Raw genomic sequence first — 57,671 nt, forward strand, 5'->3', positions numbered from 1 at the left:
ACTGCACTTTGGCACATTCGATGCCGGTGGAGCAGGAGCCACCCACCTCATCCGCTATGGGCTCAACGCGGACGTTCGGTTAATTCCACTAGATTTCTGCTAAGCGGACAATACCGACATTTGAAACCTGGGCTCTGCAAGGTGAAATTCTACGCTTCCGAGGCCCATTCGGACACGCCCGCCCACCCCGATGAGTTGGTCCCACAACAGCTAACTGCCGAGACTTGCCCCGATGCAAATGGTGTACAAGATTGAGATATAGGAAAAGTGCGACAAGAGCATCCTGCCAGAATGTCTTCGTGAGCGATCCCTGATACATCAGCAAGCGCGGATAGCAGCATTGTTGGTGGCTCTATCGTATTCCAGGGCGGCGAAAATGACGTGTGGTCGGGATTGAAGTTACCTAGTACCGGAAATATGCCACTCTCAAGAAAGGTGCCTCAGAATCCGATGCCGGTCTTGTCAGACTAAATTGGTTTGGTATCGTTTCAGTTGCCTGAATTTTTGTTTCGCGCCGCTCTATGGGGTCTTTTTTTCTGCAGATCATTTCATTCAAGATCTCCTCAGAAGGGAGAGACAAGAAGGTCGGTAGGACTCGCTCCCTCTAAAATCACTTCGCCGAACTGAGGGATAGCTAAGGAATAAATTCTTTCGGTACCCCGAACTTTAATGAACCTACGCTGATACCTGTCAACGAACGCAGAAACGCAATCAGGTTTTGAATTTCTAAATCCGTGAGTTGGATCGGGACAATGTCATTCTTTTCGCGTTGACGCTCCATTTCATAACGGTCTTCCCAAACCAATAAATCGGTTTTTTGCAACCATTGCACCTCGGGCAGCGCAGCCATTTCAGGACTCCATTTGTCTAGGCTTGCCCGCGGATTTAAATGATGGCGAATGACGCTTTCAAGATCGGGGAAGGCGCCATTGTGACCATAAGGCGCGGTCAGGGCAACGTTGCGCAACATAGGGGTGCGGAACCTATAAGCATCCTCTAGGCGGTTGCTTTCACCCATGCGGCCTACATCCCGGACAAAGGGATCCCACTGCCGGGTGCGGCCCGGCCCAAAGGGCGGCAAACCCAAGGCATGGAACTTCTGATCTGACATGAGAGGTCCGGCGTGGCAGGTGGAGCAGCGGGCTTTGCCGTAGAATAGCTTCATCCCATCCAATTGTTCCGATGAAAGGGCATTCGTGTCACCCGCGAGGTAGTGGTCAAACGGGCTGTCGGTGCTACGCCACTCTATCGCCATGAAAGCCGCCAGAGCATTGGCGACTTGCGTGATCGTGATGTCTTCGGTCGTCTCGACCTCATCAAAGGCGGCGACGATGGCCGGACCATAGAGTGGATCGGTGCGGACGCGTTTCGCCAGAATCGGCCAGCCTTTGTCTATACGATCATGCACCGCGCCTGTGACCTCATTCTCGGCCACATTGCCCGCCATCTCGAATTGTGAGGTCAGGGGAAACAAAGCCTGCGCCGCCAGCAGGGAATTCAGGCCCTCGGGCAACCACTCCTGCGCTGGGGAGTTGAAGCCGTTGCCGTAGACGTCTGAAATGCTCAGCCTGCCGTCATGAAAGACGGTGTGAATTTCCTTCGCCCCAAGGTTCCACAGGCCCGGAGAATTGCGAGGGATGCGTTTGCGTATTCTGTCTGCCCCGGTGCCGGGGGTGCGGTCCGGCCCCAAACCCTGCCCACCTTCTCCTATGCCCAGTGACAACCCATCCGAGGTGCCAAAATCCGGGTGGTGGCAATGGGCGCAGCTGATGTTCTGGTTGCCCGACAGTATCGGGTCGTAAAACAGTTGATGACCAACGGCAGCCTGTTCCATATCAAATGGGATAAAGTCATCATCGGTGAGCGGGCGCGGCAAATCCTGTGCCGCAGCGGCCCCAACCCAGAAGAGAGCAACCAACCCATGCGTCAGCTTGTTTTCGCCCTTTGCGTATTTGCGTCTCCGGCTCTGGCGGAACTGGAGCAAGCGCGCGACATGATGGAAGCCGGACAGTTTGAAGCCGCGCGCGAGGAGCTTCTTCCAGCCGCGCGCTCGGGCAATGCCGAGGCTGAGGAGTTGATCGGCGTGATGTACGGGCTGGGTCTCGGGGTCGAGCAGGACTACGAGCGGGCCTTTGAATGGTATCTGCGCGCCTCGATGAAGGGACATCCTGGGGCTCAGTCGGGAGTTGGCTGGTATTATGAATTGGGCCTGGGCATGCCCGCGCCCGATCTGGTGCGGGCTTACATGTGGTATACGCTCAGCGCCATCGGCGGCGACCCCGATGCGGCAATCAGCCTTGAGGAAGTGGTCAAGAAAATGACGTGGGAGCAGATTGAAAAAGCGCATGTGTTGGTGAACGACTACAAAGCGTGGATGTACCCGTTTCGGTAGGGGCCGGGCCGAACACCCGACCCCCAGAGCTTAGTTCAGGTCCGCATCGCGTGACGCATTTACGTCCGCCTCGGCTGCTGCGACCGCGTCGGTCAACGCCACAAAGATTTCATCGCCTCGGGCTACGTTGGACTGGAACCAGTCATAGACAGGGGTAGCAGCTTCTTTGAACGCAGCCTTCTGGTCGGGCGTCAGTACGTAGAGATCGCCGCCGCCAGCAACGAAATCCTCATAGGCCTGAATCGACTTGCGCTTGGGTGAAGCAAAGGTGGCCTGCTGCAGCGCATAGAACCCATCTACAACGACCCGGCGCATGTCCTCCGGCATCTCTTGGAACTTGGCGTTGTTCATCCACCACAGCGCGCCCATATAGGCGTGCCCGTCCAACGTGACATATTGCAGACCCGCATCCGGGAACTTCATGCCCATGATGTCGGTGATGCCATTCTTGGACCCTTCAACAACACCGGTCTGGAAGCTGGTGAACAGTTCCGGCCAGGGGATCGGAGTGGGCGATGCGCCAAGTGCCTTCACCAGCTCCTGCGGCAAGTCGGCCACAACGGTGCGGATTTTCAGCCCGTCCATATCGGCAGGTTCCGCAATCCGGCGCTGCGTATTGGCAAAGTTGCGCCAGCCTCCGGTATTGCCGATGGTCATCAGGCGGATCGCGCCACCGGAATCTTCCAGTGCCATATCGCGCATGGTGCGGGTGAAATCGCCGGACAGCACATGCTCGGCAATGCGGTCATCGGCCATCAGATAGGGCAGGTCCAAAACCTGCACATAAGGAAAGATGCCCGAGGCTCCGCCCGAGGTGGAAATATAGATGTCGATGGTGCCATCGGCCACGCCTTGCAGGCATTCCGCGCCATTCGAACACAGTTGGGTACCGATGAACAGCTCGACCTCGATCGCACCGTTTGAGGCGGCCTCGACATAGTTCTTGAAGACAATCAGGCCGTCATAATCCTCGTCATTTTCGTTCGAGTTCGCGGTGGCTCGCAGCGTGTAATCAGCGGCCGTGGCCGCCATGGTGGACGCGGTCACAAGCGATGTGACCACCGCCGCGGTTTTGATGAAATCTCTGAGCATGCGTTTCCTCCCTGTGGAACTGAGTTAGTTGGCAAATCCCGTTATCCTCGGGATCGTCATGGATAGTGCGGGGATATAGGTGATCAGGAAGATCACTATGATTTCGACGGCCAGAAACGGCAGGATCGCCTTGGCGATGGTTTCGACCCGTTCGCGCGATACGGCGGCAGCGACAAATAGAACCAGCCCCATGGGCGGGGTGGCGAGGCCGACGGTCAGGTTGACGCTCATGATGATGGCGAAATGGATCGGATCGACGCCAAGGCTGGTGAAGATCGGGCCGAGGATCGGGCCGAGGATGATGATCGCGGGGCCTGCGTCCAGAAACATGCCGACGATGAACAGCAGCAGGTTGATCAGGAACAGCAGGATCAGCGGGTTTTCCGACAGGCTGAGGATCAGCGAAGCCAGTTGCTCGGGCGCATGGCTAAGGCTGACCACAGTTTTGAACGCCATCGCAGCACCGACCAGCAGCAGGACGACCGCCGACGTCATGCCAGCGTTGCTGAGAACTTCTGGCACCTCTTTCCACGTCAATGTGCGCAGGACGAAGAAGCCGATAATGAATGCATAGCCAACGGCGACGGCTGCAGCCTCTGTTGGCGTGAAAATGCCGCCCAGAATGCCCCCCAGAATGATCACCGGGGTCATCAGTGGAAAGAAGGCTTTCAGGCTGGCCTGACGTCGTTCGGGCCATGTGTATTTACGGCTGGCTACAGGGAAGTCATAACGGTCGGCCATGAGTTTGATCATCAGCATCAAGCCAACGCCGACCATCACTCCGGGCACGATACCTGCAAGGAACAGGGCGGCGACGCTTTCGCCCATGACATAGGCGTAGATGATCATGATGCCCGAAGGTGGGATGATCGGGCCGATCACAGAACTCGCCGCTGTGATCGCAGCGGCGAATTTGCGGGAATAGCCCTGTTTCTCCATCGCCGGGATCAGCATGGACCCAAGCGCCGAAGTGTCCGCCACGGCGGACCCCGACAGGCCCGCGAACAGGATCGAACTGAGGACGTTCACATGCGCCAGACCACCGCGCAGGTGGCCCATCAGCGCTTGAGAAAATTCGACGAGGCGGATGGTGATGCCGCCGCGGTTCATCAGCTCCCCCGCCAGCATGAAGAATGGGATCGCCATCAGCGGGAAGCTGTCCATGCCGTTATAGACATTGCGATAGAGCAGCGTGATGTCGTTGGTCTGCCCGTTCAGCCACAGCAGGATGCCGGGCGCTGCCAGAAGCGCGAAAAAGACCGGAAGGCCGATCAGCAGGAAAATCAGGAAGGTGGGCAGGAACCAGATCAGCATTTATTCGGCTCCTACTGCCGCATCAGGAATTTCGGGCAACAGGTGACCCCCGCCCAGCAGAGTGAGGAATGATCGCAGGATCAACTCGATATTCACCGTGATCAGAAGGACGATCCCCACCAGCAACGAGGCCATCATCCAACTGCGTGGTATTCGATACCATTCGTCGAACCCGAATGAAGTGGGCACGTATAGCGCTGCGGTGGCAAATTTGCCGCCAAAACCAGTGACCTCGGACCAGCCGATTTTGACCGCAACCAGCAAGACAGCCAGCGAGATCAGCAAAAGGAACAGGTTGAGCGTCTGACCGATTGAGCGTGGCAAAAAGCGCTCCAGCATGTCGATGGCCACAAAGCCGCCGCGGCGAAAGGCAGTGGGTGCCATCAGGCCGGTCATCCAGAGCATGCAGAACCGCGCAGCCTCATCCGGCCATGGCAGAGCATTGCCCAGCACATACCGAAAGAACACCTGAATCAGGATTGCGATCACCATGAGTGCAATCGCAACGACACCAACCGCGCGGCCCAGACGCAGCACGGTTTCGTTCACGAATGCAATCGGCGCAAGCGCCGATGCCAGTCCGCCCATGCGGATCCTCCCTTGTTCAGCCGCAGGTATGTCCCGCGGTCGTCAAATCGCGCTTAGTGCTGCGCGAATTGGCCGAGTTTCCCGGCGTAAAAGGTCAGCGCGTCCCCATCCGCCATGCTGGCCTTGAGAACCTTTCCCACCACAATAACGTGATCGCCTGCATCGTGATACGCGTGCTGTTCGCATTCGAACCGCGCCAGACAGTTCGGTAGGATCGGCGTTCCGTTTTCGCACCGCTCATGCGCGATGTCGCGCAGCGCAAAGGCGTCTTTCGAGCAGCCGAAGCACAGCTCGGCTTGTTCCCAGGACAGAACATGCACGCTGAAGTGGCGGGCCTTGCGGAAATAGGGGAAACGGCGCGAGTTGCGGTCGCCCGCCCACATGATCAAGGGCGGGTCCAATGACAGGGACGAAAAGCTGTTGGCCGTAATGCAGACCGAGCCATCCGCACTATCGCAGGTGACGATGGTGACACCGGTCGCAAAGCGACCGAAGGCGTCGCGCAGGGTGCGGGTGTCGTCCTTGTGCGGAACGAAGGTGTGGGTCATGTCCTTTGAGATTTCGTTCATCATGGTACCTCATGCCCCAGCGCTGCCTCATACAGGTGGTACCAACTTTCGCGATCCAGTTTGACTTTCAACGCGTCCGAGGCGCGTTTGATCCGGTCCAGATTGTTGGTGCCCAGAACCGGCAGGATGTTGGCCGGATGGGCCAGCAGAAAGGCCACGGCAACTGCGGCACGATCCACGCCGAACTCGGCTGCGATTTCATCCGCGGCAACGCCCACAGGCGGGTTTCCGGCCATCAACAAACCGCCACCCAACGGAGACCACGCCATCAGTGGGTGGCCGTGTTGCTGGTGAAATGCCAGATCGCCGTTTGTGAAGGGGCTGATCTCACCCAGTGAAACCTCGATCTGGTTGGTGACCAGCGGCGTATTCATCGCCGATTGCAGCAGAGACCAATCCCACGGCCGAAAGTTCGACACGCCGACCGCGCCGACCTTGCCGCTGGCCACGACCTCGTCCAGAGCAGCTCCAGTATCATGGTGGTCCATCATGGGATCGGGACGGTGGATCAGAAGCAGATCGATATGGTCAATCGCCATTTCGGACAGCGACGTGTCGACCGATTTCAGAATGTGCGCGCGCGAGGTGTCGTAGTATTTTACTTTCGCATCCGCGTAACGGCCAACCGGCGCGATGATGTCACATTTGGTGACGATCTCCATCTTTTGGCGCAGGCTTGGGTTGATGCGCAGGGCCGCGCCCAGAACAGCCTCAGCCTCGTAGCCCCCATAGATGTCAGCCTGATCGAAGGTGGTGATACCCTGATCCAGACAGGCCTGGATTTTGGCTTCGACATGAGCCGCCGATGTGTCTGTGTCGTCGCCCAAGCGCCACATGCCATAGACAAGGCGGCTCATTTCCAGCGAGTCAGATAGTTTAACACGTTGCATCAGCGACGAACTCCGTTGCCCAGCGGTGTTGCCGGGGTATTTGAAGGAACCCTTCCGTAAGCTTCGGGAAGGGAGCAGGTTTTCAAGTTCGGCAGAACACGGCTGCCGAAATGGCGAGCTTCGTCCATGTGGGGGTAGCCCGAGAAGATGAAGGCACGGATGCCCATCTTCTGATATTCTTCGATCTTGGACATAACCTGATCGGTCGAACCGATCAGCGCTGCGCCACATCCCGAACGCGCACGGCCAACGCCGGTCCAGAGACCCGGTTCGACATAGCCGTAATCATCTGCCAGGTCGCGGTTTTTGGCCTGATGCGCGACGCCCAGCGAGGTCGAATCCAGCGCCCGTTCGCGGATGGCGCGACCGTACTCGTCGTCTAGCTTCGAGACGAGGTAATCCGCGTACTCCTGCGCCTCAGCCTCAGTGTCGCGAACGATCATGTGGACGCGCAGGCCATAGTCCAGCGTGCGCTTGTAATTCTCGGCGACCGCGTGAACGGCCTTCATGCGTTCAGCCAGTTGGTCCTTGGTTTCGGGCCACATCAGGTAGACGTCACAATGCTCGCCACATAGTTCCAGCGCGGAGGGAGAATAGCCGCCGAAATAGAGTAGCGGCCCTCCAGTCTGGTATGGCTTGGCCGGATCAGTGGTCAGGCCTGAGAAGTTATAGACCTCGCCTACATGATTGATCTCATCCTGCGTCCAAGCCTGTTTCAGGATCTCTACCACTTCGCGAGAGCGCTGATAGCGAAACGCGCTGTCGGCTTTCTCACCCGGAAAATCGGATGAGATTATATTGACCGTCAAACGCCCCTTCAGCATGTGATCCAGCGTTGCAATGGTGCGGGCCAGCATGATCGGCTGCATCTCACCGCAGCGTACGGCGGCCAGCAGGTTGATCCGGTCGGTGATTGGAGCGCAGCCCGCGACAAAGCTAAGCGTGTCCTGACCAACTTGGTAAGAGGACGGGCAAAGGATGTTGCCGAACCCCTGCGCTTCAGCCTCTTTCACAATGCTCGAACAATGCTCCCAACTCGACCGCAGGTTGCCATCGGGAATGCCAAGGAACTGGTAATCATCGGAACACAGCGCGGCGAACCAAGAAACTTCGGCCGCATCCAGATCGGGGGATGTGATGGGGACGATGCTCATTTGATTCACGCTCCGTACATCTTTGACTTTCCTCTTGCGTAGCAATCGCTTTGATGTAGATCAATAGTGTATCAATTTTTCCTGCGACCGAGTGAAGCGTCTACCGTGCCTGCATCCAACCGAAACCCAAATGCCCTGCCGGTATATATTCAGATCGCGGAACTTCTGATCCGCGACATCGAGGCTGGGCGCCTTATTGATGGCGAGCGTTTGCCGCCAGAGCGCGAGATGGCGGCGGAGTTGAATGTCTCGGTTGGAACGCTTCGAAAATCGCTCGCTGAGCTTGAAAAAAAGGGGATGTTGGAGCGTGTCCAAGGCTCAGGAAACTACATCCGCGAGACCGGCACACAAAATAGCGTGTATGCAATGTTCCGGCTGGAACTACCTGAAGGGGGTGGCCTGCCACGTGCGGATATCCTGTCAGTTGACCATCTGAAAAAGCCAATCGATCTGCCTAAATTCGGTGCTTCTGATGCCGGTTCGCGCGTGCGGCGGATGCGCTACCTGAATGAAACAATCATCGCTGTCGAAGAAATTTGGCTAGACGAATCAGCGGGCCTAGTCGACCAGAGTCTACTGTCCGACTCACTCTATCGCTATTATCAGCGCCAATTGGGCTTTTGGATCGCAAGAGCCGAAGACAGAGTCTCTGTCCGGCCGCTACCGGACTGGACACCTCCTGACTTCACCAAACCAGCGGGCCAAGCGGTAGGTTATATCGAGCGGTTCAGCTGGTCGGCAAACGCCGAACCCGTTGAATTCTCAAAAACATGGTTCGACCCAGATCGGGCCAACTACGTACAACGTTTGAAGTAAAAGGAATCGCACATGACCCGGACCATCAATTACGGGCTGATTGGATGCGGCATGATGGGGCAAGAGCACCTGCACAATATAGGATTGCTGGAAGGTACTAATGTGGCAGCGATCTTTGAGCCCGATCCAGAGATGGCAAAAGTCGCCAAGGCAATTGCGCCAACTGCCGCCATGGTTGGTTCCGTGCAAGAGCTTCTGGCGGTTGAAGAACTGGACTGCGTCGTCATTGTTAGCCCAAACCATTTTCATGTGGACCAGATTTGCGAAATCGCTGAAACACGTCCGTTACCTCTTTTGGTAGAAAAGCCATTGTTCACCGACCCGCAAGACGTGACCCGACTCGAACAGTTGCAGCGCGACTATCCCTGCCCGATTTGGGTTGCGATGGAATACCGGTACATGCCCCCTATTGCTGCTCTGATCGAGAAGGCTGAGGCTACAGGTGGTATTAAAATGCTATCAATCCGCGAGCATCGTTTTCCATTCTTGGACAAGGTTGGCCACTGGAACCGGTTCAACTGCAATACCGGTGGTACATTTGTCGAAAAATGCTGCCACTTCTTCGACCTAATGCGTCTGATATTGCAATCCGACCCGGTACGTATAACGGCAAGTGGTGGACAGGCGGTGAACCATTTGGACGAGAGTTATGGTGGCGAAACCCCGGATATTCTGGACCATGGCTATGTTCTTGTAGACTTTGCTTCGGGCGCGCGCGCGATGTTGGAACTTTGCATGTTTGCCGAAGGCTCTCGCTATCAAGAAGAAATATCGGCCGTCGGACCAGACGCTAAGATCGAGGCGTTGGTACCCGGACCCGAACGGTTCTGGCCTGATCATTTGGGAACTCCGCCGCTTCCGCAGGTGATCGTAAGTTCGCGTAATCCCAAAGGTCCCGTATCAATGGACGTGCCAGTGGACGCCAACCTATTGGCGGCCGGGGATCACAATGGATCGACCTACTATCAGCATAGAGGCTTCCTGGCTGTGCTTCGTGGCGAAAAGGCAAAACCGGATGTGAGTTTGAATGACGGCCTCTGGGCCGTCAGAATGGGGCAAGCGGCGCAACAGGCAATAGACACCAGCGAAACGGTATACATGGTCGATTGAATGGAACCAAAAACACGGGCGTGTTTTGCAGCCGCTAAAAGACCCCAAATTGGTCTTGTCAGATTAACTTTGCTTGAGCGGGGTAGGGGTGTTGCGTAGCTTTTGTCCATGACCAGACCTGCCTCTTTCAAGTACTTCAAAACCAGTCCCGAGATTATCCGCTTGGCGGTGATGCTGTACATCCGTTTCCCGCTCTCGCTTCGGAATGTCGAAGATTTGTTGCACGAGCGAGGCATCGATGTGAGTCACGAAACTGTCCGGTATTGGTGGAACAGGTTTGGCCCGATGTTTGCTGCTGAGAGCAGACGGAAGCGTGTTCAGCAACTGCGCGCGTTCTCCAAATGGAAGTGGCACGTGGACGAGGTTTTCGTGAAGGTGAATGGCAAGAGACACTACCTCTGGCGGGCTGTCGATCATGAGGGCGAAGTGCTGGAAGCAATCGTCACCAAACACTGAAACAAGCAGGCCGCGTTGAAATTCCTCAGGAAATTGATGAAGCGGCACGGTTAAGCGGAAAACGTCGTCACGGATCGCTTCGCCTCATACAGAGCCGCGCTCAGAGAGCTAGGCGCGCTCGAAACACAAAAGACGGGAAGGTGGCTCAACAACCGCGTCGAGAACTCGCACCTGCCGTTTCGACGACGCGAACGCGCGATGCAACGTTTCAGGCGCATGCGAAGTTTGCAGAAATTCGCCTCCGTCCATTCCTCGGTCTATAACCACTTCAACCAGGAAAGATCGCTCACCAGCCGGGACACCTTCAAGTTGACATGCACCGCCGCTCTCGCCGAGTGGCGTCAACTTTGTTCCGGATAGGTTCACGGTTTCCGCGGCAAACTGAGACTGGTTCGAATTCGTCTGACAGCACCGAATTGTTGTTTTTTAGATTCAAGTATTCGAATGTGTAGAAAATTTGTATTACCTCTGTTGCTCGCGCATTTGCCAGACTTGTCTGGTTGCCTCCTGGAGACGCAAGTGAGTGGTGTCGCCAGGAGGCCATTATTTTCGGTTTAATGGGTCTAATAGACAAAGCCTTAAATTCGACGTGCACAGCAAATCTATGACCCCTCCACGCAAACTTTAGTTTCGTTCGCAAAACCGTGGTTCCTCCAATTTGAGAGGTTCTCTATATCGACAGCGGCCCAAAGATCTGTGGTGTTCGTCACAGTGAAATATTCAAATATAAACATAATTCTGGATTTGTTGCGTCTGAGTGTGCTCTCTTCGACCGTTAAAGAAGTAGGGGACAGATAGATGAGACGAGCACTGAGAACGTTGACGATCTGGTCATTCATTTGGTTCACGGCATTAGCGAGCGCTTTTCCTGCCGGCGCGCAAGAGACTGAGGCGGACCAAGAGGCTGTGGAAGTCGAGAATGGCAATCTTATAAATGCAGTCGTAGATGAGATGATTGTTGCCGACGATCTCGAGATCCTACTTGTTCCCTTAACCGCGGAAGAGCTTTCCCAGATCGCTGGTACTTGGCAGAGTTATGTGCGCTCGCGGCTCGAAGAAGTCGCGCAGGTAAACTTGCAACTTCGGTCGGCGAGCGGAACTCGGGAAGACAGCTTGCGATCTCAGTTGTCCTCCTTGAACGACTCTGGATCAGACATTCTCAACAACTATCGCCTGGTGCTCGAAGCATGGACCCTGAAAGGCGCAAAGGCGGAAGAACTAGAACCCCATACTGACTATATTCTCGCATTGAAAACAGGAGCCCTAAAAACAACCGATCTTCAAACACTTTTTCAGAACGCTTGGGCGTGGTTGTTCTCGTGGGATGGGGGCGTTGGCCTGCTGATGGCTGGTTTGGGCGTTTTATTGGCAGTTTGGGCCATGATGTTCATTGCTCGAATGGTGCGTCGGGTCACTGAACGGGGTCTGAATAAAATTCCAACTATCTCCAGAATGCTGAAACGCTTCATTGCCACCGCCGTGTACTGGGCCGTTTTCGTCCTTGGTATACTCGTCGTTTTAGCTTTGTTCGGAGTTAACGTTACACCGCTTTTTGCCGTGCTCGGCGGTTTGTCGTTCATCCTAGGTTTTGCATTGCAGGAAACGCTGGGAAACCTCGCAAGCGGTCTGATGATCATGGTTCTCAAGCCATTCGACACTGGCGACTATATCCAAGTAGGCGGCTCATCTGGGTTTGTGGATGAGATGTCGGTGGTTTCAACCAAGATCAGAACATTCGACAACCAGATTATTATAGTTCCCAACAGCAAGATTTGGGGGGATGTCATTACCAACGTAAGCGCATCCGAAGAACGTCGGGTCGATCTGGTCTTTGGTATCGCCTATTCGGACAACGCTGCCCAAGCAATTGAAGTGCTCAAAGACTTGGTTGCGCGTCACCAGCTTTGTCTGAAAACACCAGAACCAGAAATTTTCGTGGGTGAGTTGGGAGACAACTCCGTCAACATCTTTTGCCGTCCATGGGTGTCCGTCCGGTGAACCTGCCCAGTTATTGTTGGGCGGATTGTTCTGCGTAGCGCCAGGGCATGAGTTCATCGAGGCGGTTGATTTTGTGGTCGGCAATGCGTTCCAGAACCCAGCTCAGCCAAGCTTGTGGGTCAACACCATTGAGTTTGGCAGTTTCGATCAGGGTAAAGGCGACGGCCATAGCTTTTCCGCCACCCTCTGATCCGGCAAACATCCAGTTCTTGCGCCCGATGGCGACGGGTTTGACGGCCCGTTCTGCTGTGTTGTTGTCCAGTTCCAGGCAGCCGTGATCCAGATATGCGCGGGCTTTGGGCAGGCGACCCAGTGCATAGCGGATGGCCTTCGCCAGCGGCGACTTGCCGGAGATGCGGGCCAATTGATCGTGCAGCCATTGCTCCAACTCGTCGAAGACGGGCTTGGCCTTGGCCTGTCGCAAGGCAATACGTTCTTGAGGGGATTTTCGCCGCGCCTCTTTTTCCATGGCATAGAGTTTTGCAATCCTACGGACGGCTTCCTCGGCGACTGAAGAGCCCTGTGCGGCAAAGACATCAACGAATTTGCGCCGGACATGTGCCATGCAGGCCATCTCACGGGCCTTGCTCTCTCCGAACAACCCGTTGAAGCCGGAATAGCCATCGGCATGGACCCAGCCCTTGTATCCCGTCAGATGGTTGGTGGGGTGTTCCCCCTTCCGGTCGACGGTGAACTGATACCAGGCGCAGGGTGGTGATTGGCCCGACCATGGCCGTTCATCCCGGACATAGGTCCAGACCCGCGCGGTTTTGGTTTTCTTCTGGCCCGGAGCCTGCATCTTCACCGGGGTATCATCGGCAAAGATGCCATCACCCTGTCGCACCATGCGTCCGATGGCGTCTGCCAGCGGCTCCAACAAGGCAGTGGAACGGCCCACCCAGTCACTCAGGGTCGAGCGCTCCAAATCAACTCCATCACGGGCATAAATCTGGGATTGCCGATAGAGTGGCAGATGGTCCGCATACTTTGAGACCAGCACATGCGCCAACAAACCCGGCCCCGGTCGCCCGCGTTCAATTGGGCGCGAGGGCAGCGGGGATTGCACAAACGTCTCGCAGTCCGCACAGGCTTTGCGGGGCCGGACGATACGGTTCACGACAAACCGGCCCGGAACATATTCCAGTTCTTCGGTCACATCTTCGCCCAGCGTCTTCAGCGACCCGCCACAGTGGCTACACTGCTCGCCGGGCGACAGGACCTGGTCCTGCCGATCCAGATGGTCGGGCAAGGGTTTACGACTGTGCTGCCGGGGCGGCTTGTCTTCCTCAGCAGCAGGCACGGGATCGGTCTGTGCCTTGGCCGACGCTGCAATCTGTTCCTCTTCTTCGAAAGTCAGATTGAGCTGATCCAGGCTCTCCGACTTTGAACCAAACCGGTGCCGATTGTGCCCTGCCAGTTGATGCTGGAGCTTCTCTATCAGCAAGGCCTGGGACTTGACCTCGGCCGCCAGCAGCGCATTGGCGCGGCGCAGCTCAGAAGGGTCATCAGACCCGATATTGAGGTCATTCAGCATCGCTAATCCTATACCGGATTGGCGAAGCCAGGTGAATCCCGAAAGAGGTCATAGACCTGTGTTTATTGACCTATCCAGTGCTCAGAGGACGCCAGGTCTTATGCGGCATGCGCCAGTCGATCCCTTCCAGCAACATCGACAACTGGGCAGGTGTCACGCTGATCTTGCCGTCCTTTGCCGCAGGCCAGACAAACCGGCCTTTCTCAAGTCGCTTGGAGAACAGGCACGCCCCTTGTTGGTCCCACCAGATGATCTTCAGTAAATCACCGCGACGGCCCCGGAAGACAAACAGATGACCCGAGTAAGGATCTTCTGCCAGAACCTTTTCGGCCTGCGCCGCCAACGTGTTGAAGCCCCGCCGCATGTCCGTCACACCCGCCGCCAACCATACCCGTGTGTTGCTCGGGACCGGGATCAATGGAGGATCCCTTTGAGAAGCCGTGCCAGAAAATCGGGATCAAACCCTCCCTCGGCGCTGATCTTGTGCCCACCCGCCAGTTCAATCTCGATCCGGCCAGAGACAGCCGGTGCAGACACCGGTTCAAAACCGGCAGGCACCGGATCGACGGATCCTGAGACTTCGGAACCAATCTCAACCGGCAAAAAGACCGGCTCAGCCGCAACGTCGATCACATCCGGGGCAAAGCGCGGGTCCTTCAGCCATTTGAAAATCAGATTGGCATTCACCGCGTAGCGCCGGGCAACTTGAGCAACAGAAACGCCAGCCATCGACGCCTGCTGACAAATCTCGCGCTTTTCTTCATCAGACCAAAATCGTTTCTTACGCTTGTTCATAGAGCCCCCCATGGTGTCCACTATCAATGGTGGACACTTAGACACCCTCTATCGAACGCGTTAGGTCGCGTTCAACGGACGGACACGTCCATGGTCCAAGTCAGATGACTACTGGACCGTCTATTGGGACCTAACCGGTCAAGCAAAAGAGAGGTTTGATGAAAAAGGTATATCTATACCATTCCCGCAACGCGATGTGCACATAATCCCCGCAGAAGGAGCAAAATCATGAGGGCTCTTACACTTTGGTTACTGCCACTTCTATTCGTCTGCGGTGTCGCGTTTGCTCAGTCTGAAGAAATCCTCGCACCAACTGAAGAGAGAGATGATCCCGAGTTTATTGCGCCGGTAATAGTGGATGGTGAAGAATTGTTCTTGGTACGCGGGTCAAGTGCGTTGCCCGCAACCGAACGAGCGAGAAAGATTGAGGAGCGGATCGCTCAAGTCGCCGATGCATCCACAAAAGCTTCAGTTCAGCTTGAGATTTCGGACGCCGAATTTGGGAAAATGATACGCGTTGACGGGCAGATGGTTACAATAACCACCCAAGCTGATGCTGAGCACGAACAAATGGCTATTGAAGTTCTGGCTGGGCTTCAAGCTGAGGCGATTGAGCTTGCAATTCTTCAATACCGAGATGCTAGGTCCAATGAAGGCAGAGTAGATAGTGCGATGGCTGCATTTGCTTGGACGGCAGTCTTTGCCCTCGTTTCGTATGCGTTTTTTGCGAAGCGACGGAAGCTATTGGACTACATCAGAAACAACTTGGAAAAGAGAGCTGAAGGCGTCGAGTATTTGCAAAGTCCAGTTGCGAATGTCTGCTGGGGGCTGGAAGTTGCCATCGGAGCCGCGGCAATCCAACGTCTGCAAAGTCCGTGTAGCAGTCGTTCAAGCCGACTGCAGCGAAAGACTGCTTTGAGCCCAAAGCGGACTGTAAGACCAAATATTTATTTCACACATCACTCGATCACGTCAGAACATTTTGCAGTCAGAGTTTTCAAGAGACGTGCCCCTCGATCCAGAAGAACGGCTCCATTGCTATTTAAGGTAGTCATGACACCCTCGCGCGAGAGGTTCTGCGACCAAGCTTTCATCTCTCCTGGGGTGCTGCAAATTTCAGTGCCTAGACGTTCCCTTTTATATTGTTTGCAAAGCGCGGCCGGGTGAATATGAAGTTTTCTAGGTCGATGTTGGCCAAACCTACGCGAAAGAGCGGGACAAACGTGTTGGATGTCTCGACCAGGATGAGCGTGTTCTGATCCGACATCGGGGGTAAGTCATCTTTGTATTGACCAATATCAGCGTCGGACAGCTTTTCGGTAAACCCACCGCGAATTGCAGACCAGTTCACCGAGTGGCTGTTGGTGGCCTCATCGTAAAGAACTAGCGAAATTCGAATTTTCAGATCGGCTTGATTTGCCACCATCAAACCGAACATTTCCTCCATTGAGTCTATGTAGGCGCTGTTGATTTCCCGGGTTTCGCGAGAAATCAGATCACCAATTGTATGCGCCGCTTTGATGTTCGAGGCACTTTGCCTGTAGGCTTCGAAAAACGTATATCCCGCCATGATCGTCCAAACAAGCATTGGGGTAATGAGGACAGCCTCGAGGGATATCGAGCCCTCTTCTCGTGCTCGGAATTGTTTCGGGCGGCGCGTTAGAAGTTGCTTGATCATGGTACTAACTAGGCTCCTGCACGAATACAGTTGTAGCGGTCAGGGCGTACTGGCCTTCTTCGTTGACCAATGCCTTGCCCATTGCAGATGTTGGAAACATGGGGTTGATCTTGGCGCAGGCCCGCAGAACCATCAATTCGTTCTCAAGGCCGTTGTGGAAGGTCCGCACGGGGCGCACCACTTCAGAGAGGTCAGTGCAGTCAGGGACAGCTGGTACCGTTATGGCGTTAAAAGGATCCTGCCGGATCATTTCCAACTGCACGCTGGTTTCGCAATTGTTGATAAAACTGGCGCGGCTGCAAATGAGAGCCTTGATGTCATCGTGTTGTGGATTGACGCCGGTGTTCAACCGTATGTCGCGCACTGTCAGGTCGACGGCACGCTCTAGCTGCGCGTGTTGTAGGGTTACCAAACCAAGCTCCAACCCCGAAAGAACCAAGAAAAATATGGCAGGGAAGACGAGAGCAAACTCGAGAGTCACACCTCCGTCTTCTTGGCGGCGGACCTTAGTCAGAGAGGAGATCATCCTGCGCATCATTGTGTCAACCTCAACATACGGACAGAGGATGCAATCGAGGTAAAGGCATCTGTGAGGTCAGGGGCCGACGCATCGTAGTAATGACTGGCGGAGCTTGCGCAATTTTCCAGTACCTTTTGGCCGCTCGCCGGGGCGTTGACGCTGACACTAAAGACAATCACGCCTTCATCCTTGGCGGCCTTGCACACGTGTTTGGTGCGCTGATCCTTGGCAACCGCGGTTTTCTTGCTGAACGCACTGGATTCCCATTGACCATAGGCACTTGCCGAGTGAGTGAAGATGTTGTTTTCGATGTATTCCAAAGACACGTTCTTCAGCAGCTGAACGTAGGACAATTGTACCGCGTTGCCAGGTTCGGCTTCATTCACGCATTCGGTTTTGCTGCCCTTGGTTGTGCATCGCGAGCTTCCCTCGCCGTAGGCGTGATCCTGCCAGCTGTTGTCGTGCGGCCACCAGTACATAGGGGCGCCATTTGATTGGAAGACTGAGAAACGATCAGCGTCCTCGTTGTACCATATATCCGACATCGTGGTGCGTCTCGACGGGTTGAGCATGTGCTGGTCAGTATTGTCACCATCGGAAACCAGGATCAGAACCTTTAGGACGTTGCTGTTGTAAGGCAGAGGACGGTTGTCGAATATTTCCGGAACGATACCGTCACCACCTTTAACTACGGGGGTGGCAAGGTTCTCGATGACCGGCTGTGTACCGGGATCCAGCAGGATAAGGCCCCAATTCGCGCCATTGTCCAGGCCCGAGTCCTCGTCCACAATCGGATTGGCGAGCTTGGTGAGGCCGTCGACGTAGTCATGAAGCACGGTTTCATTGTTTTGGAAGGGCAGGATCGCCGATCCATCGCGGATTGGGCAGACAGGATGTTCAATCGGCTCTTTTGTCTCAGTATAAGGGTCGAAATGAGCCGTTTGTTCCAGCACCCTGGTCAGAGAAAGATCAGGCTTGCTGAATTCGTTGTCGATAAAGTTGACACAGTGCGAGTGGTCATGGAACCGGTCGAGATTGTAGTACTTCAGCAAATCCGCGCCAGCGTTCACCTGGCTGGAATATGGGATCAGTGAGAATGAAACCTCGTTGCTCCACGTCCCGTTTTTTGTTCCAATCTTTGTAATGATGCTTTTCGTAGCAGCTTGCAGTGCTGGCAGGTCAATTGAGGTCGAGACGTCCATGGCAATTGAGATCTCTGCCAAACCGACGCTTTCCTCGGCAGTGCTTGCCGCGGGAGCAATCAGTGAATCGACGCCGGAAAGGTGCATGAATTGGGTCGGGAACTCGGACATGGCTGTCGCCGACACCTCACGATAACCAACGTCGTTGACCACATCGATGCTGGTCACATGTTCCAAAAGATCCGCGCTTTCCAGGTACGAACGAACGACGGCTTCCGGTTCTTCCTTTTGATCAAGGTCCGCCGCGGCCAGAACAGCTCGGTCCAGCGTGTATTGCAAGTCCGCTCGTTCGTTTTCAAAGCGCATGTAATCTATGCCGATGCCCACAAGGGCGACGATGCACAAAAACATCAAGAGGGCGAAAATGGTGAGTGAACCGCTCTCGTCACGGCGAAATTGCCGTGCACCTGTCGGGGGCAGAATATCGAGCATGGCGTTCTCCAGTAGCAGCTAAGAATGAGGGGATAGCGTAGAGGAGAATTCCGTCTTTAATTTGGTGCAAATTGGGTGATTAAATAACAGAAGATGAATATGATATTAATTAAAAGTAAAAGAAAATTAGGTTCGATAAGATGGATATGGAAAGGGAATGAACAGAGTGAATCCGAAAATTGTTTAATTTACAAACTATTATGTGTTTTTTTTGTTTCTGACGTGCAGACCGGATCCTTTTTGCTCTCAATAAGAGAAAGCACTACAGCACCAAAAGACCACACAGCGCATAGGGCTATCTTCCGTCGGCACTAGATACCATTGTCCCGATGGACCAGTCATGCACTACAATCAAACCGGACCAGTCAAATCATGCCAACCACTCCAACTGGGTCGCTTTCAGTAGTTACCACATTATCTGCCGGGGCACCCGCTACCAATTTACCAATCGGCCGGTTTAATTATTGTTAGTAATATATCTTCCAAAGCCATGACCAGGATGACTGGTTTAGTCCGCGTAGCAGTCGTCCACGCAAAGTGCAGCGAACGACTGCTGTGAGCCCGAAAGCAGTAGTTTACTTTGGCGCGTTACCTATCGCGCCTTCAAATGGCGGATTCGGCATTTTTTTTGCAAACCTGCTAAGCTCATTCAGCTAGGGAGGGAAAACCATGGCGAACGCTTTTTCTTACGCCTGTAGAGATTGTGAAGGAATGGAAGCTTGTCCAGCCAGCGTTGTGGCAGAAACTAAAGACGAAGTCTGGAAGTTGGTTGAGCTTCATGCGCAGGTTGCACACGGAGAAAATCCCGCAGAATGGGACAGTAAGACAAGAGAGTATTTAGGGACACTGATTCAGCCTGTGAATGTCTAACTGAACTTGCAAAATAATCTCAGCGTTTCTTCATAAGCGCATCAACTTTGGCTGCCCAACCTTAGTGACTGGATATCTCGTACGAACTCAATGTGGTCGAATTGCAAATCTATGTTTTGTCTCCACTTTTTGGTTTTGGAAGCCTGTGAAGGAGTATAGTCAATGTCATCCAAAGACAAAATCTTCATAGGCTCGATTCATTAGCGAAGCTTAGCTATACGTCTCTGGAGCTTGTCGTAGGCTGGGCCATTGTTTCGGGCAATGACCGTAAATCACGAACGCGTCTTTCGCTGCGGCCAGTTTCATCAACCGTTCTGCGCTGGCATTTTCTGATCGAGCCGCAATGGCGAACCGGGGTTGCTCGTGTTTCCGCAGAAAGCGGAGCGCCGATAGTCCCGGCTTCGGCGAACATGCGTAATTCGCGGCACTACTACCGAACTCGACGATTGGCGGCGCTACTCGGTGGGGGAAACGACGAGTTCGGACGCAGGGTGGCATCCTTAAGGTACGTGTCAGAGCTGATTGCTAAACTAGGTGGAACCTACGATGTGTATTACGGCCCAATTCAACCTGCGGGAACAGCACCGGACCTGCTGAAAGAGTTATCAGAAGGATTGGTGCCTGGTCTCTACAAATCCTAGGGCACTACGGCACGGCGAAAGAAAAGATCGTTCAGCACCATGGGGTGTGGGTGTCAGAGAGAGTTAGGTCGCGCGTTAGTTTTAGCCTAAGACTAAAGCTGAACTGGCAGGACAAGCCTACGTTTGGGTTTCGTAACCAATACAGAAATTCGCTTCCGTCCAGTCCTCCGTCTACAACAACTTCAGGCAGGAAAGATCGCTGGCTAGCAGAGCCTCATTCAAGCTGACACGCACCGCCGCTCCGGCCGAATGGCGCGAACTTGACGCAGCATATGGGGCCGCTTTACTGGCCTAGCTGAGATTGGTTCGAATTTGTCAGCCAGCACTCAATCAGGTTCTGGCTGTTCTAACGCTTCCTACTTCGATTTCTCTGTTGCGTTCGGATGATGCAATTGCCGCGAAAACGATGGCCAATGACCTCAGGTTGTTTCTTGCAGAAACTGTAGGCTCTCGATTGTTTTCGATTGCACAAAGAAGCTCTCCCATTGCGCCACGAAAACCGTCGTTGAACCATTGTCCGTTGAGCGCTGGGCGCGCGATGCCATGCGCCGTCTCAAGCGTTACAGATTGTGTCGAAAGATCCGGCCCGTCTGATGTCAGACTGCCGGTCGTGCCCGCAACGTATGTTGTGTCTCGAGGGCCATAAGGCACGCCCCCGTCAAAAACCAAGCTTGCTTGTCCTTGGTCCAAACGTACCAATGCCTGCGACATCAAAGGGACTTTGTTTGCCTGGCCGCGCGCAGTTGTAGCGGTTGCAAATACGCTTTCGGCCCTGTCTCCGACCAGGGACGTAAGAAAGTCGAACCAATGCACCCCAAAATCGTAGAGTATCAGGTGGTCAATCTCGTCAAACGGAGTACCTGCAGTCCATCCGTGATCCCAGTGAATTGAGATGTGGGCAGACAGAACATCGCCGATCAATCCGGCTGAAACCGCCTCGCGCATCCAGGACAGGTGCGGGGCCCAGCGACCATTTTGGTTTACCGCGAGTTTCACACCCTGATCATCCGCCAGCTTCACAAGGTCCTTGCCCTGATCAAGGTCGGTAACAAATGGCTTCTGGCTAAGCACGTGTTTGCCCGCTTGCAAGGCAGCTTTGATAATTGGCACGCGATGTTCTGGGTGGAGGGTGATATCGATAACGTCAATCTCACGATCTGCAAGAAGTGCCTGCCAGTCATCTTTGATGCGGGCAGACGGACAGTACTCAGCGGCCTTTTCCTCGGCCTTCGCCCGCGTCCGGTTCCAGATTGCGGCGACGTCCCAGCCGGCCGTTCGGTAGGCATCAAGATGGCTTGCAGAAATTCCGCCCGTACCAATTACCCCGATCCGGGGCTTGTAGTGCTGAGGCATCGGCGGCGTATACGGCAAACCCGGGGCAGGGATGTCCCGCTTCTTGGCTGATTTCAAAGCGTACTGGTCCGTATCGCCACTGTCCCCACTCATGACAGCAACCGGAGTGTTTGTTTTTCGCGTGCCGAACGACGCGCGGTATCGACGATCCGTTGCGCGGTCAGACAAAGGGCGGGATCCAACGGCCCTGTGACCGGGGCTCCTTTGGAAATGCAGCCAAGCACATATTCGATCGCATTTCGTTCGCCAACTGGAAGCGGGGTCACTGGAAACTCGTGCCTTTCAGGTCGGGCGCGGGTCTGAACTGTTAGGTGGCTGGCATAATCAGGCGATGAAATGGTGCCATCTGTGCCCACAAAGACAAATCCACAGGTTGGCTGAGGCTGCGTGGTCCACGGGTCGGTGAAGGTGCCCCAGCGTGTTTCCATTTTGGATAGCCCGGTTTCATAACGGCAAACGGCAATGGCATGCTGGTCGACTTCGATACCGGGTGTTTCGTCAACCGTACATGTTACCTCAATCGGCGCTCTTCCATCCATGTACCAGGTTCCAAGCGTCGCTCCGTAGCCAAGATAATCTAACAATGATCCACCACCAGATGCACGCGTATACCACCAGGAGTTCGGTTTCTGACGCTCAACCTCCTCGGCGGTCACTTCAACTTTGTCGGCCAGATGGTACAACGGTCCCCGATTTCCGTCGTAGAAATGAACTTCGCGCAAATCGCCGATCATCCCTTCATCTATCAACCGTTTGGCCGTCACGTGGCTTTCAACCCATCGCAAAGGCCAGTTGATGATCAGCTGTTTGCCTGTTTCGTTCATCGCGGCCATCATGCGGCGCGCATCATCCGCGGATGCAGCAAAGGGTTTTTCGACAAAAACATGCAGGTCATGCGGGGCCAGCCGTTCAGTAAATTCCGCGTGCTGAGCTGTCGCCACACAAAGAAGAGCAATGTCGTAAGGACCCGCTGCCATGCATGTGTCGAAGTCCGTAAACACCCTATCTTCGGGAATGTCGAAAGCCGTCACTGCCGCCTGCATTTTATCCCGATCCGGATCAAAGACCGCAGCGATTTCTGCGTCAGGATGATCTTGCACCATCCGCAGCAAATCACCCATGTGCATGTGATCGAAACTGATGCCGACGATCCGGAATTTGGCCATTGGAAACCTCCCTTAGCGTGTGCCGGTGATCCTGACGTAGAGTGCGGTAACCGCGAGGATGATCAGTCCAAACAGGGCTGTACGTGCACCTTCCGGCATCTGCATCAAAGTTAACATAGTATCCAGCACACGCAGAATTAGTGCGCCCACAATCGCACCTGCGAAACTACCACGACCTCCGAAAATCGATGTGCCGCCAATCACCGCTGCAGCGACCGAAGGCAATAACAACGGATTGGCGAGACTCAGCGACGTTTGGCGGATCATGCCGAGATAGAGCAAACCCGCTAGCGCGGCGATCAAACTGGATAATACGTAGAGCGCCAGATAGACCTGCCAGGCTCGAACCCCGGATAGCTTCGCAGCCTGTTCGTTGGAGCCCAGTGCGAACAGCAATCGGCCAAATCCGGTATAGCGCATGAGCCAAAGAATAAAGAGTGCGAAGGGGATGAATACAAAAAGGCCGTTTGGCATCCCTGCCGTTCGGCCTGTTCCGAGCCAGGCAAGAAAAGTGGGGATTTCTGTTCCTGCATTTATGACCAGCCGTTGATAGACCTGCAGGCATCCCGTTGCGATTAATCCTGTTCCAAGCGTCATGATCAACGGATGGACCCGGACCAATCCCACGCCGATGCCATTTACTACGCCAACAACAAGGCCAGCGGACAGCGCGATCAATACTGCAGGTGTGACGCCCCAGATCGCACTCAGCGTTGCGCAGACGAAAGCTGATACGGTGGCAACCACCCCTACGGACAAGTCTATTCCTGCGGTCAGCATTGTTAGCACCTGACAGGCGGCTAGCATGGCCAGCGGAATTGCGAACTTGATCAGGTTGCCGACCCAAAAGGTTGATATCAACCCATCTCGACCGGCCCGGACCGGGGTGACGATACCCGGCCGTAATACCTCGAGCACGGCGATCATCAGGAACAGGAAGATCAAGAGAGGGATGATCGGGTTGTCCCGAAGATACCGACCAAAGCGGGCGATCGGCGGGTCTGTCGCGTCCATACTCATCGGCGGGCCCCCTTTAGTGAAGCCGCCGTGCCTAGCATAACGACGAGAACCATAATCGTGCCTTCAATAATGGTGGTCACATTTGGATCGACGGCCAGCAATGTCAGGATCGTTCGGATGATCCGCAGAATGAATACGGCGATGATTGGGCCAAGAAGGCCGCCTTTGCCGCCGCCCAGCACGACGCCGCCAAGAACCACCGCGGCGACAGAGGCCATGAGGTATGGGCCCGGTACCGGTTCGCCAATTCCGGTCAGGGCGGCCAGACTTAATCCACCCATGGCACAAAACAGACCGCAAAGCGCGTAGGCAGCAATCTTCGTACTTCCGACCGCAACGCCCGAACGGAAGGCGGCCAACTCGTCCGACCCAGTTGCATAGATCGAAAGGCCAAGTTTGGAACGCCGAACCGGCAACCAGATCACCGCGATGCCTAAGACGATAACGATAAGCACCTTTGGCAGCCCGTCGAATAGAAAATGACCGCGGATTGTCTGCTCCAGCCAGTCTGCCGTCGCGCCGCCGGGTGTCTCGAGGATCAATAACGCAACGCCTTCCCACACAAAAAGCATGGCGAGAGTAACGACGATGTCGGGCACCCGAGTTACCACGATTAGAAGGCCATTAATCAGCCCCATCAAAAGTCCGACACCCAGAACGATAATCAGGGCTGGCACACCGGCCATGCGTTCCATCAATACGGCAGCAGTCACAGCGCACACGGCCATCATCGATGCGACGGACAAATCGATGCCTCCGACGATTACGACGACAGCCATACCGGCAGTTGCGAAAGCAAAGGGCAGGGCGGCGCGGGCGATACTCTCCAACCCGGACGCTCCGAACGTGGGTTGTATCAATTTTGTGATGGTCAGAAGGAGCACAAGAAGCACAACCAGACCCATGACCCACGCGTGTTTTCGGATGGCCCCGTTCACGCCGCGCCCTCCGTTTCGGTCAGCCCGTAAGCCGCCCGCATCAGTGTTTGTTCATCTGCGTCTGCGGCGTCTATCACGTCGACAACACGCCCGTTGAAGATCACGACTGCACGGTCACAGGCCAGCGGGATTTCCTCTAACTCAGATGTGTAGAATAGAACCGCTGCGCCCTGATCCGCTAACTCTCGCACCAAGGGGTATATTTGGCGTTTCGTGCGCACATCTATGCCGCGGGTTGGGTCGAATAACAGTAAGGTTTCAACACCGGTCGCCAGCCAGCGGCCGATGGTAACTTTCTGCTGGTTTCCTCCGGAAAGTCGTTGCACTTCGCCTTTGGCGCGTGTGTCGATCTGCAGTTTCTCGACCGCATAGGCGACCCGGTTACGCTCGTGACGGAGTTTTATCGGCCCCCAGTTTTTGATGCGGGCTGAGAATGGCAAAGCGATATTTTCTTTCACTGACCGTTGCGCCAACAGGGCATCGGAACGATCGCCCGGTACAAAGGTCAGCCCGGCGGCAATGGCGTCGGCGGGATGGGAAAAACTAACCGGCTGCCCGTTCACTTTCATGGATCCTGACGTTGGCCTGTCAAAGCCTGCCAAAACCTCGAAAAGCTCGTCCTGCCCCTGACCTTCTAGTGCCACGACTCCCAATACTTCACCGGGGTACAAGTCGAACGAAACGTCAGAGAAACTGGGCTCAAATGCCAGCGAATGTACGTTTAGGCGGGGTGTCTTTATTTGCGGTCCATTTGCTTTGAGAACCGCACGCTTTCCGATGTCTATCTTCTGTCCCAACATCAATTCGACGACGCGTTCTTCGACGCCGGGTTCGATTTCGAGATCCCCAACGGACATGCCATCTCGTAGCACCGTGGCTCGGTCGCACAGTTCCGAGATTTCAGTGAAGCGGTGGGAAACATAGATCACACCCATGCCGTCATCTGCTTTGCGTTGTACGGTCTTCAAAACACGCTCAACCAGATCCGTAGGCAGTGCAGCCGTCATTTCGTCCAACAAGAGAACGTCAGGTTCAAGAGCCAGTGCGCGTGCCAAATCAAGGATGCGAAGTGTGGCGAGAGGCAGGTCGCTAATCATTGCGGACAGCTTCAAGTCTTCGATGCCAAGCTCAGAAACCCACTCTCGGAACTGTTCGACCGGTGTGTCGGTCAGCCTGAGATTGTCGGACACGTCGAGATCAGGAATGAGCGACGGTTCCTGATAAACCGGCACTAGGCCGGAATGGCGCGCCTCGGCAGGGCTTCCGACAAGTGCTTGTTTACCTCGGATTAATACCTGGCCAGCATCAGGTCTTAGAGCGCCTGTAATTATTTTGACAAACGTGGACTTGCCGGCGCCATTGGCGCCCATCAAGGCGACGATCTCGCCTTCAGCGACCGTAAGATGGGCGTTGGTTAAGGCATGTACAGCGCCAAAACTTTTGGCGACGTCAGACGCGTCGAGAAGTGGTGTGCTGTTCATGGAAGCCCTTGAATACTAAGTGTATTGGATTTGCCTTCCGCCCAGCTAAGGGCGGAAGGCTAGTCAATTGGGATCAGCCTTCGCCAGGCCCCTTGCAGTCGATGATTTGTTCCATTGTGTAGTCGGTCCAGCCGGGAACAGTCACAGAAACCGGCCACTCAGGGTCCAGATTTGGATTCTGTGCTGCTTTGATCGTTTCGCGCCCCGCGTCTGTCGCGTTTTCCCAAAGTACCGGGTCTACCAGGACTGTTTTGCTGTCAGGGGCTTCGCCGTTCAGGATGTCCACGGCCAAAGCAATGCCTGCACCACCGACGGAGCCGGGGTTTGTCACTGCCGCACCATTCAATCCCTCGACCTCGGTCAGATACTGAACGAAGCCCGCATTATCCGCACCGACGATCGGTACCAAAGGCGCGCCGGATTCAGTAAACGCGTCGACAATTACATTGTCGATACCGCTGGTCCAGACACCGTCAAATGGGATGCCGGTGGCAAGGAAATCAAAGATCTGTTGCTTGCCCTGGTCTTGCTGCCATCCAGTGAAAACTTCGTGCACTACGTTGACGTCGGGGTGTTCAGCAAGCGCGCGTTTAAATCCGTTGTCGCGGTCTGTATCGGCGGACACACCTGCGATGCCGCGCATATAAACAACGTCACCTTTGCCACCGAGCTGTTCAAACAGCCATTTGGCTCCAAGGTAGGCATATTCTTCCTGATTGTTTGAAAGAATATATGCGCCATCAGCTGAAACGCCTGCATCTACTGCAACAACGACGATGTCCTGCGCCATCGCTTTTTCGAGTGCTGAATTCAAAGCGTCAGGATTGGATGGGTTCAACACAATTGCATCAACACCTGCTTCGATCAGATTGTTGATGTCTTCCAGTTGCCCGGCTGAATCCGTGTTTCGGTGCGCGACGATCAGGTTTGTGACATCGCTTTCAACCAAGGCCTGTGCACGCATGGCGCAGATCATCTGTTCACGCCACCCGTTGCCCTGAACAGTGTTGGACACGCCGATGGTGTACTGCTTGTGCCCGTCCGCAATCGCCACCGTTGAAATAGAAGCAGAAACTGCTATCGCAGCAACGCCGTAAAGTAGGTTTTTCATTTCAGTTTCCTCCCAGTTTTAGTCATTGCAAACTTGATAATCTCTTCACTTGATGAATGGCGACAGGACGTCCCGGGCCAGCAGGAAGCCCCGCTTGACCTTCTCGTCTGTTCCTTCGAACAACCTGTCTTCATGCTCGATGATGATCGAACCGTCGTATCCAACGCGGTACAGGCCGGAAAAGAAATCGGACCAGTCCACATCACCCAGCCCACAGAGCCGCGGGATCTGCCACCCCATTCCAGTCGACATCACCCCGTTTTCATAGAGTCCGTCCTGATCGACCATCACGTCCTTGGCATGGACATGAGCCATGTGAGGGCCAAACTCCTTGATGAAACGTGTTTGATCGATGAATTGCCAAATCAAATGTGAGGGGTCGAAGTTCATGCCGACCGCGTCACCCCATTTCTCGAAAATCCGTCGCCAGATTCTTGGTGAGTAGGCGATGTTGTGACCCCCGGGCCATTCGTCATAGCTGAAGATCATCGGGCAGTTCTCAAAGCACAGACGTACTCCTGAATTTTGAGCATGCTTGACGATTGGGTCGAAAATTTCGGTGGCGCGCTCCCAGTTCGCGTCGAGGTGCAGAGTGCGGTCTCCGCCAACGAAGGTGTTGACGACCTTGATGCCCATCACCCCGGCAGCGGTGATCACCTTTTTCAGATGCCCAATAACTTCGGCCCGATGCTCTGCATCAGCGTGAAGCGGGTTGGGGTAGTACCCGAGACCCGATATCTCTATCCCCTGATCGGCGAGCTGCCCGACAATTTCATTGCCCTGATCGGCGGAAAGGTTGTCCACATTGATGTGGCTGGTCCCAGCATAACGCCGTTGCTCGCCACCGGACGACGGCCAGCAGGCAACCTCCATGGCCGAAAACCCATTGGCACTGGCCCAGGCCGCCACCTCTGTCAACTGAGAGTGTTCGAATGGTGCAGTCAGCAAGCCCAGTTTCATTACATCCCCCTCAAATCTCGCTCAAATCTACCCAGCGACTCTCGCTTGCCGATTTCACAACGGCATCGCAGAAACGCATTTCGTAGTGACCATCTTCAAACGTGGCCCAGGTGCTGGTCGGCTGGCGTCCGCCTGCGAGGACGTCGGCATAAATCGCCCGAAAAAAGTTGAAGAAGGAATCCGCGAAACCCTCCACATGCCCTGGTGGCAATGTGGCGGCTGCAACCCCAGGGCGGTTCATCAAAGTAAAGTCGCGCATCAGCGTCTGGTTCGGCCCGTCGCGGTGCCCAATGAACAGATGGTCGGGGTTCTCGCTGTCCCACGCAGCGGTGGCCTTTGCCCCGGCGATATCCCATTGCAAAGAGTTTTTTCGGCCCATGTTCACCTGAGACGTGCTCATCACGCCGCGCGCTCCGTTCTCATACCGAATAAGGATCATGGCGGCATCGTCGGTATCGATTGGCCTACTCTCAGTTTCACCGGTCCCGCTGGTGAAGGTTTCTACCGAGCCGAGAGGTTTCTGGCGTTTCGGGATAAAGGTCACCAGCTCTGCCATGACCGATGCAGCTTTCAAACCGGTAACGAAGCTTGTCAGGTCAACCCAGTGCGTTCCAATGTCACCGACCGATCGAAGCGCACCCCCGATTTCGCTTTCCAGCCGCCAGTTCCAGTCACTGGGTTTGGCAAGCCAGTCCTGATGGTAATGTCCTGTAACGAAACGGATATCACCTAAATCCCCGGCCTGAACCATTCCGTGAGCCTGCTGGTTCAGTGGATAAAATCGAATGTTGTAGCAAACAGCTGCAACTTTTCCCGACGCATTGGCAAGGTCGACCATCTCGGCGCTTTCGGCGGACGTCATGGCAAGTGGCTTCTCGCAGATGACGTGTTTGCCGGCGCCCAGGATCGATTTTACTTGCGAATAGTGTGCGTGGTTAGGGGTCGTTACGTGCACTACATCGATGTTTTCATCCGCCAACAGATCTTCCAGAGAGTCATAGGCGCGGGCCACGCTCATTGTTTGCGCCCGTTCCTGTCCGCGCTTTAGTGATGAGCCGAGAACACCTCTTACGTCCACGCCAAGGCGCCGAAGAGCCTGAACATGGACCGTTCCTATGAAGCCGGTCCCGATCACTGCAGCGCGGATTTTCGCGAAGTCACTCATGATGTGTTCCTGTCAAACAACCGAATACCCTCCGTCCACGATCAGGCATGTGCCGGTCACAAAAGCCGCAGCGTCGGATGCGAGAAACATGGCTGTTCCAGCGATATCTTCCGGGTGACCCCAGCGTGCCAAGGGTGTGCGCGCTTCGACAGCGGATGTGAAACTGGCATCTTTCCGGGCGCGTGCCGATTGTGCGGTCACGATGAACCCTGGTGCGATGGCATTCACGCGAATGCCGTCTTTGGCCCAAGCAATCGCCAGTGATTTTGTCAGTTGTTCCACACCGGCTTTTGACGCGCCGTAGGCCGGGTTTTGCGGTGACCCAAAGCGCGCATACATTGAGGCCACATTAATGACGCGCCCTTTCGCGGCCGAAAGGGCAGGGTGCAATGCTTCGGCGCATCGAAACGACCCGGTCAGGTTTACGTTCAACACATGGGAAAAGAATTCGGGCGCCATTTCCTCGCCGCGTCGAGTGATCGCTGCGCAATTGACCAGAACGTCTATATGGTCGCGCATGCCCGCGAATTCGTAGACTTCGTCGGTGTCGGTTACATCCAGTTGATTGTAGGTAAAGCGGGCCGCGTCCACTTCGGCGCATTCCGGTTCCACGCCGGTAATTTCCACTGCGGCACCTGAGTCCTGAAATGCTCTGGCGATAGCAGCGCCAATGCCGGCCCGGCTGGCGCCTATCACCAGGACCTTCGCCCCGGCAAAGTCGAATGAGGCCTTCGAAGTCAACAAAGAGCTCGGCTTTTTTTGCGTTTGGCTTCGGTTACCATCAGGCCCCCCACTTGGCGAAATTGCGTCTGCAATCGATTACATTTTGTGAAAAAGCAGCTTTCATATTTGTGTAATCGATTACATAATCGGCATCAGAACAGATTCGAGTCAAGCTGGAAATCGTCTGACAGGCCATGAGCAAGAAACCCAAACCCGCCACGATACAGGACGTCGCACGTGTAGCGCGGGTGTCCACAGCCACTGTCAGCCGTGTTTTGTCCAATCCCAACCTCGTGTCAAAATCAACGCGGGTCGCCGTCCTTGAAGCTGTTCGCGAAACGGGTTACCGCGTCAATCAGGCCGCCCGAAACCTACGGATGCAACGGGCAGGGGCAGTGCTGATCCTTGTTCCCAACCTCGGGAAACCATTTTATTCGGGCATACTCGCTGGTATCAGCGAAGGGTTCGCCGGGTCGGATTACGCAGTTCTGATCACCGACACTGAAAGCAATCCGTTGCAGGAGGAAACCCTCGCTGGGTACTTTCGCGACGGTCGAATTGATGGCGCAATCTCATTGGATGGCGGAATATCGTCGGCCGCACTTCAGCAATGCGTTACATACGGAGCAGGCGACCGCATCGTATTTTTATGTGAATGGGTGGAAGGTGAGGCCTTTCCGGTAATCTCCAGCGACAACGCCGAGGGTGCGCGACTAGCGATCGGGCACCTGCATGATTTAGGCCACAAGAAAATCGCGCATGTCACTGGGCCTGACGGGAATGTTCTGACGACCGCTCGGCGTAAAGGTGTTGTCGAAGAACGGACTCGCTTGGGGCTTCCAGCGCGGCCTGAGTGGATCATCAGGGGTGACTTCTCGCTGGAGTCCGGACATGAGGCCGCCAGACGAATACTTGCAATGGATGAGCGCCCAACAGCGGTGTTCTGCGCTGCGGATATGGTTGCCTTTGGGTTGATTTCCGGGCTGGTCGCAGGTGGATTGAAGGTGCCCAGCGACATTTCGGTTGTGGGTTTCGACGATATCGAAATGTCGGGATCGTACGTTCCCGCGCTGACAACGATCCGACAAGACCGGCATCAACTGGGGCGCCGTGCGGCAGAGGTATTGCTGGGCAAGTTGGCGAACACGGGCAAAGCTCTTCCAACGAAATCAGCGCTTCCTGTTGAACTTGTAACACGTGCAAGTTCTGCGCCGCCCAATTAGAGAAGCCAAAATTCAGGCGCCTTTGCTATAGTCAATGAGGACGCGCGGGAAACACTGTGAGCGATGGAGAAAGGGGAAATGAGTAAGTCGACCGCACCCATTGGCTCCGAACTTGCCGTTCGGGACTATTCTCTGACCGGTGACAGCACGCGTCAAGCGATAGAAAACGGCCTTTCGGCTGCAGAGTGGTACCACAGCGAGGTTCCACGAAAGAAGCTGAAATCGCTTATGAAGCGCCGGGATGCCCCGGCCATACGTGACACAGTGATCTGGATCGCCTTGCACTTTGTTTTTGCGGCTGGTGGCCTGTACTTCTGGGGCAGCTGGCTTTGCGTGCCTTTCTGGTTTGCATACGGTGTCGTGTATGGCTCGGCCTGCGACAGCCGTTGGCACGAATGCGGACACGGAACGGCCTTTCGAACCCGATGGATGAACGACGTCGTGTACCACATCGCGTCCTTCCAGATCATGCGTAACCCGGTCAATTGGCGTTGGAGCCATGCGCGACATCACACAGATACGCTCATTGTTGGCCGTGATCCGGAAATAGCGTGGATGCACCCGATCAGCCTCGTCCTGAAAGCGCTTGCGTTTGTGGGGATTGTTGAGACGTGGACTTCGCTCAAAGTTCTGATGCGAAATGCCATGGGGAACTTGTCGCAAGAAGAGCGGGATTACATTCCGGAAAGCCAGTGGCCCAAAGCGGTCTTTTGGGCGTGGGTTCACATTGCAGTCTACGCCGCTGTTTTGGTGGTTTCACTTGTTTTGTTTGTCTCTGGGGCCGGATGGAAATCTCTGATCCCAATTCTCTTGATTGGGGGGCCTCGGGTCTATGGGTGCTGGCATTTTGTGATGACGGGGCTGCTTCAGCATGGAGGATTGGCAGAGAACGTTCTTGATCACAGGTTGAATTCCCGAACACTGTATATGAACCCGATCAGCCGTTGGATCTATTGGAACATGAACTACCACATTGAGCATCATATGTTCCCGATGGTTCCGTATTATGCTCTCCCAGAGCTTCATGAACTGATCAAAGACGACCTTCCGCCGCCGAACACTTCGATTTGGGACGGCTATAAGGAAATGATGGGTTCCGTCATGAAGCAGCGCGTTGATCCGAACCATGCCATGCGAAAGACGCTCCCGCGGACGGCCCGTCCCTATCTTGAGCATCTGCATAGGGCAGTTCCCGAGCGAAACACGGGGTTAGAAATCAGTGATCGGGGAGGAACATAATGCCTTGGGTTGACGCATGTGCCGTAGACGATGTTGACGAAGAAGACGTTGTCCGTTGGGATCACGGGGAACGGACATACGCAATTTATCGTAGTTTGAACAATGAGTTCTATTGCACCGATGGTCTATGTACGCACGAGCAAGTGCATTTATCGGGCGGGCTTGTCATGGACTATGAGATTGAGTGTCCCAAGCATAACGGACTATTCGATTATCGCTCGGGAAAAGCTCTTAGAGCGCCCGTGTGTGAAGATCTCCGTACCTACGAAACCAAAGTAGAGAATGGTCGTGTAATGGTGCTGGTTTAATGATTTATCGGGGGAGGAGGAGTTTGTGATCGACCTGTCCGCAACGGGTATCCGGCTTTCCTTCGATTTGCAGTTGGGGTTGATTGAGAGCTTCAGTGTGAATGACGGTGGCGCACAGATTTCACCACTGCATCGCGCACCCTGGGTCGGAACAGACGAAGTTTTGCCCGAAGGCATAGCACCTCATCTGGAAAAGTTGGGCGGTGATTTCTTCTGCGCTCCATTCGGGGCCACCGAGGGGCCATCGCCGCTGCATGGGTGGCCGCCAAACTCACGTTGGATACTTAAGGAAAAGACGGGCAGCTATCTGTGCGCTGAGCTCGAAAAAACGGTCTTTGGGGCAAGGCTTCAGAAAGAGATTACTTTGCATCCGGGGCACCCATTCATCTACCAGCGCCACACGTTCATTGGTGGCGAGGGGTTAGTGCCGGTTGCAAATCATGCCAATGTATCTTTGCCCAATGGCGGGATCATTCAAACCTCTCAAAAACAGTGTTGGAGGACACCCAAGGCTGCGCAGGAAGTTGATCCGGCATTGGGTTATTCAGCACTTCGATATCCGGCTGAAAGCCGAATGTTGACATCATTTCCCGGTAAAGATGGCAGTGTCAACTTGTCCAACTACCCATGGTCTTCACAGAGTGAAGATTTTGCCGTTGGATTGGATTCACCTGACGAGCAATTGGGATGGACCGCAGTCATTCGTCCTGTAGAAGGTGACGTATTCCTGTCACTTAAATCGGCTCAAGCTTTGCCGATGACAATGCTGTGGCATTCGAACGGTGGTCGATATTATGCTCCCTGGTCGAGCCGGCACTTCGCCTGCCTAGGGATCGAGGAGGGCGCCGCCTTGCCCATTCTGGGGACCGGCGAAGACAGTTTTCCAGAAGGGCGTGGTGCCATTCACCTGGATCCTCATCGCCAAGTTGAGATTATCCACGTCATCGGTGCGCTCCGTTGGCGTAGTGGAGCCAGGGTAAGAACCGTCGAAACTCTGGAAAACCAACTTCTGATCCGAAGCACTGAGAATGAGGAGTATCTCGTGCCGTTCGATGTGGATGCCCTGAATCTTTGAGCGGATTGGCCGCTTTGGTGGTTATTTGCCGAACTTCGGCGAACGTCTTAACTATACCCAAATTGGCAATAGAGCTTGGTTCGGCGAAGTTTGCCTTTTTGTTTCTGAATCTCACAGGAGCCTTTCTTACAAGGTCAACAATGGGCATGGTCCGGACTATGAAATTGGAGTTCCAAAGCAAGCGTCTTCATTTCCGCCCTCTCGTTGAGGGCGATATTGATATTGAATTGGCACTTTGGACTGACCCCGAAGTCGTTCGTTTCATTGCGGGGGAGGTCTCCACTGTCGAAGAAATCCGCGAACTAATGCCCGTCGTGACAAAGCGCGCTGGTAGCGGCTGCATTGGCATTTGGTGTTTGATTGAAAAAACCACAAACGAAAAAATTGGCCACGCCGCACTTCTCCCGCTCCCGACCGACGCCGAGGATACAGAGTTTGAAATGCTCCAGAGTGATCAATGGCCAGATCGAGATATTGAGATTGGCTTCGTCCTAAAGCGGTCAACTTGGGGTGCAGGATATGCGACAGAAGCTTGTGCTCGCCTCGTTGAATTCGCCTTTCTGGAGGCTTCAGTAGAAACTATTTACGCAACGACCAATCATCAGAATCTCGCTTCTCAAAACGTTTTAAAGAAATGTGGATTTCAGGATTTAGGCCTTATTCGCGCTTTCGCGGGCCACTATCCTGGATTCAAGATTGAGCGCCAAAATTATTAAGCCCTTGGCGTTCGTCTGTAACTGGATTGCTTGGCTTGAATTGCTGGTTAAGTACGCAAAAGCGAGGCATAGCTTTGCGACTTTTCTCAATAGGTTTGATCGATATTCTAAGATTATTCCACTTTCTGGAACAAGTTGACCGCTAGTTGTTCAGCGTAACTGCGCCAATACATCTTCCGCGGCCCTTAATCCTTCTAGGTGGGCTCCACTGACCGAGCATTGTTGGTTAGGATGCGTCGCTTCACCGGCGAAGTGCACCCACTCAGCATGAGGCTGGCGTAGGACAGCGCGTTGGTTATGGCCTCCGGGTCTGGCTCCAGCGTAAGAGCCACGCACATAGGGTTCATTCCGCCAGGCGGTCGCGTACCCTTTGATGAAGTCCTTTCTGATGGCCGTGCCAAAGAAGCCAACCAGAGTCTCGAGCCCGTGTTCTATAGCACTTTCAGGTCCTGCTTTCTGCAAGTCTTTGGAAAAGCTTCCAGAACTTTCAAAGCTCGTTAGGCCGGTGTTTGAGATGTTGCAAAGAAAACCGCCACCACGGGCCACGCCCGACGCGTCGGGTTCTAAGTGGTATGTCAGCCAAGCATCGGATTGCACAGGCAACGCATTGGGTTGGAAAAGTAGCCCCGCGTGATTGTAATCGCCCATTGTGACAAGCTCGAGCGCTGCCCGCCGGTCGGGTCCGAGCGGGGGATCAAAGCGAACGATGTCTTCGGCTAGGACCCCAACGGAAGCTGTTACGACTACGGTGCGAGCTTTAATTTTGCCCTTAGCCGTCGTTATGTGCACGCCATCCGTGAGAGATTTTATTTCTGTGACTGGGGTGTCCAGTTTGATTGGAAGACCCTGTGCAGTGCATGAAATGAGATGTCCAAAGCCTTCACGGCAAAACCAGTCGTCACCTCCTTCCCAGGCACTAATGTCTCGCAGCGATGTGTCCGGCAAATCTCTGGCAGTCGACAACGCAAATGTCATCGCTGCTGTAAAGGACCAAGTTCCCTTGTTTTCCCAAATATCAGCCAGGGACCGATCTGTTGGAATTCCGGTGCTTGACTCAATTTCTGCATCGATGCGCGCCGCCTCATTTATAGCGATATGAATTTCATCGACCTCGTCCCAAAGAGCGGCATCATTCTCCAAGCCATATGTCGTCGCGTTGTCCGGGGCCGCATAGAGATCAAGACCAAGTGCGAGACCCGGGGCTTTCAGAGCGTTTACATGTTCGGTGTGCATCCAGTGCGCACCCATGTCGAACGGGACACCAAAGATTTCCGTATCCGTGTGTGTACGCCCTCCAACGCGGTTGGATGCCTCAACGCAGACAACCGAGAGACCCGCCGATTTGAGAGCGCGAGTAGCCGCGATTCCCGCAGCTCCGGCACCGACGACAACGACGTCAAAGTCATGAGCTTTCAATGATTTCGCTCCAACAAATAAAGTGACCTGAGAGACAATTTCCGGAGTGAGCTTTCGCTTCTTTGGCTTCGTGAGACCTTACAGGGATCTGAATTGTCCAAGAGTTTTGTCATTTGCGCAGAAGCAGTCATGCGTCGGTGTTTGAGCTTAAATCGCGAACAAATTTTGGAATTGAAACGCCCTCATATCTAGCCAGATCGAGCGGATCTTCCGTGTCAAACTTGCTGCATCTTCGGTATACTTCCAGCATCTCGGCAGAAAGCTTGCCGATCTTAAAAAAATACATCGCTGCAGCATACCTTGTGGCGCCAGAACCAGGCGTTCCGATAGTCGTTGTCAGGAACTGCCTTTGAGTTTCTGCTTCTGACGATTTGAAAACACCTTTAGTCACGATTTCGGCTCTGTGGACAATGCGTCATTCACCGAGGCAACTTCATCCTCTCCGGGCGTTACTTCAGAGTTATAGATGGGTAGTATTTTCCTCAAATGGTCGTGATGGGAGCGCACGCCGTACTCAAGATCAGAAAGATAGAATCCCTCAAAAGCCTCTGAAGCCATGGCTTCGTTTGACCATATCGTCAGCTGAATATCTTCTTCCACTGTTTCTCGATCAATCCGTGCGGCAAGGTACCGTGCCGCTTTTTGTTGGCGGTCTTCGTTTGGGTTTCGGTATGTTGCGCTTCGAAGGATAGACTTTTCTGTCGTGACCGGAAATTCCTGATAAAACAGGGTTGTCTCAGGCGTGACCGCTATTACTGCATTCGGAAATATACCGTAGTAGAGCCAAGTTTTGTGCAAATGCTCAGGCAGGTGAGACTGTGGCTTTGTGAATTTCTTGTAGTTGCGAACGGCCCACCTACGGCCCTTCGTCGGAGTGAATTTTCCATCGGAGCGTGAGATACCATCGACGTATGGTTCGTCTGCATAGGTCGAGCCATATAAGTCCTGAAGGGCAGGGTGCGCGAGAGGGACATGATATCCTTCGTTGTCGACATCTCTGATTGATTTCCAGTTTACCGGCGTTTCCTCCGTCCATATCCCGTTCGTCGGAACATGTTCGGCCATTTTGTAGGCAGAGATTTCCTGTTCAATCGGGGCAAGAAGTTCCGCTACCGATGGCTGGGGGCCGGGTTTGAAACGGACAAAGACAAAACCCTGCCAGATTTCCATTTCGATTTCTTTCAGGCCAAACTCGTGCTTGTCGAGATCAGGGAAGGACTCAGGGCGGGCGGCGCCACGCAGCGTTCCATCAAGATTGTAGACCCAGCCGTGAAATGGGCAGACCAGAGCGTTCGCACATTTTCCTTGTTCTTTGGACACGAGCCGAGAACCGCGATGACGACAAACGTTTAGAAACGCGCGGATGTCCGAATTGTTAGCTTTCAAGATCAGAGCGCGTTCGCCGCACATGTCAAAACACAGGAAGCTACCGGGTTCCGGAATATCCGAAATATGGCAGGCGATTTGCCAGTGGGTTTTGAAGAGTTCGCTCTTCTCGAGCTCAAGAAGAGCAGTACTGTGGTAGCACCACCCCGGCAGCCCGCGTCTGTCCCAATTGGCGGGGACTTCGATGTTTCTGGCTTCGTCACGCATCAGAACAATCCGCATAGTTTTGACTTGGTCAGTCAGTGTTTCAGCTAGGCAGGCGAATCCAAGCCTACAATCTTGGTTATTCTATTGGATCAACCACCCTTCGAGTAGTTGTAGGTGTCGCTCAATTTGGTTTGTGCGTCAACATTTTCTGACTGAATGATCATTCAGACGGAGATTCGAAATGAGTCTCGAAGTTGTATTGGTATAGTGATTTCCACCTTATTTGCATAAGTTTTACGCAAATTTAATAGCTTATCGAGATATGATCAAAATTAGATCGGCTTAGCTTGACAGTAGCGTTTTCATCATACTACCGTTCTGAATGACCAGTCAGATAGAGCTACAATGATTGGAAGGGGATGATTGGAAGGGGATGGGGTACTTCATGAGCGTGCCCGCCGTGCAGGGCGCGATCATTCGAAAAATATTTAGCAGATAAAGCAAGCGAAACTGCTGCAGCCACCACTCAGGGAGAGGAAGCGAAATTATGAGCTCAATCAGGAAAGTTGCCGGGATTACAGTTTTAGTAGTAACGACTACTGCAATTTCGGGATCAGTATACGCGCAAGAGCGTGTGTTGAAGGTTACGAATTGGGGGGAGTACATCGCTGAAGACACAATCGAGAACTTCGAAAAAGAATACGGTATCAAAGTTATCTATGATCCGTACGACTCTTCCGAAGCAATCGATGCCAAGTTATTAGCAGGAAACAGCGGGTATGACGTTGTCAGCCATGCCGGTAGTGATACAGCTCGGCTGATTAAGGCGGGTATCGTCGCTCCGCTTGATATGTCGAAGCTCGATAACATTAAGCACATCGATCCGGCCATTTTGGAACAGCTGGCCAGCGAGTGGGATCCACGCAACCAGCACTTCATTCCGTATATGTGGGGAACGCACGGGGTCACATACAACGAAGAATTGGTGAAAGAGACTTATCCTGACGCCCCCATCGGATCGATGGAAATGGTGTTCGACCCTGTGCACATGAAAGAGCTGTCCAAGTGTGGCGTTTCGTTCTTGGATTCCCCGGGCGACATCATTCCAATGGCTTTGGCGCATATGGGTTTGGATGCGAACTCCACAAACAAGGAAGACTATGAGAAAGTTGGGGAGATGCTGGCGGAAATTAGGCCGTACATCAAAACCTTCGATAACTATGCCTATCAGCGGATGCCTCAGAAAGAGTTCTGTGTCTCAACCACTTGGGGCCCGGATGGTCTTCTTGCGATGTCCGGTGCAGCTGAAGCCGGTACTGGTGTCGTGCTAGACTTCTTTTTGCCCGAAGGTGATCGCACAGCACAGCTGTGGATCGATGGCTGGCTGATCCCGCAAGACGCTGCCAACAAGGAAGACGCACATCTTTTCCTCAACTACATGATGCGACCCGAGGTTGGAGCTAATGATAGTAACTTCACTTGGTATGCGACTGCCAACCTGACAGCCAAACCAATGGTTGATGAAGCCGTCACGTCTAGCCCGGCCGCTTTCCCGACATCAGATCAGGTTGCCAAGATGTATACGACTGCGGTTCTTCCTCCCAAGGTCGAGCGTTTGCAGACGCGCACCTGGACTGACTTCAAGGCTGGAAATTGATCCACTCACACTGGCAAGTGCAGTAGCGGTTCCCATTGGATCGCTACTGCACCCTCCAATCCATACTGGCAGACTGCGAGGCCCAAATTGACTGTTTCCACAACTGTCAGTGCAGCACCTTGGCTCGAGCAAAAAGAGCAGCAACCCCTAGTTCAAATCAGAGGTGTAACCAAGAAATACGGTGAAGTGACTGCCGTCGATAACGTCGATCTGGACATCTACAAGGGAGAGTTATTCTGCCTTCTGGGTGGATCGGGATGCGGAAAGTCGACACTGCTTAGAATGCTTGCAGGGTTTGAGGATTTGAATGCGGGCATGATCACGATCGACGGTGTTGATATGGCCGATGTGCCAGCCTACGAACGTCCTACTAACATGATGTTCCAAAGCTATGCGTTGTTCCCGCATATGACCGTCGAAAAAAATGTGGCCTTCGGGTTGGAGCAGGACCATGTCCCCAAGTTCGACTTAGCTGACAGGGTTCACGACATCCTTAAGCTCGTTGAGCTGGAAGATTTCAAAAAGAGAAAACCCAAGCAATTGTCTGGCGGACAACGTCAGCGGGTCGCGTTGGCGCGGGCCTTAGTCAAACGCCCCAAACTGCTGCTCTTGGATGAACCTTTGGCTGCGCTTGACAAAAAACTGCGTAAGCAAACGCAGTTTGAGCTCGCCAACATTCAGGACAAGGTCGGTGTCACGTTTATCGTTGTGACACACGATCAGGAAGAAGCAATGACCTTGTCCTCGAGAATGGCTGTCATGGACGCGGGTCGTTTCAAGCAGATTGGAACGCCAACAGAGATCTATGAGTTCCCTGAATCCCGCTTTGTCGCTGACTTCATCGGGTCAGCAAATATCTTTGAGGGCCGGGTAACCGAGGACGGCGCAGACCATGTTCGGGTTGAGACCGGGTTCTGCGAAGTTTTTGTTGATCACGGTCATTCGGTGAAGGTTGGCAGCAGGATTTGGGTTGCGCTGAGGCCGGAGAAAATTCGACTTGAGAAATCGGATGAGGTTGCTGAAGGCCCTAACCAGACATCGGCAATTATCGACGACGTTGGGTATTTGGGAGAGACATCGATCTACAAGGTAAGGCTTCCCAATGATGAAGTCTTCGACGTCACCATGCCCAACCAATCTCGTCCGACGCATGCCACACAGCGAATAACTTGGGAAGACAAGGTGAAAATCAGCTGGGATCCGTCTAGCGCCATGTTGCTCCACTCATGACGGATTTCACGGAGGATATGCCTGAACCGCTTCCGGTTAAACAACTGCCGATATCACGCCAATTCATGCGGCGTATTCAAAACAGATGGCGACAGATCGTTACCGTTGTGCCGTTCCTCTGGCTGCTCGTTTTCTTTCTAGCGCCGTTCTTTATTGTCGCCAAAATAAGCTTGGCCGAACTGGCGATTGCAAGCCCTCCATTCACCAGTTTGATTGAGTGGACGGGCGACGGGATCATGACGATCCGTCTGGTGTTCGACAATTTTGTCTACATCTGGGAAGACAGCCTATACTTTGATACTTACGTAAATTCTCTCAAAATTTCAGTGACTTCCACGTTCTTGTGTCTCTTGTTTGGTTACCCCATCGCCTACGCAATTGTACGATCGGGGCCAGTCGCGAAGCCGCTTTTGTTGTTTGCTATAATTCTTCCGTTTTGGACGTCCTTCCTATTGCGTGTTTATTCATGGATGGGCCTGCTTGCAGATCAGGGCACGATCAACAATCTTCTGATAGCACTGGGTATAATCGACGAGCCAATCCGCATGCTGTACACGGAATTCGCCGTGTATATCGGGATCGTTTATACCTATATGCCATTCATGATCCTGCCGCTCTACGCGAATATGGAGAAGTTGGACAACAGTCTGAACGAAGCGGCTGCCGATCTTGGGTCCCGGCCAACGAACACTTTTTTCAAAATTACTTTGCCGCTGACGATGCCCGGTATTGTCGCTGGTTCGTTGTTGGTCTTCATCCCTGCGACCGGGGAGTACGTTATCCCCGACCTGTTGGGGGGCGGGAACGTGCAGATGATTGGTCGGGTTCTCTACAACGAATTCTCTAGAAACAGTGATTGGCCGGTCGCTGCGGCGGTGGCGATTGTTCTGCTTATCATTCTAGTGCTGCCCATCATGGTGTTCCAGCACTACCAGGGCAAAGCATCGGAGGAGCAATAAATGTACGCTAAACGCTCCCGCTTTTTGACCATCATGCTGACCTTGGGATTGGCATTCTTTTACATCCCGATGATCCTTTTGGTCATTTACTCATTCAACTACTCCAAACTTGTACCTGTTTGGGGAGGATGGTCCCTGCGTTGGTACAAAGAGCTCTTCCAATCCGCCGAAGTCTGGAGTGCGGTTTCACTCAGTCTTCAAATTGCTGTTGTGAACGCTACTTTTGCGACAGCGCTCGGCACATTGGCTGGACTGGCTATGGTGCGCTTTGGGCGGTTCAAGGGGCGGACGTTGTTTGGTGGAATGTTGGTTGCTCCTTTGGTGATGCCCGAGGTGATAACCGGATTGTCCTTGTTGGTTTTCTTTATTTCCCTAAACCAGCTGATCGGATGGCCGGCAGAACGTGGTTTCGCGACGATTACGATCGCGCATATTACCTTTTCAATGGCTTACGTGGCGGTGACAATTCAGGCGCGTTTGACCGGTGTGGGGCAAACTTTGGAAGAAGCGGCTGCCGATCTTGGAGCAAAACCGTTCAAAGTTCTGACTGCCATCACAATCCCCCAGCTGACACCAGCCCTTATTTCCGGCTGGCTATTGGCATTTACTCTGTCTCTCGATGACCTGGTCATAGCAAGTTTTGTTACTGGCCCAGGTGCAAATACCTTGCCAATTTTGATATTTTCGCGCATTCGACTAGGCCTCAGGCCGGATATTAATGCACTGGCGACCATCATGATCCTTGTGATCGCCATTTGTGTCGCTATCGCAGCTATCGTTATGTTCCGGCAACAAAGGGCGGATTTGCTGGACAGGCAGATGGCCGAACGAGAGGAGAGTTGAATTGGAGACGCATGAGCTTCAGAAAAAACGACGCACCGAACCTCCTGAAGTTCGTCGCTTGCAGTTGATTATGGCTGCCATAGACTCGATCTCGAAGCGCGGGTTTTCTGACACGACGCTTAAACATGTGACCGAAACTGCCAATCTGTCCCATGGCGTTGTGAACTATCACTTCGACAGCAAGGAAGCACTGTATGACGCTGCGCTGGGTTTCCTTGCGCAAGAACACTATGAGAATTGGCTAAAATCTTACGACGCCGCGGAACCTACAGCCGCACATAGGCTGGCTGCCATCATTCGAGCGGATTTTGACAAAAGCATCTGCACCCACAAGCGCCTGGCTGTCTGGTTTGCTTTCTGGGGGCAGGCGAAGTATCGCCCTAATTATTTGAAAATACACAATAAATACGACAATGAAAGGTACGACCGAATTCTGCAACTGTGTGGTGAATTGATCGCCGAGGGTGGTTATGACGATCTCGATCCGGAAAAAACAGCCCGGGCTGTAGAGGCGATGTCAGATGGGGCCTGGCTCAGCTTGATGTTGTATCCCAAAGTGGCTGATCGTCGGGAATTCAGGGATGTTTGCATGCTTTCGCTGTCGCGGTATTTCCCAAAACACTTTCCGGTTTGAAATACAGCACCGAACAATAATGCATCAGCACTTTATCTTGCGCATGCCGGGGTCATAAAGCGGCTTTAACGAGGCAATAGCATCGTATTTTTCGTCGGCAATTTCGATCTGCCATTGCCCCGTTGCGACTACGTCGGCAGTCAACGGCCCTTCGGTTTCTGCAAAACCAATACCAACTGCGGCGCCGAGTGTGTGGCCATATCCTCCAACTTGAATGTACCCGACTTCTTTGCCGTTTAGATAAATCATCTCGTTGCCGTAAATGAGAGGCTCTGGGTCTTTTAGCAGGAACTGCAACATTCGGTTCTTGGGCGTGCCTTTCGCTTTTATCACGGCTAGTGCTTCCCTACCGATGAAGCCACCGGGTTTATCCAACTTAACGGCAAACCCAAGACCGGCTTCAATCGGGTTGTCTGTGTTGTCCACATCAATTCCGAAATCACGATAGGCTTTCTCGAGCCGCAGGGAGTTTAGGGTCTGCATTCCGGCATTGCGAACGCCCAAATCACGACCTGCATCCATAAGTAGGTCGTAGGTCTGTACTGCCTGATTGGCGGGCACGTGAAGTTCCCAGCCTAGTTCGCCGATAAAGGTCACGCGATAGGCCATAACTACGGCGTACCCGATGTCGATTTCTCGAGCAGTCATGAAGGGAAAACCTTCATCGGACAAATCAGCACCAGATATTCTGCTCAAAAGTTCGCGTGACTTTGGACCATGAACGTTGATCTGGCAGCGTCCTGCGGTGATGTCTGTGATAACAACGTTCTCATCGTCCAGAATGTGCCGTCGCATGCGCATTTCGGTGTGACCCGCCGAGTTTTCACCCACGATGACCCAGTATTTCTGATCGGATAATCGGGTAACTGTAAGGTCAGCCTCAAATCCACCTCGTTCATTTACCCAGGCCGTGTAGGCGACGCGACCGGGTTCAACATCAACGTCATTGCAAGAAAGGCGAGAGAGGAGTGCGCATGCGTCCGGGCCTTCTACGCTGAAACACGCCATTGATGTCATGTCAATTACGATGACATCCTCTCGTGCTGCCTTATGTTCTTCAGCGTGCCAATCAAACCAATTTTGGCGATACCAACTGTATTTCTCGACCTTGGCTTGTTCGGGCGTCGGGGCAAACCAATCAGGTTGTTCCCATCCATTTCCTTCGCCGAAAAAGGCTCCGGCCTGCTTGAGGCGGTCATATAGCACTGAACGCTTAACGTTCCTTGCCGTTTTGTAGTTTTCGTTGTGGTAGTGCTGGCCAAAGAGCTTTCCGAGCAACTCAGGTGTCCTGTCGCGTCGAAAGGCCGGTGTCGCCATTTCACGGGAGAAACGATTGACGTTGATGCCGGTGACATCGATTGGCGGCAACCCGTCCACCATCCAATGGGCCAGCACCATTCCTGTGCCTGCACCGTTCAGGATGCCAAGTGAGTTCATCCCACATGCAACCCAAAGATTGCGCAGTTCAGGCGTTGGGCCGACAAGTGGTGCAAGATCAGGTGTAAAGCTTTCCGGTCCGCAGAACAGTTTTTTGACACCGTAGTTCATGGTGTCAGGTACGCGCGAATATGCCTTCTCCAGGTCGGGCCCGACACGCTCCCAGTCTGGCTCGATCTCTCCAAATTGCCATTCATCTGGGATACCATCAAGCTTCCAAGCCGCGGCGCCGGGCTCAAAAAGCCCCAACATCATCCCACCAACTTCTTCACGGTAATAAGTGTAGGTTGAAGGATCTTCGAGAACGGGCAGGTCGCGGGGTAGGCCCGGGATACTTTCCGTTATCAGATAGTAGTGTTCAGCTGCCTGGAGAGGCAGATTTACGCCGTGTTTTGCACCCAATTGGCGAGACCACATGCCACCACAGATCACAACGTTTTCCGCTGTTATGGTATGACCACTCGCGGTGCGGATTCCTGTTGCGGTGCCGCTACTGGCCAAAATCTCTTCAACCCGCACGCCTTCGTAGAAACGTGCGCCTCTGTTTTTGGCTCCCTTGGTCAGAGACATTGTCACGTCCACAGGGTTAGCCCGCCCGTCCTCCGGAATAAGGAATGCTCCAACGACGTCTGATAGGTCCCCAATAGGGAACATGTCCTGCGCTTCTTTTACTGAGACTTCGTGGTTGTTTATCCCATAACGCCGCATGAAGGCTGCGACACGGCGCATCTCATGCAGGCGTTCTTCGTTGGTTGCAATTTGCAGATATCCAACGTCGCGGAAACCCGTGGATATACCGGTTTCCTTCTCTAGATTCGCATAAAGGTCCCGCCCATGCGTGTAGATGGCGCACTCAGCTTCCGACTTGAGAAGGCCGGCTACAATCAGACCTGCGGCGTGCCAAGTGGTTCCTGATGTCAGTTGCCCCTGTTCCAAAACCACAACATCGGTATGGCCGAGCTTAGTAAGGTGGTAGGCCGTGTTCGCGCCGATAGATCCCCCGCCAATGATCACGGTTTGGACATGCGTCGGAAGAGTGTCGTCCATGGCAAGAAGCTCCTATCTTAGCGTTCTTTTCTCCGAATAACACTCAATACGATTAATGTCTATTGACTGAATGATCATTCAATTAAGATAACATCACTGACCTTCGATTACGCAATAAAGCTTGTCTGAACAGGGAGAAAAGGCTTCACTACAGTGATTGACTGACAATCAGACGCGGGGAAATCCTATGTCAGACGAAATCCTATACGACCGACAGGTGGTCAACTTTCTGGAGGAGCTTTGGGGGGAGGGGTTTCTTTCACCGGGAGGCCCTGAAGAAGTTGCTCGAGTTGTTGAGGGGATTGATCTGAGGGATAAGCATATCCTCGATATCGGCGGTGGTTCTGGGGCTATCGCGGTGTTGATGGCACAGGAACTCGGCGCTGCCAATGTGACCGGCATTGATGTAGAGGCCCCAGTATGCGCAGCTGCGAGAGACCGAGTTAGGCGGGCAGGTCTGGACGGAAAGATCGAAATCATAGAGGTCACTCCAGGCCCAATGCCTTTCGAAGATGGTACTTTTGACGTTGTGTTTTCCAAAGACTCGATCATTCATATCCCCGACAAAGTAGCGATGGCCGCGGAAGCGTTTCGCGTGCTCAAACCGGGTGGTCATTTCGCGGCTTCTGACTGGTTGACCAATCACGACGGGGAAATGTCACCCGAAATGGCGCACTACGTAAAAATGGAAGCCTTGGAGTTTCAGATGGCGTCGCCTTCTAAGTACCGTGCTGCTATGGAGTTGGCGGGCTTTGAAGACGTAGAGTTGGTCAACCGCAACCCTTGGTATGCTCAGGTATCTGCTGCAGAGCTTGAGGAATTAACCGGGCCCAACCGAGTTGAATGGGAAGCCCGGCATGGTGCGGAGTTTATCGAACACCAAATCGAGATCTGGGACGCTATGCAGCCCGTGCTAAAAACCGGAGAGCATTGCCCACATCACATCCGTGGTCGGAAACCAGCCTGATCTGACTGGCTTCGTGTCTTAGCGCGTTGACTGTTATGCGTCGTAGTCCTTGCTGACCTGCGCCATACCAGCCTCCATGATGTCGAACATTTCGTCTATCTGCGACGGAGTTATGATCAGGGGAGGCGAGAAGACAGCCATGTTTCCAAACGGGCGCAATAGCAATCCCATCTCTTCGCACGCATCGTCCAGTTTCTGCCCAAACTTCACATGCGCTTCGTAACTCTCGACGTTCAGTCCGGGGCGGCATTCTATGCACCCGAGAAGCCCGTCACCGCGCACATCCCCAACTATCGAAAACTTTTCCTTAATTTGATGTAGGCGGTCCTGGAAATGCGGTGTGACGCATTGAACGTGTCCTAGAATGTCCTCGCGCTCCATGATTTCGATGTTTTTGATTGCAGCGGCGCAACTCACCGGGTGCCCGGAGTATGTATAGCCATTATAGAAAACATCGTCGCCCGGTGCTTCGGCAATGCGTTTCATTACTGTGTCCGAAATTATGCAGGCGCCTAGGGGCAGGTAGCCTGAGGTTAAACCTTTTGCGCATGTAATAATGTCAGGGACGATGCCAAAGACGTCTTCTGAGGCGAACCAATGGCCCAGCCTGCCAAAGCCGGTTACGACTTCATCCGAAATGTACAGAATGTCGTTTGCCCGACAAATTTCGAGCGTGCGCTTGTGATAACCCGGAGGCGGAACAATAACACCGCCGGAACATAGGATCGGTTCGGCGATAAAGGCGGCGATACGGTCGGCGCCTACGTCAGCAATCAAGTTTTCAAGGTCGGCGACTTTAGCGTCGCACCAGGCATCAACACTCATGCCTTCCGGCCGGTGGTAGGGATTCACGTCTGGAAGGAAATGCACAAGATCCTGAGCCTTTTCAAAGCTTGTTTCAAAGCGCTCTTTTCCAGTGACAGTCGCGGCGAGAAAAGTGGAGCCGTGGTAGCCTTTTTCTCGGCCGATCACGATCCTCTTCTCCGGCCGGCCAAGCCGTTTGTTCATGAAAAGCGCGGTTCGCAGTGCGGTATCAACGGCCGTAGACCCACCGGTGGTGAAGTGCACTGTGTTCAGATCGCCCGGTGTACGTTCCGCGATCATTCGCGCCAAAACGGCTGCGGGTTCAGTCGTAAACGACCACGGCGACGCGTAAGGCATCTTCATAACCTGTTGGGAAATGGTATCGGCCATCTCCTGACGCCCGTATCCGATCTGTGTGCACCACATACCGCCGGGGCCATCGATATAGCGCTTCCCGGCAGCATCCCAAAGATAGATACCATCCGCTGTATTTACCCGCATATACTCGTCGGATCCAAAGCCTCCGGTCCCGGCCCAAGGATGTAGGTGATGGTCGCGATCCCAAGCGACAAGGTCGCCGTCGGTTGGTGTATTGCCTAGGGTGTTCACGTCTGCTTCTCCTTTAAGTGCGGGCCGGTGGCGTAGCACGTGCGCGGGGCGGTGCGAAAAAGGCTTTGGCGACAGGTGTAAGGCGCGCCATTCTGGTGCCCCATTTGCCTTCTTGCAGAGTGTAAATTTCCGCCTTTAAGCTGGATGACCGTATTGCATCCGGCATACGGACATGTGCCAGCGCGATATTGCGTTTGGCGGTCGGCGACCAAATTCCGGATGTTATGTGCCCAACTTCTTTTTTGCGTTGGTTGTAGATCAATGACCCTTCCGAGGGTTTGAAACCTTCGACATCGAAACGCATGAGGAGGCTTCTTGGAGTGTCTTGCTTGGACAGCAACGCTCGCCGACCATTGAAATGACCTTTGTCGAAATCGACTAGTCGATCCAAGCCGAGTTCGAATGGTGTTTGGCCGCGGTGCAAACGCTCGGTTGCATGAACGGGTTGAAAATCTACGCCCGCAGTTAAAAATCCCGCTTCGATCCTGGCCATATTGACCGCTTCGTATCCAATGGCGCGTAGTCCCTGATGTGTGCCACCTTTCCAGATCCTGTCCCAAAGCGCCTCCGCCTTGTCCCAGTCGGACCATAGCTCGTAACCTAGATCACCGGTAAAACCCGTCCGCGAAATCATGAGATCAGGGTCTATCCGGATAAGATCGAATGGCTTTAGCTTGCTGACATCCAGACCGGCGGCCTCCAAAACTGCATAGGACGTCGGCCCCTGCAGCGAAAGGCAGGCAACACTGTGAGTTTCGTCGACTATTGAAACGTCAAACCCCCAAGCTGCATCTAGTAACCACGTCAGCATTTGTTCCTGACAACAAAGGCGCCAATCGTTTTCGTCAAGGTGGAAAAGGGTCCCGTCATCGATGACCATACCCTCTTCATCACACCAGATTGCGTACCCCACGCGACCAAGGCCGATTTTTCTAACGTCCCGTGTAACCAGGCGATTGAGCATCGCGGTCGTGTCCGGCCCGGTTAATCGGTACTTGTGCATCGGTGAGATGTCGAACAGGGATGCCTGATTGCGCAATGCGAAGTATTCGAACTCGATACTGTCCAGAACCCCCGGGGCTGCATAGCCAACCCAATCATACCAACTGCGCGCGCGGTTTTGTTCGGCCAGTTTGTTGTGAAACGGCCCGGGGATAAGGCCAAGTTTCGGATCGGTGAAGATGCTCATGGCGTTGCCTCCATTGCTGCCAGCGCAGCATTGCGACCAGCAAGACCCATGACATCACCACCGGGGTGCGTTGCTGCACCGCATTGGAATAGCCCTTTCGGACCCATGGAGTATCGGCACATTCCGTTCGCGGGCCGTAGTGTCAGGAGCTGGTCCAGAGACATTTCCGCATGGTGCCAATGCCCACCGGGCGCTCCGGTTGCGTTTTCGATTTGATCCGGCGTTATGATCTGTGTGTTTGTGACATGATCTTTAAGTCCGGGTAGGGCGAGGTTAAGGGTGCTCACTGCGATCTGCGCAAGCTGATCCTTGGCGGTGTCAGTCCAGCCGCCTTCGAGGTCAGTTGGGGCATATTGCACGATGGTCGATAGCCAGCTTGCCCCATCGGCTGTCTGCATTTTTAAAGCTTCAATCACCGGTGCTTTGGACATTTGACGATACTTGGCGGGATTGAACGCCGCTTCGACGTGCTCGACAGAGGGGGCATAGATCAGACGTTCGCGGGCTAGTTCGTCAGGCAGGCCGGGCAGGAGTGAGCCGTCCTTTAAGCGCAGGTTGACCTTGGCCGCCGTTCCACGAGCCCGGATATTTCGAACTCGCCGCATCGTTTCGATGTCAAAAACAGAGGGCCCGGTCATTCGGCTTGTTAGTTTTGGGGCGAGATTGCTGAGCACGGTGGGCGCGGTCAAAGTTCTCCCATCAGTCGTTACAACGCCAGAGACTGCATCGTCGTCCAACAGAATGCGGAACACCTCAGTTTCCGGCATCAGCACGCAACCCGCCTTTTGCGCAGCTTCAACCAACAAATCGGTCAGCGCAGACATGCCGCCAACTGGTTGGGTGATGTGACCCCCGTGACCCAGCCGGTAGATCAGATTGAACACAGTGCCCGGTGATCGCGGACCGGTGGCTGACCCCCAGATTGCATCAGCAGCAAGCATTCCAGCCACCGGTCCTTCTGGCAAGTCATCAAGTACAATGTCGTGGACATTGGACAAAACGACCTGCAGGAAACGCCGCATCTCGGATTTTCCAAGCTTTTTCAATCCGAAGCCCAGTTTTGCCAGGCGCAAAAACTCATTCAGCCCACCCCGCGAAAGGATGGCTTTTTGACCGCCGGGTGGTGGGGCCTCGGCGAGTTGGCGCAAAAGGCCTCCATACGTAATCAACTGCTGTGTCAGATCGGTCCATGCGTCGGATTCCGGGTGTTTTGTCCCCTCGCTCCAAAAGATGCCTTCGTTCTTGAAGACGATATGCCGCCCATCCTCAGACAAAGAAACCGTGGAGACGGGTTTGCCGGACAGGACAGGGTGTTGAGGATCTATGCCGATATCACTCAAGACCCGCGGGCTCAGGTTGTAGAGCGAATGGGCCAGAGACGGACCGCCATCCACGGAATAAGACGCCATGCCGCCGAACCTGTTGGATTTCTCAATGATACAGACATTCTTGCCGCGTCGACTAAGGAGTGTTCCGGCAACCAGACCGTTTACGCCGCCGCCAATGACGATCGCATCAAATTGGCTCATGCGGCATACCCCTTCATTCGGCCATGCCGTGTTTCGTGCTTCAGGATTGCGCGGGCAGCGTTTGCACCAGGTGCTCCCATAACCCCTCCGCCTGGATGGGCGGACGAACCGCACAGATAAAGTCCTTTGATAGGTAAACTGTACTGAGACCAACCCGGGACTGGCCGATTGAAGAAAAGCTGATCAAAAGTCAGTTCGCCTTGGAAAATGTTGCCTTCTGTCAGACCGACCTCGCGTTCGATTTCCAATGGTGAACGCACTTCCATATGAACTACGCGCTCGCGAATGTCGGGACAGGCCACAGACATCTGGTCGAGTACAGTTTCTGCCATCGCGTTGCGCTGCTTTTCGTCCCAATTCTCGGCCGATCTAACGCCGTCGACTTCTAGATCATAAGGCGCATATTGGACGAAAACCGTCATCATGTGGGCACCTGTCGGCGCCATAGTCGGATCAATTTGGCTGGGGATTAGCATGTCGATATAGGGCTTTTCAGACCAACGCCCGACTTTCCAATCATCATAAGCCTTTTCAAGTTCAAAGAGACTCTGCGACACATGCAAGTCGCCCCGTAGGAAGCTGGTGTTCTCGGGTGCAGCCGGGAAATTTGGAAAGCGATCAAGCGCGATGTTGAGTTTCGCCGAAGAGCCACGAATTTTGAAGTTCCGCACCGCCTTCGTGAAATCATCCGGCAACTCGGCCGCATCAATATGGTGCAGAACAGTGCGTTTGATATCCATATTGGATGCGACGACGGGTGCATAGAAAACCTTGCCGTCCTCCAAAGCGACGCCTTCAACGCGCCCATCTTTGCTGAGGATTTTCTCAATCCCCGAACCTGTGTGGATGGTACCGCCGTGATCCTTGAAAGAGGCTGCAATGGCATTCGAAATTGCACCCATCCCTCCACGCGCGAAACCCCATGCTCCGATGCCGCCGTCAATGTCACCCATGTAGTGGTGCAGCAGCACATAGGCCGTGCCGGGTGAGTACACCCCAAGGCCGGTACCGATAATGCCGGAGCCAGCCAAATGGGCCTTGATCAGGTCGTTCTCGAAGTGCTCATCCAGAAAGTCCCCAATGGACATTGTCCAGAATTTCAGCGTTTCACCGAGTTCCCGACTGCCCAGCCCATGTGCTTTTTTTACGAGATAAGCCAGTTCACCGAGATCACGTGGGTGAAGAGACGCAGGGTCCGGTGCATCTCGAAGCAGAAATGGACGGATAAAACGGCATTGCCGCATGATGCCTTGCGAATAACCGCGATAGGCGTCGGCATCTTTTGCAGAATGTCGCGCCATCTCACGTTTAAGGGCGTTGTGATCGGAATAATAGGCGAAGTAATCTCGATCGCGCGTAAAGCTCGCGCCACCTTCATACGGAATAACCTGAAGTCCGTATTTCGGTAGCTCGAGGTCCCTGGCAATCTCGCGCCGCAGAAGGGAGCAAACGTACGAGCAATTCGAGTACGTCCAACCATCATGAAGTGAGCGGCTGACTGCAGCGCCTCCAACCCAGTCGTTCTTTTCGATCACCAAAACTCGCATGCCAGCACGTGCCAAATAGGCGGCGGCAGTCAATCCGTTGTGACCAGCACCGGCCACAATAACGTCGTATCTGTTCTCAACCGTCAAATTTTTCCATCCCTTTCTCTTCCGTTTACAGATCAGGTGCAAGTTCGTAAAGTTTATTTGAGCGCTCAAATAAATTTCAAGCTATTGACGCATCTTTTTTGCGCGCTGTAGATGGCTGTATTCGTAGAAGGAGCGGCAATTGGTCGAAGCAGATCGTAAACGTCCCCGCAGAGAGCGGAAGGAGAACGCAGATCGTCGTCGCCGACAGCTGCTGGACGCGGCTTGCCGCTCTATATTGGCTCATGGGTTGGCAAAAACGACGCTCGCAACGGTCGCGTCCGAAGCTGAGCTTTCGCAGGGTGTTGCAGCGTTTTACTTCAAGTCAAAGCTTGGTCTTCTGACGGAAGCATTGCGCGACCTTTACCAGCGCTACGAAGACCACTGGACAGCTTCTTTAGAGCGAGCTGGGGATGAGCCAGCCGAAAAGATAAGGGCTCTGATAAAAGCTGATTTCCACCCGGATGCATGTGGTCCGGATGTCTTACCCCTTTGGTATGCGTTTTGGGGCGAGCTTCGATTTCAACTGCAGTATGATGAAGTTGCCGAACATTTCGAAACACGTCGAAGAGAGACCTTGCGTGTAATCTGGAACGAATTGCTGCCCGACGATGAGGTTACATCACCAGATCAAATGGCTGAATGGATGGAGACATTGACGGATGGCTATTGGCAACGATTGCATCTCGCTCCTCAAGGCCTGAGCCGAAAGCAGGCGGAACAGGCTGCCTGGGGTTGCCTTGTTCGCCTGGTCCCGGAATTACTTGGGGATACGGCTTAGTCAATTACGACTGAAAGGCCCAACAATATGACGCACGTGCGGTTATCGCAGCAGCCTCGGCCATCTTGGAGCGCGATCTTGAAAGAGGCGCGTTACCTTGCGCGGCTTGCTCTTCCGATAGTTATCTCTCTTGCAGCAGCTGCTTTGATTGGCGTCGTTGACACCGTGATGGTGGCCCCATTGGGAACGCTTCCTCTGGCGGCGGTCTCAATCACTGCCTCGGTTCTGATCATCTTTTATTCAGCGCTCTATGGCTTTGTTTCCGCAATTGGTGTGCGGATGGCTGAAGCCTTTGGAAAAACGAGTGAACGAGGGCTTGCATCGGCAACAAGCGCTGGGCTTATCGTGTCACTGGTCGTTGGTGTTGTTGGGGCTGCTGCAATGATCTGCCTGAAGCCTGCCCTTTCTTTGATTGGGCAGCCGCCCGAAGTGGTCAGTCTGATTGGCGGCTACTGGATTGCGATGAGCCTCCTTTTGGTGCCCTTCACGATTTTCTATGCTTTGAAAGCCCTGTTTGACGCCATGAATCGCCCGTGGATTGGGGTTGGCCTCGCGTTCCTTGCGGTCGGTTTCAATATCCCTTCGAACTATGTTTTGATCCACGGAGTTGCTGGTTGGCCGGGTCTGGGTCTCGTCGGTGCCGGGATCGCTAGTCTGTTGTCTCAGATGGTGCCGTTAATTGTGGCATTCTTGATTTTGCGTGCGTGGAGAAAGAAGAAGGGTTTCCTAAAGGCAGCAGGTTTTGATTGGTCCGAGGTTAAGGCACAGATCAAAGAAGGGTTCATTATTTCCGTTGGTTACCTGGGGGAGGGGGCAGCTTACGCCGTCGCCGGCCTTATGCTTGGATGGTTCAGTGCCGCAGCGCTCGCTGCGCATCAAATCGTTTCCGCGGTCAGCGACGTAATTTACATGGTGCCGCTAGGGGTTTCGATTGCGATTTCGATACGGGTAGCTCAGGCAATTGGTGCGGATGAAACAGAACGGCTCAAGCCGATTGTGTTGGCGTCGCTATTGGTCGTTGTTGGTTGGATGGCCGTTGTCGTTAGTGGTATTTTGATAGGCCGCGCTCCTTTGGCCAATAGCCTTTCAGATGATCCAAAAGTCGTTTCTCTCGCGATATCGATGTTCCTTGTGATTGCAGCAATGCAGATTGCAGATGGTGTGCAGGGGACAATGCTGGGTGCTTTCCGAGGCATGATGGACAATCATGTCCCCGTTGCTATCACCTTGATTGCATATTGGCTCTTTGCATTGCCGCTTGGATATGCGCTGGGCTTTTGGCTTGGGTTCGGCCCCAACGGAGTTTGGATTGGGTACGGCTCAGGTCTCTCTTTGGCCGCTATCGCGTTGACCTATCGCTTCTTCTCCAAAAACCGCTAGTCGGCGTTGCTTGCGAGATCACTAAAGACCCAACTTGTCCAAGAGTTTAAGGCGTAGGATTTCTGCTTCGACAAGAGTTTCTTTCGCGAACGAGAAGGGAAGTGGTTTGAGGGGGGTGACCGGAAATTCCAGTTCGTCCGCTTTCGTTCCTGCTGCCCATTTGGCGAGGACGCGCCCCATTGCCGTGGCGATGGCTACGCCGCGCCCATTGTATCCCAAACCTGTCATAACCCCCGGAGTGAGCTCATGCAGGTGTGGATAGTGATCTCTTGTCAGTGCAACAAAGCCGCCCCACTCGTATTCCCACTGAACTCCGGACAATTGGGGGAAAAGTTCGACAGAGATGCGTTTCAAACGTTCGATTTGTTTGAGAGTGGAGTTGTCGTTGTAGGTGCCGCGACCTCCCATTAGAAAGCGACCCTCCGCGTCTTGCCTGAAGTAAAGAAGTAGGCGTCGTGCGTCCGACAAAGCGTTGCCTTCTGGCAGAATTGTCTGGCGGACATTGTCGGACAGGGGCGACGTAGCAACCTGAACTGAGCGAACGGGCAAAACTGACTGAGACAACCGCAGATGCAGATCTCCAGAATAGGCGTTCGTGCAAATCAACACCTTCTCTGAGATGACAGCCCCTTTGGGAGTTTCAATCCGAAAACGGCCGGCCTCTGAAGTAATCTGGTTGGCGGGCGTTTCGCCGAAGATTTCCACACCGTTGCGGCGACCTGCTTCGGCCAGCCCAAGCGCATAATTCAATGGGTGCAAAACACCGCCGCGACGATCCAGAACGCCGCCGTGGTAAGCTTCGGTCCCTGTCAGGCGCTGCATTTCGCTTTGATCAAGCTGTATCATGCCCCCGCCGTGGTTGTCCCAATCCTCGGCGAGCTTGTGTAATTCACTGAGTGTTTTGTGAGTATGCGCTGCGCGCAGCCAACCTGGACGTTTTGCGTCGCACTCAATGCCGTGCCGAGCGATTAAGTCGAACACAAGATCGGCAGCTTCACCGGCCATTCGGATCATTCTGTTTCCCCAGAGATCACCAAATTTGGTTTTGATGCCCGTCGGTCCGTCCTTGAGGCCTACGTTGATTTGCCCTCCGTTGCGGCCAGACGCTCCCCAGCCCGGGTGTTGGGCATCGATCAGAACAGCTTTTAGGCCTTGCTCGGCCAGATGAAGTGCCGCCGAAAGTCCTGTGAAACCGGCGCCAATCACGGCTACGTCGGATTGCTGTTCGCCAACGAGTTGCGGGTATTCCGACGAATACGCTGCAGTCGCTGACCACAGGCTGTTTGCAATGACTGGGGTTTCGTTACTGATCATCTATTGGCCTCGCGCTTGCCTTGCCGGGGGAATTGCATAGGTTTGGCTGGTGACATTTTTCCGGACAGAACGTGAGCGATGCCGAGACTTTTGAACCAATTCGAATTGAAACCAACTGTTGAGCTCGACGCGTTCAAGCGGGCGTGGAACGCGTTTGTCGAACACTTGGTCAAGACAGATCTGGCCGCGAAAGGGACGCCTTTGTGTAAACGCATCCCCGCAAGTGGTTATGATACCGACGAGCAGCGAGATCATACGCTTATGGCTGTTATCGAATTCAGGGACCAATTGCAGGCCGACGCGGCTTGGGCCGCTATTGAAGATCGCATTGAGCCTCTGGGAGCTTTGCATCGCAGGGTTATTTCTTTGGTGCATGAGCCAGTTTTCACTTTTTGGTCGGAACTGTAGATTGATGATTGCGAACATCAGGTTTGTTTTCACATCATTTTCTCTTCACCATTGAATGATTATTCAATCAATGACATATATCCTTTAGATGTCAAATGCGCTCTCGTTGGAGAAGTTTGGCCGTGGAGGCAGGCAAGACCGATGGAGCGCTCTAATAGATGGGATGCATTCGGGTGAGACAATCACCAAACGAAAAAACAAACCCTGAGGGGCGTCGGCGCACCGAGTCCAAGGAAGTGAGGCGTCAACAACTCATCGATGCGACAATCGACTCGATTGCTCAAAACGGAATTGGTGGAACGACCATGTCCACCGTGACCGAGATTGCAGGCTTGTCGCTAGGCATCGTCAACTTCCACTTCAAAAGCAAACAGAACTTGCTGGAAGAAACGCTCCTGTTTCTAGCAAAGGAACATCACGAGCAGTGGCTGGAAGCTATTGAAAATGCAGGGCTGTCAGCGCCAGAAAAACTGTTGGCTATCGTCGATGCGCATTTTCATCCGCAGATTTGCACTCCAAAGAAGCTAGCCGTTTGGTTTGCATTTTTTGGAGAGGTAGGGCGGCGCAAAGTCTACCGCAGCCTGATCAATGATATCGATCAGGAACGGTACAACATTGCACTGCGACTATGTTCAGAGATTGCCGCGGGCGGTGAATACACGGACATGCCGCCAAGGCAAGTCGCCAATATCCTCGAAGCACTTTACGACGGGATCTGGTTGGAGCTTTTGACCTATCCAGAAAACTTTCGACGTATCGAAGCGCGGGATCACATCACCGGCTTCCTTTCCAAAGTCTATCCGGGTCACTTTCGAATGCCTGGATTTAACAACGGTGATTGAAACAGAGCAGCTTTCAGACCGGACATTCCAGACAAAATCAGCCAGCGCATGGCGCAGCTAGCTAAGGGTAAAAATATGGGCAGGGACTCTCGATACGACATCCTTTTCGAACCAGTCCAAATCGGGCCAGTTACTGCGCCAAACCGGTTCTATCAGGTGCCGCACTGTACAGGAATGGGGTGGCAATACCCTCGTACTCTTGCTGCGATGCGTAAAGTGAAAGCGCAAGGAGGGTGGGGCGTCATATGTACGGAGTATAACTCCATCCATCCATCATCTGACGACCTTCCGCACCCCTATGCGTCTCTATGGGATGACAGTGATGTTCGGGCGCACGCACTGATGACCGATGCTGTACACGAACACGGTAGCCTTGCGGCGGCTGAGCTTTGGTATGGCGGCGCTAACTCGAACAACTTGTTTTCCCGCTTGCCGAGCATGGATGTCGACAGTCGGCCAAATACGAAAGGACATCCCTATCAAACCCGCGCTATGGACAAGCAGGACATTCGAGATTTGCGCCGCTGGCATCGAAAGGCCGCTTTGAGGGCACGAGATGCAGGATTTGACGTTGTCTATGTTTATGCAACGCACGGGTATCTGATCTCGAATTTTCTGCATCCGCGCGTGAACACGCGCAGTGATGAATATGGTGGCAGTTTGGAAAACCGGGTGCGCCTCACCCGCGAGTTGATTCAGGAAACCAAAGACGCCGTTGGGGACCGGTGCGCCGTGGCCGTTCGGTTCTCGGCAGATGAAGAGATCGGCGAGGATGGCCAGCCGATCTATGGTGAGCGACGAGAGATGTTTGAGATGCTCTCTGATTTACCAGATTTGTGGGATATCAACATCGCAGACTACTCGGTCGAGATGGGTGTGTCTCGATTTACCAAAGAAGCTGCTCTTGAACCCTATATGCATTGGGTCAAGTC

General features: G+C 53.8%; 53 protein-coding genes and 2 pseudogenes (1 of these 55 running past the window's edge). 24 read left to right on the forward strand and 31 right to left on the reverse strand.

The features are described from left to right. Window positions 1–634: 634 nt before the first annotated feature. On the reverse strand, window positions 635–1,918 hold the full coding sequence (locus RUE5091_RS04775; protein ID WP_082643548.1) for a cytochrome-c peroxidase: 1,284 nt from the start codon (window positions 1,916–1,918) through the stop codon (window positions 635–637). A 3-nt stretch (window positions 1,919–1,921) separates the two neighbouring features. On the opposite strand from RUE5091_RS04775, the gene RUE5091_RS04780 reads away from it, so the two are divergent. Further along, window positions 1,922–2,392, forward strand: a complete 471-nt coding sequence (locus RUE5091_RS04780; protein ID WP_058280771.1) for a tetratricopeptide repeat protein — start codon at window positions 1,922–1,924, stop codon at window positions 2,390–2,392. A gap of 30 nt (window positions 2,393–2,422) precedes the next feature. On the opposite strand, the gene RUE5091_RS04785 is transcribed toward RUE5091_RS04780, so the two are convergent. From RUE5091_RS04785 to RUE5091_RS04810, 6 genes are read right to left on the reverse strand one after another with little or no spacing between them, the layout of a single operon-like run. Next, a complete protein-coding gene (locus RUE5091_RS04785) occupies window positions 2,423–3,484 on the reverse strand; it encodes a TRAP transporter substrate-binding protein (RefSeq protein WP_058280772.1) in 1,062 nt (353 codons plus the stop codon). A 24-nt stretch (window positions 3,485–3,508) separates the two neighbouring features. Then, window positions 3,509–4,798, reverse strand: coding sequence for a TRAP transporter large permease (locus RUE5091_RS04790; RefSeq protein WP_058280773.1), 1,290 nt, complete (start codon window positions 4,796–4,798; stop codon window positions 3,509–3,511). Then, a complete protein-coding gene (locus RUE5091_RS04795) occupies window positions 4,799–5,386 on the reverse strand; it encodes a TRAP transporter small permease (RefSeq protein WP_058280774.1) in 588 nt (195 codons plus the stop codon). A 53-nt stretch (window positions 5,387–5,439) separates the two neighbouring features. Then, window positions 5,440–5,955, reverse strand: a complete 516-nt coding sequence (locus tag RUE5091_RS04800; protein WP_058281087.1) for a flavin reductase family protein — start codon at window positions 5,953–5,955, stop codon at window positions 5,440–5,442. Next, the gene (locus RUE5091_RS04805) at window positions 5,955–6,845 is read right to left on the reverse strand and encodes an aldo/keto reductase (protein WP_058280775.1); all 891 of its coding nucleotides are present in this window, start codon (window positions 6,843–6,845) and stop codon (window positions 5,955–5,957) included. The genes RUE5091_RS04800 and RUE5091_RS04805 overlap by 1 nt, the downstream gene beginning before the upstream one ends. Next, window positions 6,845–7,999, reverse strand: a complete 1,155-nt coding sequence (locus RUE5091_RS04810) for an LLM class flavin-dependent oxidoreductase (RefSeq protein WP_058281088.1) — start codon at window positions 7,997–7,999, stop codon at window positions 6,845–6,847. Before RUE5091_RS04810 ends, RUE5091_RS04805 begins: the two co-directional genes overlap by 1 nt. 105 nt (window positions 8,000–8,104) lie before the next feature. Here RUE5091_RS04810 and RUE5091_RS04815 point away from each other — a divergent pair, with 105 nt between their 5' ends. The 4 genes and pseudogenes from RUE5091_RS04815 (at window position 8,105) to RUE5091_RS04830 (ending at window position 12,379) form a co-directional block, all read left to right on the forward strand. Beyond that, on the forward strand, window positions 8,105–8,815 hold the full coding sequence (locus RUE5091_RS04815) for a GntR family transcriptional regulator (RefSeq protein WP_058280776.1): 711 nt from the start codon (window positions 8,105–8,107) through the stop codon (window positions 8,813–8,815). Window positions 8,816–8,827: 12 nt separating this feature from the next. After that, window positions 8,828–9,925: a Gfo/Idh/MocA family protein gene (locus tag RUE5091_RS04820; protein WP_058280777.1), complete on the forward strand. Its 1,098-nt coding sequence runs from the start codon at window positions 8,828–8,830 to the stop codon at window positions 9,923–9,925. A 108-nt stretch (window positions 9,926–10,033) separates the two neighbouring features. Further along, a pseudogene (locus RUE5091_RS04825) lies at window positions 10,034–10,741 on the forward strand (IS6 family transposase). Window positions 10,742–11,179: 438 nt separating this feature from the next. Then, a complete protein-coding gene (locus RUE5091_RS04830; protein WP_082643549.1) occupies window positions 11,180–12,379 on the forward strand; it encodes a mechanosensitive ion channel family protein in 1,200 nt (399 codons plus the stop codon). 10 nt (window positions 12,380–12,389) lie between these two features. Here RUE5091_RS04830 and tnpC read toward each other — a convergent pair whose 3' ends face one another. The 3 genes from tnpC to tnpA form a co-directional block, all read right to left on the reverse strand. After that, window positions 12,390–13,913 carry an IS66 family transposase gene (gene tnpC / locus RUE5091_RS04835; RefSeq protein WP_058280778.1) on the reverse strand — a complete coding sequence of 508 codons (1,524 nt, stop codon included), beginning with the start codon at window positions 13,911–13,913 and terminating at the stop codon, window positions 12,390–12,392. Window positions 13,914–13,983: 70 nt separating this feature from the next. Next, the gene (gene tnpB / locus RUE5091_RS04840) at window positions 13,984–14,331 is read right to left on the reverse strand and encodes an IS66 family insertion sequence element accessory protein TnpB (protein WP_058280779.1); all 348 of its coding nucleotides are present in this window, start codon (window positions 14,329–14,331) and stop codon (window positions 13,984–13,986) included. Further along, entirely contained in the window at window positions 14,328–14,708 is a 381-nt protein-coding gene (gene tnpA, locus RUE5091_RS04845; protein WP_058280780.1) for an IS66-like element accessory protein TnpA, read from the reverse strand. Before tnpA ends, tnpB begins: the two co-directional genes overlap by 4 nt. Window positions 14,709–14,799: 91 nt before the next feature. Here tnpA and RUE5091_RS23840 point away from each other — a divergent pair. Together RUE5091_RS23840 and RUE5091_RS23395 are read left to right on the forward strand one after the other, a co-directional pair. Beyond that, window positions 14,800–14,940 (forward strand): annotated as a pseudogene (locus tag RUE5091_RS23840) (mechanosensitive ion channel family protein); the annotation flags it as partial. After that, window positions 14,937–15,875, forward strand: coding sequence for a DUF8459 domain-containing protein (locus RUE5091_RS23395; protein WP_058280781.1), 939 nt, complete (start codon window positions 14,937–14,939; stop codon window positions 15,873–15,875). The pseudogene RUE5091_RS23840 and the gene RUE5091_RS23395, both read left to right, overlap by 4 nt. Here RUE5091_RS23395 and RUE5091_RS04855 read toward each other — a convergent pair. The 3 genes from RUE5091_RS04855 to RUE5091_RS04865 are packed head-to-tail and all read right to left on the reverse strand — an operon-like array spanning window position 15,832 to window position 18,540. After that, complete coding sequence (locus RUE5091_RS04855; protein ID WP_131726273.1) at window positions 15,832–16,386, reverse strand: pilus assembly protein; 555 nt, start codon at window positions 16,384–16,386, stop codon at window positions 15,832–15,834. The two genes, RUE5091_RS23395 and RUE5091_RS04855, sit on opposite strands and share 44 nt — an antisense overlap. 4 nt (window positions 16,387–16,390) lie before the next feature. After that, entirely contained in the window at window positions 16,391–16,912 is a 522-nt protein-coding gene (locus tag RUE5091_RS04860) for a TadE/TadG family type IV pilus assembly protein (protein WP_243470714.1), read from the reverse strand. 8 nt (window positions 16,913–16,920) lie between these two features. Continuing rightward, window positions 16,921–18,540 (reverse strand): TadE/TadG family type IV pilus assembly protein, encoded by a 1,620-nt coding sequence (locus RUE5091_RS04865; RefSeq protein ID WP_082643550.1) that lies wholly within the window; start codon window positions 18,538–18,540, stop codon window positions 16,921–16,923. Window positions 18,541–19,209: 669 nt separating this feature from the next. On the opposite strand from RUE5091_RS04865, the gene RUE5091_RS22525 reads away from it, so the two are divergent. Continuing rightward, complete coding sequence (locus RUE5091_RS22525; RefSeq protein ID WP_082643551.1) at window positions 19,210–19,410, forward strand: DUF1059 domain-containing protein; 201 nt, start codon at window positions 19,210–19,212, stop codon at window positions 19,408–19,410. A gap of 971 nt (window positions 19,411–20,381) precedes the next feature. On the opposite strand, the gene RUE5091_RS04870 is transcribed toward RUE5091_RS22525, so the two are convergent. The 9 genes from RUE5091_RS04870 to RUE5091_RS04910 all read right to left on the reverse strand — a co-directional run bounded on the left by RUE5091_RS04870 (window position 20,382) and on the right by RUE5091_RS04910 (window position 29,986). After that, on the reverse strand, window positions 20,382–21,497 hold the full coding sequence (locus tag RUE5091_RS04870; RefSeq protein ID WP_058280785.1) for a Gfo/Idh/MocA family protein: 1,116 nt from the start codon (window positions 21,495–21,497) through the stop codon (window positions 20,382–20,384). Further along, window positions 21,494–22,570 carry a Gfo/Idh/MocA family protein gene (locus RUE5091_RS04875; protein ID WP_058280786.1) on the reverse strand — a complete coding sequence of 359 codons (1,077 nt, stop codon included), beginning with the start codon at window positions 22,568–22,570 and terminating at the stop codon, window positions 21,494–21,496. Before RUE5091_RS04875 ends, RUE5091_RS04870 begins: the two co-directional genes overlap by 4 nt. Before the next feature lie 12 nt (window positions 22,571–22,582). After that, the gene (locus RUE5091_RS04880; RefSeq protein WP_058280787.1) at window positions 22,583–23,590 is read right to left on the reverse strand and encodes an ABC transporter permease; all 1,008 of its coding nucleotides are present in this window, start codon (window positions 23,588–23,590) and stop codon (window positions 22,583–22,585) included. Further along, window positions 23,587–24,528, reverse strand: coding sequence for an ABC transporter permease (locus RUE5091_RS04885; RefSeq protein WP_058280788.1), 942 nt, complete (start codon window positions 24,526–24,528; stop codon window positions 23,587–23,589). The genes RUE5091_RS04880 and RUE5091_RS04885 overlap by 4 nt, the downstream gene beginning before the upstream one ends. Continuing rightward, window positions 24,525–26,009, reverse strand: a complete 1,485-nt coding sequence (locus RUE5091_RS04890; RefSeq protein ID WP_058280789.1) for a sugar ABC transporter ATP-binding protein — start codon at window positions 26,007–26,009, stop codon at window positions 24,525–24,527. Before RUE5091_RS04890 ends, RUE5091_RS04885 begins: the two co-directional genes overlap by 4 nt. Before the next feature lie 73 nt (window positions 26,010–26,082). Beyond that, the gene (locus RUE5091_RS04895) at window positions 26,083–27,120 is read right to left on the reverse strand and encodes an ABC transporter substrate-binding protein (protein ID WP_058280790.1); all 1,038 of its coding nucleotides are present in this window, start codon (window positions 27,118–27,120) and stop codon (window positions 26,083–26,085) included. Between the two features lie 45 nt (window positions 27,121–27,165). Further along, on the reverse strand, window positions 27,166–28,080 hold the full coding sequence (locus tag RUE5091_RS04900) for a sugar phosphate isomerase/epimerase family protein (RefSeq protein WP_058280791.1): 915 nt from the start codon (window positions 28,078–28,080) through the stop codon (window positions 27,166–27,168). A 10-nt stretch (window positions 28,081–28,090) separates the two neighbouring features. Beyond that, complete coding sequence (locus RUE5091_RS04905) at window positions 28,091–29,245, reverse strand: Gfo/Idh/MocA family protein (protein WP_058280792.1); 1,155 nt, start codon at window positions 29,243–29,245, stop codon at window positions 28,091–28,093. Window positions 29,246–29,257: 12 nt separating this feature from the next. Then, on the reverse strand, window positions 29,258–29,986 hold the full coding sequence (locus tag RUE5091_RS04910; protein WP_058280793.1) for an SDR family NAD(P)-dependent oxidoreductase: 729 nt from the start codon (window positions 29,984–29,986) through the stop codon (window positions 29,258–29,260). 176 nt (window positions 29,987–30,162) lie between these two features. Here RUE5091_RS04910 and RUE5091_RS04915 point away from each other — a divergent pair, with 176 nt between their 5' ends. The 5 genes from RUE5091_RS04915 (at window position 30,163) to RUE5091_RS04935 (ending at window position 34,529) form a co-directional block, all read left to right on the forward strand. Continuing rightward, complete coding sequence (locus tag RUE5091_RS04915; protein WP_058280794.1) at window positions 30,163–31,191, forward strand: LacI family DNA-binding transcriptional regulator; 1,029 nt, start codon at window positions 30,163–30,165, stop codon at window positions 31,189–31,191. 78 nt (window positions 31,192–31,269) lie between these two features. Further along, window positions 31,270–32,430, forward strand: coding sequence for a fatty acid desaturase family protein (locus RUE5091_RS04920; RefSeq protein ID WP_058281089.1), 1,161 nt, complete (start codon window positions 31,270–31,272; stop codon window positions 32,428–32,430). After that, window positions 32,430–32,738 carry a MocE family 2Fe-2S type ferredoxin gene (locus RUE5091_RS04925; protein ID WP_058280795.1) on the forward strand — a complete coding sequence of 103 codons (309 nt, stop codon included), beginning with the start codon at window positions 32,430–32,432 and terminating at the stop codon, window positions 32,736–32,738. The genes RUE5091_RS04920 and RUE5091_RS04925 overlap by 1 nt, the downstream gene beginning before the upstream one ends. A gap of 25 nt (window positions 32,739–32,763) precedes the next feature. Further along, entirely contained in the window at window positions 32,764–33,813 is a 1,050-nt protein-coding gene (locus tag RUE5091_RS04930; RefSeq protein ID WP_058280796.1) for a hypothetical protein, read from the forward strand. A gap of 158 nt (window positions 33,814–33,971) precedes the next feature. After that, entirely contained in the window at window positions 33,972–34,529 is a 558-nt protein-coding gene (locus RUE5091_RS04935; protein ID WP_207383719.1) for a GNAT family N-acetyltransferase, read from the forward strand. A 150-nt stretch (window positions 34,530–34,679) separates the two neighbouring features. Here the strand turns inward: RUE5091_RS04935 and RUE5091_RS04940 are convergent, their stop codons facing one another. From RUE5091_RS04940 to RUE5091_RS04950, 3 genes are all read right to left on the reverse strand, one after another. After that, window positions 34,680–35,945 carry a flavin monoamine oxidase family protein gene (locus tag RUE5091_RS04940; protein ID WP_058280798.1) on the reverse strand — a complete coding sequence of 422 codons (1,266 nt, stop codon included), beginning with the start codon at window positions 35,943–35,945 and terminating at the stop codon, window positions 34,680–34,682. A gap of 127 nt (window positions 35,946–36,072) precedes the next feature. Next, a complete protein-coding gene (locus RUE5091_RS04945) occupies window positions 36,073–36,336 on the reverse strand; it encodes a hypothetical protein (protein ID WP_058280799.1) in 264 nt (87 codons plus the stop codon). Then, window positions 36,333–37,538, reverse strand: a complete 1,206-nt coding sequence (locus RUE5091_RS04950) for an aromatic ring-hydroxylating oxygenase subunit alpha (RefSeq protein WP_058281090.1) — start codon at window positions 37,536–37,538, stop codon at window positions 36,333–36,335. Before RUE5091_RS04950 ends, RUE5091_RS04945 begins: the two co-directional genes overlap by 4 nt. Window positions 37,539–38,025: 487 nt before the next feature. Here RUE5091_RS04950 and RUE5091_RS04955 point away from each other — a divergent pair, with 487 nt between their 5' ends. From RUE5091_RS04955 to RUE5091_RS04975, 5 genes are all read left to right on the forward strand, one after another. Then, window positions 38,026–39,135, forward strand: coding sequence for an extracellular solute-binding protein (locus RUE5091_RS04955; protein ID WP_058280800.1), 1,110 nt, complete (start codon window positions 38,026–38,028; stop codon window positions 39,133–39,135). An 87-nt stretch (window positions 39,136–39,222) separates the two neighbouring features. Then, on the forward strand, window positions 39,223–40,365 hold the full coding sequence (locus RUE5091_RS04960) for an ABC transporter ATP-binding protein (RefSeq protein ID WP_058280801.1): 1,143 nt from the start codon (window positions 39,223–39,225) through the stop codon (window positions 40,363–40,365). Between the two features lie 65 nt (window positions 40,366–40,430). After that, complete coding sequence (locus tag RUE5091_RS04965; RefSeq protein ID WP_243470722.1) at window positions 40,431–41,324, forward strand: ABC transporter permease subunit; 894 nt, start codon at window positions 40,431–40,433, stop codon at window positions 41,322–41,324. After that, entirely contained in the window at window positions 41,325–42,167 is an 843-nt protein-coding gene (locus tag RUE5091_RS04970; protein ID WP_058280802.1) for an ABC transporter permease subunit, read from the forward strand. Between the two features lie 70 nt (window positions 42,168–42,237). After that, window positions 42,238–42,801, forward strand: coding sequence for a TetR/AcrR family transcriptional regulator (locus tag RUE5091_RS04975; RefSeq protein ID WP_131726275.1), 564 nt, complete (start codon window positions 42,238–42,240; stop codon window positions 42,799–42,801). 24 nt (window positions 42,802–42,825) lie between these two features. Here RUE5091_RS04975 and RUE5091_RS04980 read toward each other — a convergent pair whose 3' ends face one another. Further along, a complete protein-coding gene (locus RUE5091_RS04980) occupies window positions 42,826–45,285 on the reverse strand; it encodes a GcvT family protein (protein WP_058280804.1) in 2,460 nt (819 codons plus the stop codon). Between the two features lie 187 nt (window positions 45,286–45,472). Here RUE5091_RS04980 and RUE5091_RS04985 point away from each other — a divergent pair, with 187 nt between their 5' ends. Then, window positions 45,473–46,252 carry a class I SAM-dependent methyltransferase gene (locus RUE5091_RS04985; RefSeq protein WP_058280805.1) on the forward strand — a complete coding sequence of 260 codons (780 nt, stop codon included), beginning with the start codon at window positions 45,473–45,475 and terminating at the stop codon, window positions 46,250–46,252. A 33-nt stretch (window positions 46,253–46,285) separates the two neighbouring features. Here the strand turns inward: RUE5091_RS04985 and RUE5091_RS04990 are convergent, their stop codons facing one another. Genes RUE5091_RS04990 through RUE5091_RS05005 form a run of 4 tightly spaced genes read right to left on the reverse strand, consistent with a single transcriptional unit; the run spans window position 46,286 to window position 52,017 of the window. Further along, window positions 46,286–47,665 carry an aminotransferase gene (locus RUE5091_RS04990; protein WP_058281092.1) on the reverse strand — a complete coding sequence of 460 codons (1,380 nt, stop codon included), beginning with the start codon at window positions 47,663–47,665 and terminating at the stop codon, window positions 46,286–46,288. A 13-nt stretch (window positions 47,666–47,678) separates the two neighbouring features. Then, entirely contained in the window at window positions 47,679–48,854 is a 1,176-nt protein-coding gene (locus tag RUE5091_RS04995) for an aminomethyl transferase family protein (RefSeq protein WP_058280806.1), read from the reverse strand. Beyond that, window positions 48,851–50,383, reverse strand: a complete 1,533-nt coding sequence (locus tag RUE5091_RS05000; protein ID WP_058280807.1) for a phytoene desaturase family protein — start codon at window positions 50,381–50,383, stop codon at window positions 48,851–48,853. Before RUE5091_RS05000 ends, RUE5091_RS04995 begins: the two co-directional genes overlap by 4 nt. Beyond that, window positions 50,380–52,017, reverse strand: coding sequence for a phytoene desaturase family protein (locus RUE5091_RS05005; protein WP_058280808.1), 1,638 nt, complete (start codon window positions 52,015–52,017; stop codon window positions 50,380–50,382). Before RUE5091_RS05005 ends, RUE5091_RS05000 begins: the two co-directional genes overlap by 4 nt. 139 nt (window positions 52,018–52,156) lie before the next feature. On the opposite strand from RUE5091_RS05005, the gene RUE5091_RS05010 reads away from it, so the two are divergent. Together RUE5091_RS05010 and RUE5091_RS05015 are read left to right on the forward strand one after the other, a co-directional pair. After that, window positions 52,157–52,795, forward strand: coding sequence for a TetR family transcriptional regulator C-terminal domain-containing protein (locus tag RUE5091_RS05010; protein ID WP_058280809.1), 639 nt, complete (start codon window positions 52,157–52,159; stop codon window positions 52,793–52,795). Window positions 52,796–52,822: 27 nt separating this feature from the next. Continuing rightward, window positions 52,823–54,175 (forward strand): MATE family efflux transporter, encoded by a 1,353-nt coding sequence (locus RUE5091_RS05015; protein WP_082643555.1) that lies wholly within the window; start codon window positions 52,823–52,825, stop codon window positions 54,173–54,175. Window positions 54,176–54,196: 21 nt separating this feature from the next. Here RUE5091_RS05015 and RUE5091_RS05020 read toward each other — a convergent pair whose 3' ends face one another. Further along, on the reverse strand, window positions 54,197–55,489 hold the full coding sequence (locus RUE5091_RS05020) for an NAD(P)/FAD-dependent oxidoreductase (protein ID WP_058280810.1): 1,293 nt from the start codon (window positions 55,487–55,489) through the stop codon (window positions 54,197–54,199). A 78-nt stretch (window positions 55,490–55,567) separates the two neighbouring features. On the opposite strand from RUE5091_RS05020, the gene RUE5091_RS23400 reads away from it, so the two are divergent. The 3 genes from RUE5091_RS23400 to RUE5091_RS05035 form a co-directional block, all read left to right on the forward strand. Further along, on the forward strand, window positions 55,568–55,897 hold the full coding sequence (locus RUE5091_RS23400; RefSeq protein WP_058280811.1) for a hypothetical protein: 330 nt from the start codon (window positions 55,568–55,570) through the stop codon (window positions 55,895–55,897). Window positions 55,898–56,070: 173 nt separating this feature from the next. Beyond that, on the forward strand, window positions 56,071–56,739 hold the full coding sequence (locus tag RUE5091_RS05030) for a TetR family transcriptional regulator C-terminal domain-containing protein (RefSeq protein WP_243470715.1): 669 nt from the start codon (window positions 56,071–56,073) through the stop codon (window positions 56,737–56,739). A 75-nt stretch (window positions 56,740–56,814) separates the two neighbouring features. Next, a protein-coding gene (locus RUE5091_RS05035; RefSeq protein WP_058281094.1) for an oxidoreductase crosses the window boundary here: on the forward strand, window positions 56,815–57,671 show its beginning. It continues 1,210 nt past the right edge of the window; the window shows 857 of its 2,067 coding nt (coding positions 1–857); it begins with the start codon at window positions 56,815–56,817; its stop codon lies off the right edge, out of view.

The sequence above is a fragment of the Ruegeria denitrificans genome (genome assembly GCF_001458295.1).
GTDB lineage: Bacteria > Pseudomonadota > Alphaproteobacteria > Rhodobacterales > Rhodobacteraceae > Ruegeria > Ruegeria denitrificans.

Bases quoted from the DNA above. Each gene is read 5' to 3' on its own strand.
- RUE5091_RS04900 (WP_058280791.1), bottom strand. From the start codon at position 28,080: ATGAAACTGGGCTTGCTGACTGCACCATTCGAACACTCTCAGTTGACA.
- RUE5091_RS04820 (WP_058280777.1), top strand. From the start codon at position 8,828: ATGACCCGGACCATCAATTACGGGCTGATTGGATGCGGCATGATGGGG.
- RUE5091_RS04895 (WP_058280790.1), bottom strand. From the start codon at position 27,120: ATGAAAAACCTACTTTACGGCGTTGCTGCGATAGCAGTTTCTGCTTCT.
- RUE5091_RS04975 (WP_131726275.1), top strand. From the start codon at position 42,238: ATGGCTGCCATAGACTCGATCTCGAAGCGCGGGTTTTCTGACACGACG.
- RUE5091_RS04935 (WP_207383719.1), top strand. From the start codon at position 33,972: ATGAAATTGGAGTTCCAAAGCAAGCGTCTTCATTTCCGCCCTCTCGTT.
- RUE5091_RS04795 (WP_058280774.1), bottom strand. From the start codon at position 5,386: ATGGGCGGACTGGCATCGGCGCTTGCGCCGATTGCATTCGTGAACGAA.
- RUE5091_RS04970 (WP_058280802.1), top strand. From the start codon at position 41,325: ATGTACGCTAAACGCTCCCGCTTTTTGACCATCATGCTGACCTTGGGA.
- RUE5091_RS04785 (WP_058280772.1), bottom strand. From the start codon at position 3,484: ATGCTCAGAGATTTCATCAAAACCGCGGCGGTGGTCACATCGCTTGTG.
- RUE5091_RS04905 (WP_058280792.1), bottom strand. From the start codon at position 29,245: ATGAGTGACTTCGCGAAAATCCGCGCTGCAGTGATCGGGACCGGCTTC.
- RUE5091_RS04920 (WP_058281089.1), top strand. From the start codon at position 31,270: ATGAGTAAGTCGACCGCACCCATTGGCTCCGAACTTGCCGTTCGGGAC.
- RUE5091_RS04995 (WP_058280806.1), bottom strand. From the start codon at position 48,854: ATGAGCATCTTCACCGATCCGAAACTTGGCCTTATCCCCGGGCCGTTT.
- RUE5091_RS04855 (WP_131726273.1), bottom strand. From the start codon at position 16,386: ATGATCAAGCAACTTCTAACGCGCCGCCCGAAACAATTCCGAGCACGA.
- RUE5091_RS04790 (WP_058280773.1), bottom strand. From the start codon at position 4,798: ATGCTGATCTGGTTCCTGCCCACCTTCCTGATTTTCCTGCTGATCGGC.
- RUE5091_RS23395 (WP_058280781.1), top strand. From the start codon at position 14,937: ATGAGGGCTCTTACACTTTGGTTACTGCCACTTCTATTCGTCTGCGGT.
- RUE5091_RS04915 (WP_058280794.1), top strand. From the start codon at position 30,163: ATGAGCAAGAAACCCAAACCCGCCACGATACAGGACGTCGCACGTGTA.
- RUE5091_RS04830 (WP_082643549.1), top strand. From the start codon at position 11,180: ATGAGACGAGCACTGAGAACGTTGACGATCTGGTCATTCATTTGGTTC.
- RUE5091_RS05000 (WP_058280807.1), bottom strand. From the start codon at position 50,383: ATGAGCCAATTTGATGCGATCGTCATTGGCGGCGGCGTAAACGGTCTG.
- RUE5091_RS04780 (WP_058280771.1), top strand. From the start codon at position 1,922: ATGCGTCAGCTTGTTTTCGCCCTTTGCGTATTTGCGTCTCCGGCTCTG.
- RUE5091_RS04925 (WP_058280795.1), top strand. From the start codon at position 32,430: ATGCCTTGGGTTGACGCATGTGCCGTAGACGATGTTGACGAAGAAGAC.
- RUE5091_RS04890 (WP_058280789.1), bottom strand. From the start codon at position 26,009: ATGAACAGCACACCACTTCTCGACGCGTCTGACGTCGCCAAAAGTTTT.
- RUE5091_RS04965 (WP_243470722.1), top strand. From the start codon at position 40,431: ATGCGGCGTATTCAAAACAGATGGCGACAGATCGTTACCGTTGTGCCG.
- RUE5091_RS04950 (WP_058281090.1), bottom strand. From the start codon at position 37,538: ATGCGTGACGAAGCCAGAAACATCGAAGTCCCCGCCAATTGGGACAGA.
- RUE5091_RS22525 (WP_082643551.1), top strand. From the start codon at position 19,210: ATGGCGAACGCTTTTTCTTACGCCTGTAGAGATTGTGAAGGAATGGAA.
- RUE5091_RS04810 (WP_058281088.1), bottom strand. From the start codon at position 7,999: ATGAGCATCGTCCCCATCACATCCCCCGATCTGGATGCGGCCGAAGTT.
- RUE5091_RS05015 (WP_082643555.1), top strand. From the start codon at position 52,823: ATGACGCACGTGCGGTTATCGCAGCAGCCTCGGCCATCTTGGAGCGCG.
- RUE5091_RS04860 (WP_243470714.1), bottom strand. From the start codon at position 16,912: ATGATCTCCTCTCTGACTAAGGTCCGCCGCCAAGAAGACGGAGGTGTG.
- RUE5091_RS04955 (WP_058280800.1), top strand. From the start codon at position 38,026: ATGAGCTCAATCAGGAAAGTTGCCGGGATTACAGTTTTAGTAGTAACG.
- RUE5091_RS04800 (WP_058281087.1), bottom strand. From the start codon at position 5,955: ATGAACGAAATCTCAAAGGACATGACCCACACCTTCGTTCCGCACAAG.
- RUE5091_RS04985 (WP_058280805.1), top strand. From the start codon at position 45,473: ATGTCAGACGAAATCCTATACGACCGACAGGTGGTCAACTTTCTGGAG.
- RUE5091_RS04880 (WP_058280787.1), bottom strand. From the start codon at position 23,590: ATGAGTATGGACGCGACAGACCCGCCGATCGCCCGCTTTGGTCGGTAT.
- RUE5091_RS04805 (WP_058280775.1), bottom strand. From the start codon at position 6,845: ATGCAACGTGTTAAACTATCTGACTCGCTGGAAATGAGCCGCCTTGTC.
- RUE5091_RS04980 (WP_058280804.1), bottom strand. From the start codon at position 45,285: ATGGACGACACTCTTCCGACGCATGTCCAAACCGTGATCATTGGCGGG.
- RUE5091_RS23400 (WP_058280811.1), top strand. From the start codon at position 55,568: ATGCCGAGACTTTTGAACCAATTCGAATTGAAACCAACTGTTGAGCTC.
- RUE5091_RS05020 (WP_058280810.1), bottom strand. From the start codon at position 55,489: ATGATCAGTAACGAAACCCCAGTCATTGCAAACAGCCTGTGGTCAGCG.
- RUE5091_RS04865 (WP_082643550.1), bottom strand. From the start codon at position 18,540: ATGCTCGATATTCTGCCCCCGACAGGTGCACGGCAATTTCGCCGTGAC.
- RUE5091_RS04870 (WP_058280785.1), bottom strand. From the start codon at position 21,497: ATGAGTGGGGACAGTGGCGATACGGACCAGTACGCTTTGAAATCAGCC.
- tnpC (WP_058280778.1), bottom strand. From the start codon at position 13,913: ATGCTGAATGACCTCAATATCGGGTCTGATGACCCTTCTGAGCTGCGC.
- tnpA (WP_058280780.1), bottom strand. From the start codon at position 14,708: ATGAACAAGCGTAAGAAACGATTTTGGTCTGATGAAGAAAAGCGCGAG.
- RUE5091_RS04875 (WP_058280786.1), bottom strand. From the start codon at position 22,570: ATGGCCAAATTCCGGATCGTCGGCATCAGTTTCGATCACATGCACATG.